Source organism: Variovorax sp. CAN15, assembly GCF_030462475.1.
GTDB lineage: Bacteria > Pseudomonadota > Gammaproteobacteria > Burkholderiales > Burkholderiaceae_C > Variovorax.
On record NZ_JASMRZ010000008.1, the window covers coordinates 57045 to 113867 of the forward strand.

The window sequence follows — 56823 nt, forward strand, 5'->3', positions numbered from 1 at the left end:
TGCCCGCGTCGGCCGCGCTCAGCAGGCGCGCGGGCGCGGAGGTGACGACCTCGATGGCGCGCGCGAGGCCCGCGCCGCTGCGCTCGCCCCATTGCAGCGCGAGCGGCAGCAGCAATTCGAGGCCGGTGGCGCCCGCCTCGCTCTCGGCGAAGGGCAGGGTCTTGGCGTCGGCCTCGACCGGCGTGTGATCGGACACCAGCGCGTCGATGGTGCCATCGGCCAGCGCGGCCGAAAGCGCGTCGCGGTCGCCCTGCTGGCGCAGCGGCGGGTTCAGGCGGGCGCGGCTGTCGAAGTAGCCGATGTCGGTGTCGGCCAGGTGCAGCGAGTTGATGCTGACGTCGCAGGTGATCGGCAGCCCCTGCGCCTTGGCCTGGCGCACCAGCTCCACGCCGCGCGCGCTGGAGACGCGGCACAGGTGCACGCGCGCGCCGGTGGCCTTCATCAGCTCGACGATGGTGAAGATGGCGATGGTCTCGGCCGAGACCGGCACGCCCGCGAGACCGAGCCGCGTGGCCAGCGGGCCGCTGGCGGCGACGCCCTTGCCGAGGTCGCGGTCCTGCGGGCGCAGCCACACGGTGTAGCCGAAGGTGCTGGCGTACGAGAGCGCGCGCTGCAGCACCTGCGTGTCGGCCAGCGGCACGTCGGCCTGGCCGAAGCCGATGCAGCCGGCCTCGGTGAGCTCTGCCATCTCGGTCAGCACGCCGCCGGCCAGGCCGCGCGTGAGCGCGCCCAGCGGGAACAGGCGCGCGCCCTGCAGCTTCTCGGCGCGGAACTTGAGCATCTCGACCAGCCCAGGCTCGTCGAGCACCGGGTCGGTGTCGGGCGGGCACACGAGGCTGGTCACGCCGCCCGCGATGGCCGCGGCCATTTCGCTTTCGAGCATGCCTTCGTGCTCATAGCCGGGCTCGCGCAGCCGCGCGGCCAGGTCGACGAGGCCCGGCGCGACGATGCAACCCGTGGCGTCGATGGTGCGATCGGCCCTGAAGCCGGCGGGAATGCTGCCGCCGATGCCGGCGATCTTTCCGTCGGCAATGGCGATGTCGGCCTGCTTGTCGGTGCCCGATGCGGGGTCGACAACACGGCCGTTGGTGATGTGGATGTTCATGCGTCTGTACTTCCGGTGACAGTCATGGCCTTTTCGGGAAACACCGTGGAACCGGCTTCGCCGGGCCACTGGTGTTGCCCCCGGCAGGGGGTTGGCGAAGCGACACGAAGTGCGCGAAGACTGGGGGCGAGCAACATTTCTATGCTTCGTTACCTGCCACGATGCTCATTACCGCCATGCGCACGGCGATGCCGAAGGTGACCTGCGGAAGGATCACGCTCTGCTTGCCGTCGACCACGGCGGAGTCGATCTCCACGCCCCGATTGATGGGGCCCGGGTGCATCACGATGGCGTCGGGCTTGGCCAGCTGCAGCTTTTCCTGCGTGAGGCCGAAGGTCTTGAAGAACTCCTGCGACGAAGGCAGCAGCGCGCCGCTCATGCGCTCGTTCTGCAGGCGCAGCATGATGACCACGTCGCAGTCCTTGATGCCTTCCTCGAGCGTGTGGCACACGCGCACGCCCATGCCGGCCATGTCGGCGGGCACCAGGGTCTTGGGGCCGACCACGCGCACCTCGGCACAGCCCAGCGTGGTGAGCGCGTGGATGTCGGAGCGCGCCACCCGCGAATGCAGCACGTCGCCGACGATGGCGACCGTGAGGTTCGAGAAGTCTTTCTTGTAGTGGCGGATCGTGTACATGTCGAGCAGCCCCTGCGTCGGGTGCGCATGGCGGCCGTCGCCGGCGTTCACCACGTGCACGTGCGGCGCAACGTGCTGCGCGATCAGGTAGGGCGCGCCCGACTCGCTGTGGCGCACCACGAACAGGTCGGCGGCCATGGCGCTCAGGTTGGCGATGGTGTCCAGCAGCGACTCGCCCTTGGTGGCCGAGGAACGCGCGATGTCGAGGTTGATGACGTCAGCGCTCAGGCGCTTGGCCGCGATCTCGAAGGTGGTGCGGGTGCGCGTACTGTTCTCGAAGAACAGGTTGAACACGCTCTTGCCGCGCAAGAGCGGCACCTTCTTCACCTCGCGGTCGCTCACGCTCGTGAAGTTGGCTGCCGTATCGAGGATGTGCGTGACGATGTCCTTGGGCAGGCCCTCGATGGACAGCAGGTGGATCAGCTCGCCGTTCTTGTTGAGCTGGGGGTTTCGCTTGTAGAGCATTTACTTGCTTTCCTCCACCTTCAGGCTGAATGCGCCGTCCGCCGCGCGGGCCAGGGCCAGCAACTGGGAATTCGGCAGCGTGAGCGTCGTCGCGGCGAAATCGGCCGCCACCGGCAGCTCGCGTCCGCCGCGATCCACCAGCACCGCGAGGCGCACGCTGGCCGGGCGGCCGAAGTCGAACAGCTCGTTGAGCACCGCGCGGATGGTGCGGCCGGTGTAGAGCACGTCGTCGAGCAGCAGCACGTCGGCGCCGTTGGCGTCGAAGGGCAGCGCGGTCTGCGCACTGGCCGAGAGGCCACGGCGCGAGAAGTCGTCGCGGTGCATGGCCGACGAAATGATGCCGGGCGCGCCGGGCAGGCCCAGGTCCTTCTGCAGCCGCTCGACCAGCCAGGCGCCGCCGGAGGTGATGCCCACCAGCTTCGTTTCAGGGCGCATCAGCGGCTTCACGCCGGCCAGCAGATCGAGATACAACGCCTCGGCGTCAGGAACGACAGAACTCACGATGATTGCTCCAGGGCAGGGCGAGGGGAAAAGGAAACGGACGCTCGGGGAACACCGTGGAACCGGCTGCGCCGGGCCACCGGTGTTGCCCCCGGCGAGGGGGTTGGCGAAGCGACACGAAGTGCGCGAAGCCTGGGGGAGAGCCTCATTCCGGGATGCTCCTCAGAAATTGCTCCAGGATGATGCAGGCCGAAGCGGCATCGGCATCGCGGGCACCGGAGGCCAGCGCCTCGGTGGTGCTGTAGCGCTCGTCGACCTCGAACACCTGGAGATTGAAACGGCCTCGCAGCTGGCGCGCGAACTTCTGCGCGCGGCGGGTGTTCTCGTGCGCGGCGCCGTCGGGGTGCCAGGGCACGCCGATCACCAGCGCGTCGGGCTGCCACTCCTTGATGCGCGCCTCGACCTGCGCGAAGCGCGCGTCGCCCTCGGCCTTGATGGTGGGCTGGGGCGTGGCGGTGCGCAGCAGCCGGTTGCCGCTGGCCACGCCCGTGCGCTTCAGGCCGAAGTCGAAGGCCAGGAAGCTCTGGAAATGGGCGGGAACAACTGCAGGTGCTGAGGGCTGAGCACTGCCAGACATCGCCGGTCCACTCACAGGAACAGGGGGCCGCCGCGCACGGCCGCCCGAAGCGGCCGGCCCGCCCCCGGAAGGGGGTTGGCGAAGCGACACGAAGTGCGCGCAGCCTGGGGGTGAGCCAAGTTCATCAGGCGTGTCCGGCGTCGGGGGACAGCTTCCAGGCCTCCAGGCCCAGCAGCATCAGCGCCTTGTCGTAGCGCTGCTCGATGGGAGTGTCGAAGATCACGGCCGGGTCGGCACCCACGGTGAGCCAGCTGTTCTCGGCCAGCTCGGATTCGAGCTGGCCTTCCCCCCAGGCCGCATAGCCCAGGGAAACCAGCACCTTGCGCGGGCCCGCGCCGGTGGCCAGGGCCTCCAGCACGTCCTTGGAGGTGGTCATCTCGAGCCCGCCGGGGATGGTCATGGTCGAGGCGTAGACGGATTCCTCGGGCTTCTCGGCCTGGGCGAAGACCGGCTCGTGCAGCACGAAGCCGCGCTCGGTCTGCACCGGGCCGCCCTGGAAGACGGGGGCTTCGCCCAGCTCGGGGCGGGCGAGGTGCAGCTCGATCTTCTCGAAGAGCACCTTGAGGTTGATGTCGCTGGGCTTGTTGATCACCAGGCCGAGCGCGCCGCGCTCGCTGTGTTCGCAGAGGTAGACGACGCTGCGGTTGAAAGTTTTGTCTTCCATCCCGGGCATCGCTATCAAAAAGTGATGCGTGAGGTTCATCGGGGCAGAATCGGCGGCCATATGCCTCCGATTTTACTGGCCGTCGACAAGACCTATCCCAAAGGGCTCATGTGGTTCCGCCGCGACCTTCGCGTGGACGACAACGCCGCCCTCTACCGGGCGCTGCGGGCCTGCAGGCAGGTGCTGTGCGTCTTCGTGTTCGACAAGGCGATCCTGGACGCCCTGCCCAGCGTCGACCGCCGGGTCGAATTCATCCGCGAATCGCTGGTGGAGCTCGAAGCCGAACTGCGCGCGCTGGGCGGCGGGCTGATCGTGAGGCACGCGGTGGCGGCGCAGGAGATTCCGGCGCTGGCCCGCGAGCTGGAGGTTCAGGCGGTGTTCGCCAACCGCGACGACGAGCCCGATGCGCTGGAGCGCGACGCCAAGGTCTTCGGCGCGCTGGCCAATGCCGGCGTGACCTTCCACACCTACAAGGACTCGACCGTCTTCGACCGCGACGAGGTCATGACCAAGACCGGCCAGCCCTACACGGTGTTCACGCCGTACAAGCGGGCCTGGCTGGCCAAGCTCGATTCCTTCTTCCTGAAGTCGTACCCGGTGCGCAGCCACGCCGACGCGCTCGCGCCCTCGCCGCAGGCTTACGGCGAGCCGGTGCCCGCGCTGCGCGAGATCGGCTTCGAGAAGAGCAACCTCTCGGCACTGGAGATACCCACCGGCACCCGTGGCGCCGGCCAGCTCTTCGAGGACTTCTTCGAGCGCATCGACCGCTACGACGAGGCCCGCAATTTCCCCGCCGTGCGCGGCCCCAGCTACATGGGCATCCACCTGCGCTTCGGGACGGTGTCGATCCGGCAGCTGGCCAGCCTGTCGCACCAGCTTTCGCTGCAGGGCAACACCGGCGCGGCGACCTGGCTGAGCGAGCTGATCTGGCGGGAGTTCTATTTCCAGATCCTGGCGCACTTCCCGCACGTGCACAAAAGCGGCGAGTCGAAGAGCTTCCGGCCCGAGTACGACAAGATCCAGTGGCACCACGGCAAGCACGCCGACCAGCTCTTCGACGCCTGGTGCAACGGCCGCACCGGCTACCCGCTGGTGGACGCGGCCATGCTGCAGATCAACCAGAGCGGCTACATGCACAACCGCCTGCGCATGGTGGCGGCGAGCTTCCTGTGCAAGGACCTGGGGCTGGACTGGCGGCGCGGCGAGGCCTACTTCGCGCTGCACCTCAACGACTTCGAGCTGGCATCGAACAACGGCGGCTGGCAGTGGGCCAGCTCCAGCGGCTGCGACGCCCAGCCCTACTTCCGCATCTTCAACCCGGTGACGCAGAGCGAACGCTTCGACCCCGAGGGCAAGTTCATCCGCCGCTACCTGCCGCAGCTGGCGGGCCTGTCGAACGCGGCGATCCACGCGCCGTGGCTGGCCTCGCCGGTGGAGCTGGAAGCGGCCGGCATCAAGCTGGGCGAGACCTACCCGAAGCCGGTGGTCGACCATGCGGAGGCGCGCGAGAAGACGCTGCAGCGCTACGGGGTGGCGCGGGCGAAGGCGCTGCAGAAATGAAGAAGGGGCCGCGAGGCCCCTTCTTCATGAACGAACAGACGGCGCGCCTCAGGCGGCAGCGGCCACCAGCGCCGGCTCGCTCGTGTACGCACGCACCAGGCGCAGCAGTTCCTCTTCCGAGTACGGCTTGCCGAGGTAGTGGTTCACGCCCAGCGTGCGCGCATAGTCGCGGTGCTTCTCGGCGATGCGCGAGGTGATCATGATGATCGGCAGCTCGGCCAGGGCCGCGTCGGCGCGAATGTTGCGGGCCAGGTCGAAGCCGTCCATGCGCGGCATCTCGATGTCCGACAGCACCACCGCCGGGCGCTCCTGCTGAAGCCGTTCGAGCGCCTGCAGGCCGTCGGCGGCGAGCGACACGCGATAGCCTTCGCGCTGCAGCAGACGCTGCGTGACCCGGCGCACGGTGATGGAGTCGTCCACCACCAGCACCAGCGGAATCTGCGGCGCCACCGGGGCCAGCACCGGCAGCGGCTCCTGCGGCGCGCCGTGCTCGGCCGTGGCGGCCGCCGAAGCTTGCGTCGAGGCAGCCAGCGCGGCGGCCTGGCGCTCGCGCGCCTGTTCGCCGTGCACCGCGGCCAGCGCCACCGGGTTGTAGATCAGCGCCACGGCACCCGAGGCCAGCACCGAGATGCCGGCCAGTCCGGGCAGCCGCGCGAGCTGCGGGCCGAGGTTCTTCACCACGACTTCCTGGTTGCCCAGCACTTCGTCCACGTGCAGGGCCACGCGCTGCGCCGCGCTTCGCACGACCACGATAGTGTTGTTCTTGGCCAGCCCCTGCCCGCTGCGCGTGGAAGCCTGCAGCAGCGCGCCAGTCCAGTAGAACGGTACGTGCTCGCTGCCGAAGGGATGGCTGTTGTTCAGGTAGGCGGCCTCGAGATCGCTCGAGCCCACGCGCTGCACCAGTTCCACCAGGTTGGACGGAATGCCGATGGACACCTCGCCCGCGCGCAGCATCACCACGTGCGTCACGGCGGTGGTCAGCGGCAGCACCAGCTTGAAGGTGGTGCCCTGGCCCGGGTTGCTGCGGGTCTCGATGCGCCCGCCGAGCGCCGCGATCTGCGCGCGCACCACGTCCATGCCGATGCCGCGTCCGGCGAGTTCGGAAACCTGCCCCGCCGTCGAGAAGCCGGGCTTGAAGATCAGCTCGGTGGCTTCTTCCGCCGTGAGTTCCTGATCGGCGCCGAGCAGGCCCAGGGCACGCGCACGGTCGGCGATGCGCTTGTTGTCCAGCCCGGCGCCGTCGTCGCGGAAGCTCACCGAGACGTCGTTGCCTTCGTGGTGCAGGTCGATGACGATCAGGCCGCTGGCGTCCTTGCCGGCCTTCTCGCGCACTGCCGCATCCTCGATGCCGTGGGCCACGCAGTTGCGCAGCAGGTGCTCGAAGGCGGGCGTCATGCGGTCCAGCACGCCGCGGTCCATTTCGATGGAGCCGCCGACGATGTCCAGGCGCACCTGCTTGCCGGTGTCCTTCGAGGCCTGGCGCACCACGCGGTAGAGGCGGTCGGAGATGCCTTCGAACTCCACCATTCGCGTGCGCAGCAGGCCGCGCTGCAGTTCGCGCGTCTGGCGCGCCTGCACGCTGAGATCGTCTTCCGTCGCCTGCACCGTCTTCTGCAGCGTGCGCTGCACGGTGGCCACGTCGTTCACCGACTCGGCCATCATGCGCGTGAGCTCCTGCACGCGGGTGAAGCGGTCGAACTCCAGCGGGTCGAAGCTCTGCTGCGAATCCTTGGCCTGCGCGAGGCGCGACTGCATCTGGCTTTCGGCCTGCACTTCGATGTCGCGCAGCTGCTGGCGCAGGCGGTCCAGGTTGCCCGTGAGGTCGGACAGCGATCCGCGCAGCTGGCCGAGCTCGGCCTCCAGGCGCGAACGCGTGATGATGACCTCGCCGGTCTGCGCGACCAGGCGGTCGAGCAGCTGGGTGCGGATGCGAACGGCCTGGCCGGTCGCGGCACGCAGTGGCGTGAGCAGCGCGGGCGCGGGGCGCGGCTGCAGCGGGGCGGGGGCGTCCGCTGCCGTGTCGGGAGCGGCCGCGGCAGTCTCGGCGGCGGGCTGGTCTTCCAGGCTCGCCACGGGCGCGGCGGTCTCGTCGTTCGCCGGCACGCCGGCTTCGGGTGCCTGGGAAGCAACGGTGACGGGCGCGGCCGACGTGGCCGCGGCCACGATCTGGGCCAGCTCGACCTGCGTGGCATCGTCGGCAGCGCGCAGCGCGTCGAAGGTGGCCTGCAGTGCGTCGAGGCGCATCAGCAGCTTCTCGATGTCGGCCCGTTCTGCGCCCTGGGAACCCAGGACTTCGATCTCGGACTCCATGCGGTGCGCGCGCTCGCCCAGGCGCATGGCGCCGGCCAGCCGGGCACTGCCCTTGAGCGTGTGCAGCGTGCGCAGCACCGAGGCGCGCGGCGCGCTGTCGTCGGGGTGGTGCGCCCACTGGCGCAGCGCCTCGCCGAGCTGGGGCAGCAGTTCGGCCGCCTCTTCCTCGAAGATGGGGAACAGGTCGACGTCGACCGCATCGGCCAGGTCGATGGCGTCCTCGGAATCGTCCAGCGCCACGTCGGCGACGGGCTCGCTGACCACCACCTGCGGCAGCGGCCGGGCTTCGGCACGCATGGCGACCTCGGTGGGCATCGGCGAGTTGGCGATGTCGCGCAGCGCCTGCAGCGTGCCTTCGGCCGGATCGCGCAGCAGGCCGACGGCGAACTGGTGCAGCAGGCGGCGCAGTTCGTCGGCCGCGGCCACCAGCACCATGCCTTGCTCGCGCGTGCCGCTGCCCTGCATCTGCAGGTGCTGCAGCGCGGCCTCGAACAGGCGGGCCATGCCAGACAGGCTGTGGAAGCCGACGGTAGCCGAGCTGCCGGCCAGCGAATGGGCCAGCGCGATGGTCGAATCAGGCAGTCGCTCGTGCGATTCGAGCGCCCATTCGCCGACGTCGGTGGCGAGCTGGCGGGACCACTCGTCGGCCTCGTTGAGGTAGACGTTGTAGAGCTGGATGCCGATGCGCAGCGGGCCGATGACCTTGACCTGGTCTTCGGTGCCTTCCTGCGCGACGGCGGGCGCGGCGGCTTCGGCCGGTTCGGTCGCCTCGACGCTCGTCAGAGGCTCCGGGGCCGGAGCCTCCACCGCGTCGGCGACGAGGATCTGCGCCTCGGCGGCAACGGCAGGTGCCTCGAAGATGGGCACGAGCGCTTCCTCGGCAGCCGCCGGGGCGGGTTCGGGCTCGGGTTCCGCCTCGAGCCGCGGCTCGGGCATGTCAGCCGGCTCATCCACGGACAGCGGCGCTTCGACCGCATCGACTGCTTCGACGGCTTCGGGTTCCGGCTCGACGGCGGGAGCCGCGGCCTGCACGGGCAGCGGCTCGGGCTCCCATTGCAGATCGGGCAGGCCTTCGGTGGTGGGTACCGTGGCGGCAACGGGTTGCGCCGCGGGAGCCGCCGGCTCGGCGGGCTCCTGTTTCAGTTCCACGGTCGCGGGCGTCTTCGCGGGTGGCGCGAGGAAGTCGAACATCTCGCCGCTGGGCAAGACCAGCGGCGCATGCTCTTCGGCCTGCGGCTTCGCCTCGAAGTCGATGAAGTCGGTCGACGCGAAATCGTCGTCGGCCTCGGGCGCGCCGGCTTTCATGGGCTCCAGCGCCTGCCAGTCGAGCGGCTGGAGCGGCGGGATCTCGGCTGCTGCCACCGGTGCGGGTGCGTGCGCGGATGCCGGGGGCTGTGTCGTCAGCGACAGGTCCGGCAGATCGGGCAGCCGCAGGGGTTGCAGTTCCGCCATCGCCGGCGGCACCGAAGCCGGAACTTCGAGCGGCGCGGGCGCGGACGCCGGCGCTTCGGCGGCGATGTGACGGGCGGCGACCGCCAGCGCCTGCGCGTCGGCCACGCGCACCGGCGGGGGCACGGGTTCGCCGGCCAGCAGCGCGTTGGCAACGCGGCTGAACGGCGCCGCCTGCCAGCCCTGCGCGGAACCCGAGGCGATGGCTTCGACCCACTGGCCGAAGTCCTTCATGGTGCGCTCGGTGCCTTCCAGCAGCGCTGGCGTGGCGGCGCGCTGGTCGGCCAGCCAGGTGTTGAGCACCTGTTCGAGCGACCACGCGGCATCGCCGAACTCGGTGAGGCCGACCATGCGCGAGCTGCCCTTGAGCGTGTGGAAGGCACGCCGCAGGATGGTGAGCTCTTCGGTGTCGTCCGGGTAGCTGGCGAGTTCCTCGATGGCGGCCAGGCCGTTCTGCACCACCTCGCGGGCCTCTTCGAGGAAGATGTTCTGCAGGTCGTCTTCTTCGAGCTCGGTGACTTCGGTGTCGGGCAGATCGGCCGGGCCGGAGATCTTGTGGGTCCAGCTGTCGGCCTTCTTGCTGAATTCCTCGATCGGCGAGGCCTTGGCCTTGGGCGCGGCGAGCGCCGCGAGCTTCGAGGCGATCTGGGCGTCGACCTCCTCGATGCTGAGCACGCCTTCAGCGGCGGGCGCCTGGGTGACGGCCGCGCCGTTGCCTTCCGTGGCATCGGTGGCCTGGCGGCCCATCAGCGGCTTGAGTTCACCCGCGTCGGCATCGAACACGAACAGGCGCTTGGCCAGCGCCGGCTGGTAGCCCAGCATGTCGATCAGGAAACCCAGCGCGCCGAGGTTGTTGCCCAGCGCGTCGAAGCCGGCCATTTCCTCGGCCGGCGAGGTGCTGACGAGCATTGCCTCGACGTCCTCGCGCATGCGCTGTACGGTGAGTGCGGCTTGATCGAGGCCGAGCACGGAAAAAACGCCGCGCATCTGCATGAGCTGCGTGGGCACGGTGCGCAGCAGGCCTTTTTCGGCCGGGCGGCGGAAATACTGGTCGAGCGACTTCTCGAGTTCGCTCAGGTGGCTGCGCAGCTCGTCGACCACGGTGCCCATGGTCTGGCGGTCGCTCACGCGGCGGTAGAGGTCCTCCATCCACGGCTCGAGCGGCTCGGAATGGCCGCCGGCGCGCACGCGTTCGATGCGGCCCGCCAGCTGCAGTGTGCGGGAGGTGAGCTGCGGATCGCTCGGGTCCAGGTCTTCGAGCGCGGCTTCCAGGTAGAGCACCGAGGTGGCGACTTCCATCGCGAGCTCCGTGCCCGGCGCCTGGCCGGAACGCACCGAAGCCTCTACCGCGTGGGTCAGGGCCTGCACCATCGGCAGGCTCGGCGGATGCAGCTTCTGCAGCGACTCGCCCAGCTGGGCGAAGGTGTCGGCCACCTGGCGCGTGCGGGTGATGTCGCCGCCCGAGAGCGCCGACCACATTTCCTTGGCGGTCTCGATACGCTTGCGCGCTTGCTGCAGCACCAGCGGATCGAAGCGGCCGAACTGCTCGACGTTGTAGTCGACGCGCTGCTCGCCCGTGATGCCCCAGGCGGTGCGCACGGTGCGCAGCGTGGCGGCATCGTCGCCGGCGGCGGGCACGGCCTGTGCGCAGAAGAAGAGCAGGTCCTGGCCCAGGCGGTCGGACACGAGGCTGTCGCCGCGCGCGAGCGTGGCGTACTGCAGCAGCACGCGCGAGGCGGCGCGCTTGACGTAGGCGTCGGGCTGGACCAGCCCGGTGGCCAGGGCCTCGAAGAAGCCGGCAGCCAGGGTCCAGAAGCTGGCGACGCGGGGCAGCAGCGCGCCACGGCCCAGCCCCAGGCACAGCGCATGCAGCCGGCGCGCAGCCTGTGTGTCACCGCTCTTGACGAGCTGGAGCACTTCTCGGTCGAGCCGCGAGCGCACCGCCGGGTCGTAGGTAACGGCCGCCTGCGTGACGGCCGGCTTGATCTCCACCCAGCGCCAGGCGGTGCTCCAGAGGTCGGCGGGATGCACGCGCTCATTGCCGACCAGTTCCAGCACGTCGCGGTACTGCGGGAACAGCGCGACCGACGACACCGGCTTGCCGGCCAGCAGCGCGCCCAGGAAGTCGGTGACGGCGAAGCCCGCACGCTCGATCTTGAGCACGGCGGCTTCGGTGCAGCGCTGCGGCTCGGCGATGAAGCCCTGCACCGCGAACTCGATGGCGCCGAGCACCAGCGCGGGCGAGGAATGCCCCACCATCTGGAGCGCGCCGACAGCCTGGTGCAGTTGCTGGCGGGCCATCTGCAGCGGGCCGGCCTCGGGCTCGGCGGCGGCATCCACTTCGCGTACGAAGCGCCGCAACGACTTGCCTACACCGTCAAGGGATTTCTGGATTTCTCCCAGCACCCAGGCCAGTGGCCCGAGGTCTTCGGTGACCGGCGTGTTGCCGGCATGCGGGGCCGTGGCAGGGGTTTGAATCGACACGTTGGATGCTCGCCGTTCTTTGACTGTCAGTTTTTCAATGGGCGCAAGGCGCCCCGAATGCACAAGGCCGCCGCGGCCGCTTCAAGGAAAACCGCGGAGCCGGCTTTGCCGGGCCATCGGTGCCGCCCCCTTGAGACGGTTGCCGCAGCCACACGAAGGGGTGTGCGAAGGCCGGGGGAGAGCGCCATCACGCAATCTTGAAACGGGCCACGGAACGACGGAGTTCCTCGGCCATCTGCGACAGTTCGCGCACCTGCTGCGCCGTGGTGCGCGTTCCCTCGCCGGTCTGTTCCGTCACGGCAAAAATGTGCTGGATGTTCGCGGCCACCACGTTGGCCGAATCGGCTTCGCGGGAGGCGGATTGCGAAATCTGCTCGATCAGGTCGGCGAGTCGGCGCGACACGCGGTCGATCTCGGACAGCGCGGTACCCGCGTTGTCGGACAGCTTGGCCCCTTCGACCACACCCTGCGTGGAACGCTCCATGGCGCCCACCGCGTCCTGCGTGTCGGTCTGAATCGCCTTCACCAGCGCCGAGATCTGGCGCGTGGCGTCAGCGGAGCGTTCGGCCAGTCGCTGGACTTCTTCCGCCACCACCGAGAAGCCCCGGCCGGCTTCACCGGCGGACGCTGCCTGAATGGCCGCGTTCAGAGCCAGCACGTTCGTCTGTTCGGTAATGTCGGAGATCAGCTCGGTGATTTCGCCGATCTCCTGCGAGGATTCGCCCAGGCGCTTGATCCGCTTGGAGGTTTCCTGGATCTGGTCGCGGATGGAGTTCATGCCGCCGATGGCGTTCTGCACGGCCTGCAGGCCCGAGGACGCAGCCTGCAGCGACTGGCGCGCCACCGTGGCCGACTCTTGCGCCTGTGTGGACACGCCGTTGATTCGCTCGGCCATGGTCAGCACCGACTGGCCGGTTTCGCGAATTTCGCGCAGCTGTTCGGTCGACGCCGCCAGCAGTTCGGTCGAGGTGCTTTCCACCTGCGACGTCGTCTGCGCCACGCGGGTCGCCGTGTTCTGCACGTTGCCCACCAGCAGCCGCAGTTCTTCCACCGTGTAGTTCACCGAGTCGGCGATGGCGCCGGTGATGTCCTCGGTCACGGTGGCTTCCTGCGTCAGGTCGCCTTCGGCCACTGTCTGCAGTTCGTTCATCAGCCGGAGAATGGCGGCCTGGTTGGCGTTGTTCACGCGGCCGGCTTCGTCGGAAGCCTGTTCGGCGGCCAGGCGCTCGCGTTCGGCGATGGCGGCACGTTCACGGCCTTCGCGCACCTGCACGAAACCGATGCCGCCCGCGAGTGCCAGTGCGGCCAGCGACAGCACGAACAGCAGCACGATGGTGCCGGCGCCCAGGCCGGTGCGGGCGGAGAGCTTGTCCTGCAGGTCGCCCAGCGATTTACGCAGTGGCTCGCTGTCGGTCAGGATCGATGCCTGCGCTTCGCGCGCGGCCACCAGGCCCTGCAGGTTGCCCAGAATGGCCGATGCCTGCGTGCGCATCTGTTCGTAGGTCTTCAGGATGGCCTCGAGCTGCTCTCGCGTCTGCGGGTCCTTCGAGCCGGGGAAGCGCTGCTGCGCATTGCCGTCGAGCAGGCCGCGGGTGGTTTCCTGGAAGGTGTTCAGGTCCTTGCCCAACAGGAACACGGCGTCGGGGTTCACGCCCTCGACCGTGAAGAACTCGTTGGTCGACTTGCCGATGCGCTGCGTCAGCATCACGAGCTGGCCGGCGGCCGAGATCTCGGGCAGCGTGGCGTTCTGCTGCATCTTCAGCGAGGCGACGGTTTCGGTCATCTCGAGCAGCGTGGACGACTGCTGGTTGATGTCGCGCAGGGCGGCGCCCACCTGCGTCAGGATCTGTCGCTGGGCCAGCACGACCTTGGCGCTGGCGTCGGCACGGGCAACGAGGGGATTGATCTTGTTCATCTCCTCGTCGTACTGGTTGCCCACGCGCTCCAGGCGCAGGGAGTCGTCGCCGTTGGTCAGGCCCTGCACGCGGCGCGTGAGGTCGTCCGCGGCGTCCTTCACTTCGACGAAGGCCGAAGGGCTGCCCACGAGGGCCTGCGAGATCGACTTGGCGAGGCGCTGCGACTGCATCAGCGACTGGCCGGTGGCCGCCACCTGCTGCGCGAGGCGTTCGGCGCGAAGAATTGCGGAGCCTGCGACCAGCAGCAGCAGCAGCACCACGATCGCCAGCATGATGGCCAGGATACGCTGCTGCTTCGCCGGGTTGGAGCCCACGCGGCCGCCTCCGAGGTCGGGCGCGATCTCGGCAGCCGCGGCGCCGGGTTCGTTGGCGGCATCGCCGCCGCCGGGCAGGTCGACGTCGCCGAAGCTGGTGTCGGGTGCACCGGCCTTGCGGTCTATGCGCACGGTCTTCTCGTCCGGAACCTGGACGGTGTCGACATCGTCGAGCGATATCGAACCGGAGCCATCGACGCGGGCCTTGTCGTTCCCGTTGCTCACGGGCAGTAATTTCTTGAACTTGTCGGCGATCGAGCTCACGGTCGGTCCTTCAGGTGGTTTCCGGTACGGCGTGCGGGGGCACTGCTACGCACCAATACTCAAAAACTGGGGTTGCTGCGAAAGCGCCTGCAGGTTGACTTCCTGCCAGCGTTCCCCCGCTGCATCGGTAAACACATGCCCATGCCAGGCAGGTGCTTCTGCGCCAGGGGGCTCGGACGCCGTGAAGGCCTCCGCCCCCCGCAACCCCGCCAGTCGATCGACCAGCAATGCGCAGTTGACTTCGAGCAGCTCGTTGAAAGCAACGAGCCGCGACTGGATGCGCGCCGCCTCGGTGGCGGCCAGCGCGCCCGGGGTGCCGGTGGCGAACGCCGAAAGCTGCACGACGCCGTAGAGACCGCCGCGCAGGTTGGCAACGCCCAGGAACCACGGCTCCGTATAGGGCACGGGCTGCGGCGGCGTCCAGGGAAAGATTTCGCCGGCGTGTCCCAGCGGAAAGAGGTATTTGCCCTCGCCGGCCTCGACCGCCAGCCAGGTGGCGGCCACGCCCGTCGTGCGGGCGGCCTGCAGGCGGCTCGCCAGCCGGGACTGGAAGGCTCTCAGAGCATCGCGATTCGCCATGGACTCGGCAGGCTTTCGCTCAGTTCAGCGCGCTGATCTTGGACATCAGGTCGGCGGCGTTGACCGGCTTCACGATGTAGTCGCGCGCGCCCTGGCGCATGCCCCAGACGCGGTCGGTTTCCTGGTTCTTGCTGGTGCACAGGATGATCGGGATCGCGGCGTACTTCGGGTCGCGGGCGATGGCGCGCGTGAGCTGGAAGCCGTTCTGGCCGGGCATGACCACGTCCATGAGGATGAGGTCGGGGTGCTCTTCCTCGAGGCGGCGCATGGCGTCGTCGGCGTTTTCGGCCGTCTTGACGGCAAAGCCGTTCTTCTGGAGGAGGTCGGACAGGAACATCAGTTCCGTCTTGGAATCGTCGACGACGAGGATTTTGCGAATGGGCATTACTGCACTTCCTGTTGAACGGTGCCAAACTGCTGCACGGCCTGCAGCAGTTGGTCTTTGGTGAAAGGCTTGGTCAGGTAGTCCTGGGAACCGACCATGCGGCCGCGGGCCTTGTCGAATACACCGTCTTTCGAAGACAGCATGACGACCGGGACGTTGGAAAAATGGGCGTTGCGCTTGATGATGGCGCAGGTCTGATAGCCGTCGAGCCGCGGCATCAGGATGTCGCAGAAAATCAGGTGCGGCTTGTGGTCGTTAACCTTGGAGAGCGCGTCGAAGCCGTCTTCCGCGAGAAGAACCTCGTGCCCGCCCTGCTTCAGAAAAATCTCGGCACTGCGCCGGATGGTGTTGCTGTCGTCGATGACCAGCACCTTGTAACCAGATCCATTCGGGCCCATTGCAAACGCTCCTGCTCATGAGACTTGGAAGCCCGCCGCGCCGAACACCGACGCAGACCGCGTAGCTCTATCTATGCCATGCTTTCAGATTTCAACCATTTCGAAGTCTTCCTTGCGCGCACCGCACTCAGGACAGGTCCAGTTCATCGGAACATCGGCCCAGGCCGTGCCTGCCGCGATGCCGTCTTCCGGTACACCAACCGCTTCGTCATAGATCCACCCACAAATCAGGCACATCCAAGTTTTCGTATTCATCGGAGCTTAAAGTCCTTGTTCATTAAATGCAACGAGTGTATCTATGCGTATCTCTCTGGCAGACTGTAAACGTCGCGCCTATGCCACCATCCAGAGGATTCCGCACGGCGTATGACCATCTACTTACTTCCAGCAGACAACGCCCGTAAACCGGGCGATCTTAACGACCCCTCGCAGGATGACGGCGAGTTGGCCGAACGCGACCTGAATCCCCCCTGCGTGCTGGTGTTCAACGCCAGCGATCCCAGCGGCGCGGGCGGCCTGGGCGCCGATGCCCTGGCCATGGGGTCGGTAGGCGCACACATCCTGCCGGTGGTCACGGGCGCTTACGCCCGCGACACGGCAGAGATTTTCGACTACTTCCCCTTCGACGAGGAGGCCATCGCCGAGCAGGCGCGCTCGATCCTCGAGGACGTGGAGGTCCAGCTGATCAAGGTCGGCTTCGCCGGCACCACCGAGGCGCTCAGCACCATCGCGGAAACCGCCGCCGACTATCCGGAGGTGCCCGTGGTGGCCTACATGCCCAACCTGTCGTGGTGGGACGAGAACCTGATCGAGCCCTATCTGGACGCTTTCCGCGAGCTCGTCCTGCCCCAGACGACAGTGTTGGTTGGAAACCACAGCACCCTGTGGCGCTGGCTGCTTCCGGACTGGAACGGCGAGCGCCCGCCCGGTGCGCGCGACATCGCCAAGGCCGCTGGCGAGTTCGGCGTGCCCTACACGCTGGTGACCGGACTGGTGCTGCCCGAGCAGTTCATCGACAACGTGCTGGCCTCGCCGCAGTCGGTACTCGCCAGCGAGAAATACGAGCGGCTCGAGGCCGTCTTCGCCGGCGCGGGCGATACCCTGTCGGCCGCGCTGGCCGCCCTGCTCGCCAGCGGCACCGACCTCGTGGCCGCGACCACCGAGGCCCTGGCCTACATGGACCGCTGTCTCGACGCGGGCTTCCGCCCGGGCATGGGCCACGTGCTGCCCGACCGCCTCTTCTGGGCCGAACCCGAGGCCGATGAAGGCGACGAGGATCCCGACGCCCCGCCGGATTTCGCCCTCCCCCCTCACGACACCCGACACTGAAATGTTGCTCGCCCCCAGGCTGCGCGCACTTCGTGTCGCTTCGCCAACCCCCTGCCCGGGGGCGGGCCGGCCGCTTCGGGCGGCCGTGCGCGGCGGCCCCCACTGAAAAACCTGCTTGAGTCCCGATGCCACACACTGACCGCAACGACATTCTTTTCGAGCGCGCCCGCGCCGTGATTCCCGGCGGCGTGAACTCGCCCGTGCGCGCCTTCAAGGCCGTGGGCGGCACGCCCCGCTTCGTCCAGCGCGCCCAGGGCGCCTATTTCTGGGACGCCAACGACAAGCGCTACATCGACTACATCGGCTCATGGGGCCCGATGATCCTGGGCCACGGCCACCCCGCCGTGGTCGAGGCCGTGCAGAAGGCCGTGCTCGAAGGCTTCTCCTACGGCGCGCCGACCGAGCGCGAGGTCGAACTGGCCGAGGCCATCCTCGCGCTGGTGCCGTCGATGGAGATGGTGCGGCTGGTCAGCTCGGGCACCGAGGCTGCCATGAGCGCACTGCGCCTGGCGCGCGGCGCCACCGGCCGCAAGAGCATCATCAAGTTCGAAGGCTGCTACCACGGCCATGCCGACGCGCTGCTGGTGAAGGCCGGCTCCGGCCTCGCCACCTTCGGCAACCCGACCTCCGCAGGCGTGCCGCCCGAGGTGGTGCAGCACACCATCGTGCTCGAGTACAACAACCTGCCGCAGCTGGAGGAAGCCTTCGCGCTGCACGGCAAGGACATCGCCTGCCTGATGATCGAGGCCATCGCCGGCAACATGAATTTCGTGCGCGCCACGCCCGAATTCGCGCGCCGCTGCCGCGAGCTGTGCACGCAGCATGGCGCCCTGCTGGTCTTCGACGAGGTGATGACGGGCTTCCGCGTGGGCCTGCACGGTGCGCAAGGCGTGCTGGGCATCAAGCCCGACCTCACGGTGCTCGGCAAGGTCATCGGCGGCGGCATGCCGCTCGCGGCCTTCGGCGGCCCGCGCGCGATCATGGAACAGCTCGCGCCGCTGGGGCCGGTCTACCAGGCCGGCACGCTGTCGGGCAACCCGGTGGCCACGGCCTGCGGGCTCGCCACGCTGAAGGAGATCGCGAAGCCCGGTTTCTACGAAGCGCTCGGCAAGAAGACGCGATCGCTGGTCGACGGGCTCAAGGCAGCCGCCGCAGCCGAAGGCCAGCCCTTCAGCGCCGACAGCGAAGGCGGCATGTTCGGCTTCTTCCTGATGAAGGACCTGCCGCAAAACTATGCCACCGTGATGACAACCGACAACGCGAAATTCAATGCGTTGTTTCATGGTTTGCTGGATCGCGGCGTGTATATTGCGCCCGCGCTTTACGAAGCAGGTTTCGTGAGCGCAGCCCACAGCGACGACGACATCGCCGCCACCATCGAAGCGGCACGACAAATCTTCAGGACACCCTAGCCATCATGAACTTCCTGCGCACGCTGCCGGCCTTGAGCATCGCTCTTCTCATTCCCGGCTTCGCAGCGGCGCAGGACTCGTCCTTCGATCCGAAGAAGATCTGGATCAACCCCGGTTTCTATTCGGCGCACTTCGACAGCGGCAAGGGGCTGGAGAACGTCAACCAGGGACTGGGTTTCGAGTACCCGCTGAACGACACATTCCGCGTCACGGCGGGCACCTTCCGCAACAGCGATCGGCGGCAGTCGAACTACGTGGGGCTGTATGCGCTGCCCTTCGAGTTCTATGGCGTGAAGTTCGGCGCGGTGGTGGGCGGCTTCGACGGCTACCCCAACTACCGCAACGGCAACTGGTTCCCCGCCATCCTTCCGGTGGCCGCCATCGAGGGCAAGAACTGGGGCCTCAACATCGCCTACGTGCCCACGATCAAGAACCGGTTGTACGGCGCCTTAACCTTCCAGCTGAAGTACCGTTTCGGCACCCACGAGTAGACAGCCAGTTCCAGGAACACCGCGGAACCGGCTTTGCCGGGCCGCAGGTGTTGCCCCCTTGAGGGGGAAGGAGAAGCGACACGCAGCGCGCGAAGCCTGGGGGTGGGCTCAATGCCTGAAGTGCCGCACGCCCGACAGCACCATCACCACGCCGCGTTCGTCGGCAGCGTCGATGACCTCCTGGTCGCGCATCGAGCCGCCCGGCTGGATCACGCAGCTCGCGCCCGCGTCGACCACCACGTCGAGGCCGTCGCGGAACGGGAAGAAGGCGTCGCTGGCCACTGCGGTGTCCTTCAGCGACAGGCCAGCATGCTCGGCCTTGATGCTGGCGATGCGCGCCGAATCGAGACGGCTCATCTGGCCGGCGCCCACGCCCATGGTCATGCCGTTGGCGCAGAAGACGATCGCGTTGCTCTTCACGTACTTGGCGACCTTCCATGCGAAGAGCAGGTCCTGCAGCTGCTGCGGCGTGGGCTGCTTCTTGCTGACCACCTTGAGGTCGCTGGCGGCGAGCTCGTGGTTGTCGGCGGTCTGGATCAGCAGGCCCGAGCCGACGCGCTTGACGTCCATGGCGTTGCGGCCGTTGTCCCAGTCGGTCGCGCCGCCACGGGAGCCAGGCGACCCTGCGGTCGCGGGCAGTGCGATTTCCAGCACGCGCACGTTGAGCTTGGCCTTGGTGGCCTGGAACACTTCGAGCGCCTCGGGCGTGTAGCCGGGCGCCATCAGCACTTCGACGAACTGCTTGGCGATTTCCTGTGCGGTCGCGCCGTCCACAGGGCGGTTGAAGGCGATGATGCCGCCGAAGGCCGAGGTCGGATCGGTCTTGAAGGCCTTGCCGTAAGCCTCGGCAGCGTCCTTGCCGATGGCCACGCCGCAGGGGTTGGCGTGCTTCACGATCACGCAGGCGGGCACGTCGAAGCTCTTCACGCATTCCCATGCCGCGTCGGCATCGGCGATGTTGTTGTAGCTCAGCTCCTTGCCCTGCAGCTGCTTCGCCGACACCAGCGAACCGGGCGCCGGATGCAGGTCGCGGTAGAAGGCGGCCTGCTGGTGCGGGTTCTCGCCGTAGCGCAGGTCCTGCACCTTCACGAAGCGGCCGTTGCTCTGCGCCGGGAAGAGCGAACGCTTGGGCGCGGCCTGGCCGATGCTGGCGTCGAAGTCGATGGCCGAAAGGTAATCGCTGATCGCGCCGTCGTAGTCGGCGATGCGGTTGAACGCGGCCACCGAGAACGCGAACTTGGTCTTGTCGCTGAGCTTGCCGCCGTCCTTCAGCTCGGCCAGCGCCACGGCGTACTGCGAGGAGTCGGTGAGCACGCCCACGTCCTTCCAGTTCTTGGCCGCGCTGCGCACCATGGCCGGGCCGCCGATGTCGATGTTCTCGATCGCGTCTTCCAGCGTGCAGCCGGGCTTGGCCACGGTGGCCTCGAACGGGTAGAGGTTGACCACCAGCAGGTCGATGGTGTCGATGCCGTGCTCCTTGATGGCGGCGACGTGCGCGGGCAGGTCGCGGCGCGCGAGCAGGCCGCCGTGGATCTTCGGGTGCAGCGTCTTCACGCGGCCGTCGAGCATTTCGGGAAAGCCGGTGTGGTCGGCCACCTCGGTGACGGGCAGGCCCGCATCGGCGAGCAGCTTGGCGGTGCCGCCGGTGGACAGCAGCTTGATGCCCAGCGCATGCAGCGCCTGTGCGAATTCGAGAATGCCGGTCTTGTCGGAAACGGAGATGAGTGCTGTCTGGGCCATTGGATATGCCGTGGGGTTATTTCAAAAGTTTGTGTTCGACCAGCTTCTTGCGAAGCGTGTTGCGGTTCAGGCCCAGCCATTGCGCGGCCTTCGACTGATTGCCCTCGGCGCGCGTCATCACGACATCGAGCAGCGGCTTCTCGACCACGCGCACGAGCATCTCGTACATGCCGTCGGGTTCGGTGCCGCGCAGATCGCGAAAGTAACTGTCCAGACTGGTGCGCACGCAGTCCTCGATGTGCTTCTTGCTCATTGCTTCTTCTTTTCCTCTCTCAATGGACGGCGCAGGCCGCCTCCTCTTCTTCGCCCGGAGCGTCGCCGTCCTCCAGGCGCTGCACGGGCATGCGGTCCATGTGGTCCGCCAGCCCGTCGAAATAGTCGCCGACCGCGCGCAGCTGCTCGGCACAGTCTTCAATGATGTTCATGCGTGCGCGAAACGCCTCGCCGTCGGGCAGCGTCCGCACGTACCAGCCGATGTGCTTGCGCGCCGTGCGCACACCGCTGTAGTCGCCGTACAGCGCATAGTGCTCCACGAGATGGTCGAGCAGCAAGCGGCGCACCTCCACCACCAGCGGCGGCGCGCGGTGCGTGCCGGTTTCGAGGAAGTGCGCGATCTCGCGGAAGATCCACGGCCGGCCCTGCGCGGCGCGGCCGACCATCACCGCATCGGCGCCGGTGGCCGCGAGCACGTCGCGCGCCTTCTCGGGTGAATTGATGTCGCCGTTGGCCACCACCGGCACGCGCACCGCGGCCTTCACGGCGGCGATGGTGTCGTATTCGGCGAAGCCCTTGTAGCCCTGCTCGCGCGTGCGTCCGTGCACGGTGAGCATCTGCACGCCGGCCGATTCGAAGTCGCGCGCCAGCTTCACCGCGTTGCGCTGCTCTTCGCTCCAGCCGGTGCGCATCTTGAGCGTGACCGGCACGCCGAAGGGCTGCGCCGCGTCGACCACGGCCTGCACGATCTCGAGCGCCAGCGGCTCGTCGCGCATCAGCGCCGAGCCAGCCCACTTGTTGCAGACCTTCTTGGCCGGGCAGCCCATGTTGATGTCGATGATCTGCGCGCCGCGCTCGATGTTGTAGACCGTGGCCTCCGCCATCATCGCGGCGTCGGTGCCGGCGATCTGCACCGCAATGGGGCCCGGTTCGCCGTCGTGGTTGGCGCGGCGCGAAGTCTTGAGCGAACCCCAAAGTTCCTTGCGCGAGGTGACCATCTCGCTGACCGCGTAGCCCGCGCCGAGTTCGCGGCACAGCATGCGGAAGGGCCGGTCCGTCACGCCGGCCATGGGCGCGACGAACAGGCGGTTTTCCAGCGTGTGGTTGCCGATCTGCAAGGTCATTTGGAAGGGGGAGCGTGCGCGTTCGGCTGCTGAAAAATGAGGCACGATTGTAGCCACGCCGCATTTCAGCGACTGAAACGATTTGCGCCTCGGTACCCCGTACAAATACCGGTGCGCGCCGGGGCTTTCTCCCACGCGATTGCGACGCTGGCGCTGCCTATACTGCGCCGACCCTATGCAAGCCTGGCTCGACTCTCTCCTCGCTCTGCTGGCACTGCCGCAGTACGGCCTCTCCACATTGTTCGTGGCGGCCTTCGTCTCGGCGACGCTTCTGCCGGTGGGCTCCGAGCCCTTTCTCTTCGGGCTGCTGAAGCTCAACCCCGATATGTTCTGGCCCGCCATCGCAGTGGCGACCGTGGGCAATACGCTGGGCGGTGCGGTCGACTGGTGGATGGGCTACGGCGCGCACAAGGTGGCCGACAAATACTCGCACTCGAAACATCATGTGCGCGTTCTGGGCTGGCTCGAGAAGCTCGGCCCGAAGGCCTGCCTGCTGAGCTGGCTGCCGCTGGTGGGAGATCCGCTGTGCGCGGTGGCGGGCTGGATCAAGCTGCCGTTCTGGCCCTGCGTGGCCTACATGGCGATCGGGAAATTCCTGCGCTACGTCACGATGACGGTCGCGCTGCTGCACGTGTTCCCGTCGTAGCCGTTGCTCGCAGCGAAGCTTCGCACCACGTGTCGCTTCGCCAGACCGCTGCCGGGTGCGGCACTCAAGAAACTCAGTTCAGCAGCTCGTAGGGCCCGCCGCGCTCCAGGGCACGCTTGTAGGCGGGGCGCGAATGGATGCGCTCCAGATAAGCCATGAGCTTCGGCCGCTTCGCATCGAGCCCGCCGCGCGCCCTCGCGGCCTCGACCACGAAGCTCATCTGGATGTCCGCGCCCGTGAACGCATCGCCGGCAAACCACTCACTCTTGCCGAGTTCAGCCTCCATGTAGTTCAAGTGGCTCGCGATGTTCGGATTGATGAACGCCGACTTCGTCTTCGCCGCGATCGCCTTGGCCACCGGCCTCGCGAAGAAGGGCATCCTGCTCGTCTCGATGCGGTCGAAGATCAGCTTCATCAACAGCGGCGACATCGCCGTGCCTTCCGCGAAATGCATCCAGTAGCGATAGCGCAACGCTTCCGGCGAACCCGCCGCGGGTGCAAGACGGCCGTTGCCGTAGCGCTCGATCACCGTCTCGATGATCGCGCCCGACTCCGCGAGCGTGAGTCCGTCATCCGTCGTGACAACCGGTGACTTTCCCAGCGGATGAATGGCCCGCAGCGAAGCGGGCGCCAACATGGTCTTCGGATCGCGCTGGTAATGCACGATCTCGTAGGGCAGCTCCAGCTCTTCGAGCAGCCAGAGCACGCGTTGCGAGCGGGAGTTGTTGAGGTGGTGGACGGTGAGCATGGGGCTGGCCTTGGGAGCAGAGACGGGGCGCGCGGAGTCTATCCAACAACGCCTTCAAAAGCCCGAAGGAGCCCTTTCGCGAAACACCGAGGAACCGGCTTTGCCGGGCCTCAGGTGTTGCCCCCGGTAGGGGGAAGGCGAAGCGACACGAAGTGCGCGAAGCCTGGGGGGCGAGCCTTGTCACGAGCTGAACAGGAAGTTCATCACGTCGCCATCCTTCACGACGTATTCCTTGCCTTCCGAACGCATCTTCCCCGCGTCCTTCGCGCCCTGCTCGCCCTTGAAGGCGATGTAGTCCTCGAAAGCGATGGTCTGGGCGCGGATGTAGCCCTTCTCGAAGTCGCCGTGGATCACGCCAGCGGCCTGCGGGCCGGTGTCGCCGATGTGGATGGTCCAGGCGCGCACTTCCTTCACGCCGGCGGTGAAGTAGGTCTGCAGGCCCAGCAGCTTGAAGGCGGCGCGGATCAGGCGGTTCAGGCCCGGCTCTTCCTGGCCGATCTCGGCCAGGAACATCTTCTTGTCCTCGTCGTCCATCTCGGCCAGGTCGGCTTCGATCTTGGCGCAGATGGCGACCACGGGCGCGCCCTGCCTGGCGGCGTATTCGCGCAGGCGGTCGAGGTACGGGTTGTTCTCGAAGCCGTCTTCCGACACGTTGCCCACGAACATCGCGGGCTTGGCGGTGATGAGCGTGAAGCTCTTGACCAGCGGCAGCTCTTCCTTGGTGAACTCGAGCGCGCGCACCGGCGTGTTCTCGTTCAGCGCGGCCTGGCAGCGCTCGAGCAGGCCGACCAGTTTCTGCGCGTCCTTGTCGCCCGAGCGGGCGACCTTGGTGTGGCGGTGCAGCGCCTTCTCGACCGTGGCGAGGTCGGCCAGGCACAGTTCGGTCTGGATCACTTCGATGTCGGAGATCGGGTCGACCTTGCCGGCCACGTGGATCACGTTCTCGTCGTCGAAGCAGCGCACCACGTTGACGGTGGCGTCGGTCTCGCGGATGTGGGCCAGGAACTTGTTGCCCAGGCCTTCGCCGGTGCTGGCGCCGGCCACCAGGCCGGCGATGTCGACGAACTCGACGATGGCGGGCACCACGCGTTCGGGCTTGACGATCTCGCTGAGCTGGTCGAGGCGCGGATCGGGCACTTCCACCACGCCCACGTTCGGCTCGATGGTGCAGAAGGGATAGTTCTCCGCCGCGATGCCGGCCTTGGTCAGCGCGTTGAAAAGAGTGGATTTACCGACGTTGGGCAGGCCGACGATGCCGCATTGCAAACTCATGGGAGGTCCTCTTGGATAACCGCGAATTTTAGGCGAGCATGCTTTCGCGCCCGCCGGACAGGTCTTCGGCCAGCATTTGTTCCACGGGAAGCATCAGGGAAAGACCCGACTGGCAAACGTTTGCGCAAACGTTTCCCTCGGTTAACATCGACGCCCCCGGCCAAGACCGGCGCACCGTTCCGATCAACCCATCCCAGGAGACATCCACCATGAAGTTCACCCGCCGTACCCTGCAAAGCGCTGCCGCATTGACGCTGCTGGGCGCCATGGCCGGAACGCCCGTTTTCGCGCAGGAAAAGCCCAAGGTCGCGCTGGTCATGAAGTCGCTGGCCAACGAATTCTTCCGCACCATGGAAGACGGCGCCAAGGCGCACCAGAAGGCCCACGCCTCCGAATACACGCTGGTGGCCAACGGCATCAAGGACGAAACCGATACCGCCGCGCAGATCAAGATGGTCGAGCAGATGGTGGCACAGAAGATCAACGCGCTGGTCATCGCGCCGGCCGATTCGAAGGCGCTGGTGCCGGTCATCAAGACGGCCATCGACAAGGGCATCCTGGTGGTGAACATCGACAACCAGCTCGACGCCGCCGCGCTCAAGGAAAAGGGCATCCAGGTGCCCTTCGTCGGCCCCGACAACCGTGCCGGCGCCAAGCTGGTGGGCGACGCGCTTGCCAAGGAGCTGAAGGCGGGCGACAAGGTCGGCATCATCGAAGGCGTGTCGACCACCTTCAATGCGCAGCAGCGCACGCTGGGCTACCAGGACGCGATGAAGGCCGCCGGCGTGACGGTGGTGGGCGTGCAGTCCGGCCAGTGGGAAATCGACAAGGGCAACACCGTGGCCGCCGGCATGCTGCGCGAGCACCCCGACCTGAAGGCGCTGCTCGCCGGCAACGACAGCATGGCGCTGGGCGCCGTGGCCGCCGTCAAGGCTGCCGGCAAGACCGGCAAGGTGCTGGTGGTGGGCTACGACAACATCGGCGCCATCAAGCCGATGCTCAAGGATGGCCGCGTGCTCGCCACCGCCGACCAGTTCGCCGCCAAGCAGGCCGTGTTCGGCATCGAGACCGCGCTGAAGGCCATTGCCGACAAGAAGAAGCAGTCGGAGATGCCCGCCGAAGTGAAGACCGACGTGGTGCTGGTCACGAAGTAATGCTCGCCCCCAGGCTTCGCGCACTTCGTGTCGCTTCGCCTTCCCCCTACCGGGGGCAACACCTGCGGCCCGGCGGAGCCGGTTCCGCGGTGTTTCTGGAATAAGGTTGCCAATCGATGGCTGATAACAATCGCAGCGCGCCCGTGCTCTCGCTGAGCACCATGGGCAAGGACTATGCGGCGCCGGTGCTGGACGACGTCTCGCTCGTGCTCAACCCCGGCGAAGTGCTGGCCCTCACGGGCGAGAACGGCGCCGGCAAGAGCACCCTGTCGAAGATCGTCTGCGGCCTGGTGCAGCCCACGCGCGGCCAGATGCTGCTCGACGGCAAGCCCTTCGCTCCCACCTCGCGCCGCGACGCCGAGCGCCTGGGCGTGCGCATGGTCATGCAGGAGCTGGGCCTCGTCACCACGCTGTCGGTGGCCGAGAACCTGCTGCTCGACCGACTGCCCAACAAGACCGGCTGGATCCGCCGCGGCAAGCTGCATGAGCTGGCCGCGCGCCAGCTCGCCAAGATCGGCATGCAGAACATCGACCCGGCCACGCCCGTGGCGCGGCTGGGCATCGGCCAGCAGCAGATGGTGGAGATCGCGCGCAACCTGCAGGACGACACGCGCGTGCTGGTGCTGGACGAGCCCACCGCCATGCTCACGCCGCGCGAGACCTCGCACCTCTTCGAGCAGATCGACCTGCTGAAGGCACGCGGCGTGGCCATCGTGTACGTGTCGCACCGCCTGGAAGAACTGCAGCGCATCGCCGACCGCGTGGCGGTGCTGCGCGACGGCCGGCTGGTGGATGTGCGCGCCATGGCCGGCGTGCGCGAATCCGAGCTGGTGCAGCGCATGGTCGGCCGGGCGGTGCACGAGCACGAGGGCCGCGACCGCCGCGTGGCAGGCCCGGTGCTGCTGAGCGCGCGCGGCATCGGCCGGGCGCAGGTCGTTCGCGACGTCGACATCGACCTGCGCGCGGGCGAAGTCATGGGCCTGGCCGGCCTCGTCGGCTCGGGCCGTACCGAACTGGTGCGCCTGCTCTTCGGCGCCGACCGCGCCGATCGCGGCGAGATCACGCTGCACGCCGACGGCCAGGCCACCCACCACGTCCGCAAGGGCTGGCGCTCGCCGATGCAGGCCATCCGCGCCGGCATCGGCCTCGTCACGGAAGACCGCAAGTCGCAGGGCCTGCTGCTGCCGCAGTCGATCCGCGTCAACGCCACGCTCAGCGACCTGGGCGCGATCTCGCACGCCGGCTGGCTGCAGGGCGCCAAGGAGCGCGGCATCGCGCGCAAGCTGGTGGAGCTGCTTCGCATCCGCTCGCGCAGCATCGAGCAGCCGGTTTCCACGCTCAGCGGCGGCAACCAGCAGAAGGTGGTGTTCGCGCGCTGGCTGCACCGCGAATGCAAGGTGCTGCTGCTGGACGAACCCACGCGCGGCGTGGACGTGGGCGCGCGCGCCGACCTCTACGCCGAGCTCGACCGCATGACCGACGCCGGCAAGGCGCTGCTGATGGTCTCGAGCGACCTGCGCGAACTGATGGCCATGTGCGACCGCATCGGCGTGATGAGCGCCGGCCGCCTGGTCGCGGTGTTCGAGCGCGGAGAATGGACCGAACAATCGCTGCTGGCCGCGGCATTCAGCGACGCGACAGGACACGCAGCAGCCAATCCGCCGACGGCATCCCCAGTTTCCGACCCGACCCCGGTCACCGCCGACACACCATGAACGCCGCCTCCAAGACATCCAACACGCCGCCCGTGCCCTCCGCGCTGAAGGGCCAGCTCGGCACCTACCTGGGCCTCACGGTCGTGCTCGTGGGCATGATCGCGCTCTTCGGATCGCTCAGCGAATACTTCCTGACGCGCGAGACCTTCGTCTCCATCGCCAACGAAATCCCCGCGCTGGCCGTGATGGCGGTCGGCATGACCTTCGTGCTGATCATCGCGGGCATCGACCTGTCGGTGGGCTCGGTGCTGGCGCTCAGCGCGGCCGTCACGGCCGCCGCCATCCTCGAATGGAAGCTCTCGGTGCCGCTGGCCGCCGCGCTCGGACTGGCCACGGGCCTGGTCTGCGGCACGGTCACCGGCGCGGTGTCGGTGGCCTGGCGGCTGCCGAGCTTCATCGTGTCGCTGGGCATGCTCGAAGCCGTGCGCGGCGGCGCCTACCTCGTGACCGATTCGCGCACGCAGTACGTGGGCGACGCCATCTCCGGCCTGGCCGCGCCGTGGATCGGCGGCATCTCCGCCGCCTTCGTGCTGGCGGTGGTGCTGGTGGTCATCGGGCAACTGGTGCTCACGCGCACCGTGTTCGGCCGCCACGTGGTGGGCATCGGCACCAACGAAGAAGCGATGCGCCTTGCGGGCGTCGATCCGCGTCCGATCCGCATCATCGTGTTCGCCGTCACCGGGCTGCTGGCCGGGCTCGCGGGACTGATGCAGTCGGCCCGCCTCGAAGCCGCCGACCCGAACGCGGGCGTGGGCATCGAGCTGCAGGTGATCGCGGCCGTGGTCATCGGCGGCACCAGCCTGATGGGCGGACGCGGCTCGGTCGTCAACACCTTCTTCGGCGTGCTGATCATCGCGGTGCTCGAAGCCGGCCTCGCGCAGGTGGGGGCGAGCGAGCCGAGCAAGCGGATCATCACCGGCGCCGTGATCGTTGTGGCGGTCATCATCGACACACTGCGCCAGCGCCGGGCGGAACGCCGCCTGGCCTGAGCACGCCCTCGCACACCCAGACAACAGGAACGAACCATGGCCACCATCAAGGACGTCGCGCTGAAGGCGGAGGTTTCCGTCACCACGGTCTCGCACGTGGTCAACGACACCCGCCACGTGAGCGCCAAGGTGCGCGAACGGGTGGAGCTCGCCATCCGCGAACTGGGCTACGTGCCCAACGCGATGGCGCGCAGCCTGAAGAGCAACACGACCTCGACGCTGGGCATGCTCATTCCCAACAGTTCGAACCCCTACTTCGCCGAGATCGTGCGCATCGTGGAAGACCGCTGCTTCGGCGCCGGCTACACGCTGGTGCTGTGCAACACCGACGATGAGCCCCGCCGCCAGAGCGTGTACCTGCAGGTGCTGGCCGAGCGCCGCATCGACGGGCTGATCGTGGTGTCGACCGGCGAGAGCGGCGACAACGACCTGGCGAAGCAGCTCAACGGCCTGCGCGTGCCGACCGTGCTGGTCGACCGCGAGATCGCCAACCCCGTCTGCGATCTGGTCGAGACCGCCCACATGCAGGGCGGCCTGCTCGCCGTGCGGCACCTGCTGTCGCTGGGCCACAAGCGCATCGCCTGCATCGGCGGCCCGGTGGGCGTGATGCCCAGCGAGCAGCGCATCGAAGGCTGGCGCATGGCGCTGGCCGAGGCCGGTGCCGCGCCCGGAATCGCCAGCACCGACTCGCTCCTATGGCGCGGCGGCTTCACCAGCCAGGGCGGCTACGAGGCGATGCACGCCATCCTGCGCACCGAGCAGAAGCCCTCGGCCGTGTTCGTGTGCAACGACCTGATGGCCATCGGCGCCTTGCGCGCGGCGCACGAAAGCGGCGTGCGCGTGCCCGACGAACTCTCGATCGTCGGCTTCGACGACATCGAGCTCTCGGCCTACACCAGTCCCGCGCTCACCACCGTCGCGCAGCCCAAGGAGCGCATCGGCGCGCTGGCGGTCGACATGCTGCTGGAGCGCGTGGGCGGCAAGCGCCGCGACGCGCGCAAGGTGGTGCTGCAGCCCGAGCTGTGCGTGCGCGCCTCCACCGCGCGCCACGCGAGCTTCCGCGAAGCCCCCGCTCCCGCACCGGCGGCCGCCGAAACGCCCTCCCCGCAAACCCGAAAGTCCCGCACCTCGTGAGCCTGAAGCCTTCTTCCAGCAGCAGCAAGAGCGCCGCCGGAGCACCGCGCATCGTGGTGTTCGGCAGTCTCAACATGGACCTGGTCGTGCGCGTGCCGCACGCGCCGGCCGCGGGCGAGACCCTGCTGGGCCACTCGATTTCCGACATTCCCGGCGGCAAGGGCGCCAACCAGGCCGTGAGCTGCGCGCGCGAAGGCGGCAGCGTGCGGATGATCGGCTGCGTCGGCGACGACGCGCACGGCAAGGCCCTGCGCGATTCGCTGGAGCGCGACGGCATCGACACCACCGCCCTGCGCACCGTGGCCGGCGAGCCCACGGGCACGGCGCTGATCCTGGTGGAGGACGGCGGGCAGAACCGCATCGTGATGATTCCCGGCGCCAACGCCCGGCTGGAGGCCGACGAGGCCGCGCTGAAGCAGCAGGTGCAGGGCGCCGCCTTCCTGGTGGCGCAGTTCGAGACGCCGCTGGATCAGGTAGCGCGCGCCATCGCGGTGGCGCATGGGGCGGGCTGCAAGGTGCTGCTGAACCCGTCGCCCGTACAGCCCATCGCCGAGCCGCTGTGGTCGAAGATCGATACGCTGGTCGTCAACGAGATCGAGGCGAAGACACTGTGCGGCCAGTCCGCCGACAGCCCAGAGGAAGCCGCGCAGGCTGGCCAGGCGCTGCGCGCCAGGGGCATCGCGCGCGTGGTGGTCACGCTGGGCTCGCGCGGCGCGGTGGCCGTCGATGTCGATGGCGCGCGCCATCACCCCGCACCGAAGGTGAAGGCGGTCGACACCACGGCCGCCGGCGACACCTTCCTGGGCGCGCTCGCCGTCGCGCTGGGCGAGGGCCAGGGCTTCGACGAGGCCGTGCGCCTGGGCATCCGCGCCGCGGCGCTGTGCATCCAGCAGCCCGGCGCCCAGCCTTCCATTCCGCGGCGCGACGCCGTGCTGAGCAGCCCCATGCCACCCGACTGGATCAAGCTTTGAAACGCACCGCCCTGCTGCACGCCGAACTGTCCCACGTGATCGCCTCACTGGGCCATGGCGACATGCTGGTGCTCGGCGACGCCGGCCTGCCCATTCCCGATGGTCCGCGCCGCATCGACCTCGCGGTGGCGCGCGGCGTGCCGCAGCTCGACGAGGTGCTGCAGGCCGTGCTGTCGGAGATGCAGGTGGAAGGCATCGTGATCGCCGACGAGGCCCTGACCGGCAACGAAAAGAAGCTGCCGGGCTGGTACCCGCAATCGCTGGGCATCGAGCCCCGGACGGTGTCGCACGAGGAATTCAAGCGCCGCACCGCCAAGGCCCGCGCCATGGTGCGCACGGGCGAATGCACGCCCTACGCGAACATCATCCTGATCGCAGGGGTGAAGTTCTGAGGCGCCAACCGGGCGCCGACTTTCATTCGAACTTGTAGTTCGCGCCCACCGGCTGCCCGACCTTGAGCGTGTGCTCCACGCCCTGGATCACGATGCAGTTCATGCCGAAGGTGATGCCGCCGTCCACGCGCGCGTCGGCGCGGTAGGTGCGCAGCGTGTTGCCGACTTCGGGACTGCTCAACGCGGTGGCCGGGTCGATGTCGGGAATCGGGCAGCGCGTGCAGGGCTTGACAGGGCGCAGCTCGGCCTCGCCCTCGCCCGTGGTGATGTGCAGCGCGTCGACGCGGTCCTCGTCGTGCGACTCGATGCCCGCGAGCACGATGTTGGGACGGAAGCGCTCGATGCCCACGGCCCCGTGGCCTTGCGCCGCGAGGCGGTCGTTGAGCTCGGCCAGCGAGCCCTCGCTCGCCACCAGCAGCGCGTAGCCGTCGGCGAATTGGGTCTGCGACTCCACGCCGTCGGTCCACTTCAGGCTCGACAGGCGCTTGTGCTCGGGGTCGAAGCGCACGAGGCGCAGTGTCTGCGGCTTGCCGGGCTCCGAGAGGAAGTCGCTGAACCATTGCGCGGCGATGTCGCCCATGTCGTAGGCGGCGACTTCGTCCTTCCACACGCGCACCCGCACCGGCTTCTCGACCCGGTCGAAGGCCAGGTGCAGCGCCAGCATGCCGGGCGCGCGCAGCACCACCTCGGTGTGCTTCATCTGCGGCTTGATCAGCGCCATGCGCGGCAGCTGCCGCTGGGTGACGAACTCGCCCTGCGCGTCGACCACCATCCAGGCCCGGTCGAACTCCATGCCCGTCTCGGTCAGCAGCATTTCGGGAAGCTCGACGCCGGCGCAGGACTTCACTGGATAGACGAACAGGCGCGAGATGGTGGCCTGGAGATCGAAGGCGGGCTGGGACACGGTGGGGTTTCCTTGAAATTCGGCCGCAATTGTCCCGTATCGCGGCGGCGGCAAGACCTTGGCCCCCGAGGGAAAGGCCCCGGGGGCCGAGTCGGACGGGCAACTCCTACAATCGTTTCATGGCTCCCCCCCCAGAAGTTTGCATTCGCGGCGCCGGCATCGTCGGCCGTACGCTGGCCCTGCTGCTCGCACGCGAGCGCGTGCGCGTCGCGCTGGTGGTGCCGCCCGCCACGCAGGGCAAGGAAGACATCCGCGCTTATGCGCTCAACACGGCTTCGCGCGCACTGCTCGAATCGCTGCGCGCCTGGCCCGACGCGGCCCATGCCACGGCCGTGCGCGAAATGCTGGTGCATGGCGACGAAGGCGGCCGGGTGCAGTTCAGCGCCGCGCGCCAGAAGGTCGATGCGCTGGCATGGATCGTCGACGTGCCCGCGCTCGAAAAGCAATTGGCCGACGCGGTGCGCTTCCAGCCCCTCATCGAAGTCGTGGCCGAGCCCGTGGCGGCGCCGCTCACCGTGGTGTGCGAAGGCAAGTCCAGCACCACGCGCGAGGCGCTCGGCGTGAGCTACGAGGTCACGCGCTATCCGCAGCACGCGATCGCGGCGCGGCTGGAAGCGGCGCAGACGCACGACGGCATCGCGCGCCAGTGGTTCAACGACAAGGGCGAAGTGCTCGCGCTGCTGCCGCTGGACGGCACGCACGGCAAGACAGTCGCGCTGGTTTGGTCGGCCGACCAGCTGCGCGCGCCCCAGTTGCTCGCGCAGGGCGATGAAGAGTTCTCCGCCGCCGTCACCGAGGCCAGCCACAACGCGCTCGGCACGCTCAGGCTCACCAGCGAGCGCGCTGCCTGGCCGCTGGCCCGCGCCATCGCCGACCGCTGGACCGGCAGCATGCCCGGCCAGCCGAACCGCTCATGGGCGCTGGCGGGCGACGCGGCCCACACGGTGCACCCGCTGGCCGGCCAGGGCCTGAACCTGGGCCTGGCCGACGCGGCTGCGCTGGCCGACGTGATCAAGAACCGCGACTACTGGCGCAGCGTGGGCGATGCTCGCCTGCTGCGCCGCTACGAACGCGCCCGCCGCGCCGATGTGCTGCAGATGAGCCTCGCGACCGACGGGCTGCAGCAGCTCTTCGCGCACGACCTGGGCCCGCTGCAGGCGCTGCGCAACTGGGGTATGCGTGGTTTCGACCGCACGCGCCTCGTCAAGCACTGGCTCACCGCGCAGGCCATGGGCCTGAAGGCCTGACGCCACCCCATCTTCTCGAATCGAACCAACGGATCTCCCGATGACACTCGCACGTAACCTTCTTCTCGCCGCCTGCACGCTCGGCGCGGTCGTGACCGCCACCGCAGGCGAAGCCGAGATCCGCAAGAACCTGCCCTCGCGCATTCCGCAGTTCCCGGCCATCGACGAAGTGTCGAAGTCGCCGATCCCGGGTGTGTACGAAGTGCGCGTGAACGGCTCGCAGATCTTCTACACCGATGAGCAGGGCAACTACCTCATCCAGGGCAACCTGATCGACGTCAAGTCGCGCAAGAACCTGACCGAGGAGCGCGTCGAGAAGCTCAGCGCCGTCGCCTTCGACCAGCTGCCGCTGAAGGACTCGATCAAGATCGTGCGCGGCAACGGCAAGCGCAAGCTCGCGGTCTTCGAAGACCCGAACTGCGGCTACTGCAAGCGCTTCGAAAAAGACATGAAGACGGTCGACAACGTCACCGTGTACCTGTTCCTGTACCCCGTGCTCGGCCCCGATTCGAACGTCAAGTCGCGCGACATCTGGTGCAGCAAGGACAAGGGCAAGGCCTGGGGCGACTGGATGGAATCGAGCACCCGCCCGGCCACCGCCCCCGCGAGCTGCGACGTGACCGCGCTGCAGCGCAACGTCGAGTTCGGCCGCAAGTACAACATCACCGGCACGCCCACGCTGATCTTCAGCGACGGCACGCGCACGCCGGGCGCCATTCCCGCGGAGCAGGTCGAGAAGCAACTCGCCGCATCGTCCAGCTGATGGCGACGAAGGCCACAGCGCAGCACGCGGCAGGCGTGCGCTATCGCGTCGAATGCGCCGACCCGCACGCGCATCTGTTCGGCGTCACCCTCACCATCGACGCGCCCGCGGCGCAGCAGCGCGYGTCGCTGCCGGTGTGGATTCCGGGCAGCTACCTGATCCGCGAGTTCGCCAAGAACCTGCAGGGCCTGCGCGCCACGCAGGGCCGCCGCAAGCCGGCGCTGACCCAGCTCGACAAATGCAGCTGGCTGGTCGAATGCACGCCGGGCCAGCCGCTGGTGCTGAACTACCAGGTCTGCGCCTACGACAACTCGGTGCGCACCGCCTGGCTGGACGCAGAGCGCGGCTTCTTCAACGGCACCAGCGTGTGCCTGCGCGTCGAGGGCCAGACCGAAACGCCGCACGCAATGGAGATCGTCGCGCCCGCGCATGCCGGCGGCGACAGCGCGCGCTGGTCGTGCGCCACCGCGCTCGTTGCGCTGAAGGCCGACAAGCACGGCTTCGGCAGCTACCTCGCCTCGGGCTACGACGAACTGGCCGACAGCCCCGTCGAGATGGGTGCTTTCTGGAGCGCCGACTTCGAGGCCTGCGGCGTGCCGCACCGCTTCGTGGTCGCCGGCGCCGCGGCGTCGTTCGACGGTGACAGGCTCATCGCCGACACCAGGGCCATCTGCGAAGCAGAGATGCGCTTCTGGCACGGAGACAAGGTCGGCAAGCGCGGCGGTCCGAAGCCGCCGATCGACCGCTACGTGTTCATGCTCAACGTGGTCGACGACGGCTACGGCGGGCTCGAGCACCGCCATTCCACCGCGCTGATCTGCAACCGCCGCGACCTGCCGCAGCTGGGCGAGAAGAAGAAGCAGCCCGATGGCTACACCACGCTGCTGGGGCTCATCAGCCACGAGTATTTCCATACCTGGAACGTCAAGCGCATGCGGCCGGCGGAGTTCGCGCGCTACGACTACAGCCAGGAGAACTACACGCAGCTGCTGTGGTTCTTCGAAGGCTTCACCAGCTACTACGACGACCTGCTGCTGCGCCGCGCCGGGCGCATCGACGACGCGGGCTACCTGCGCCTGCTGAACAAGACCATCAACCAGGTCATGCAGACGCCGGGCCGGCTGGTACAGCCGGTGGCCGACGCGAGCTTCGACGCCTGGGTCAAGTACTACCGCCAGGACGAGCAGACGCCCAACAGCACGGTGAGCTACTACACCAAGGGCGCGCTGGTGGCGCTGTGCCTCGACCTCACGCTGCGCCACGAAGGCAAGGGCACGCTCGACGACGTGATGCGCCACCTGTGGAAGCACAGCGAGGGCGGGCCGATCAGCGAGCAGGATATCGCGGCCGCGCTCGAAGCCGTGAGCGGCCGCTCGTACAAGGCGGAGCTGGCGCGCTGGGTGCACTCGACCGAAGAGCTGCCGCTCGGGCAACTGCTGCGCTCGCACGGCGTGGCCACGCTGGAAGACCCGTCGCAGCAGGCGCAGGCGCTGGGCCTGCGCGTGGCCGAGGCCAGCGGCAGCGTGCAGGTGAAGGTGGTGCTGCGCGGCGGCGCCGCCGAAAAGGCCGGCTTCTCCGCGAACGACGAGTGGATCGGCATCGAACTGCCCGCCACCGGCAAGAAGGGCCAGCAGCGACCGGCGCAGGCCTGGCGCATCGCCAAGCTCGACGACCTGGCGCTCTACCTGGGCGATGCGACAAAGTGCACGGCCATCGTGGCGCGCGACCGCAAGCTGATCAGGCTGCCGCTGACGCTGCCAACCGGCGCGACCACCTGGCGGCTGTTCTCGCACGACGCCGGCAAGGTGACGAACTGGCTGGCCGGCTAGCCAGACGGCTCAGTCAGGCACTTTCCGCCGCCGCCGGGCGGCGCACGAACATCATCGGCTGGGGTTCGCCCACCAGTACGCAAGGCTTGCCGGTTCGCCGGCAGTGGTCCTGCACACGCCAGTAGGCGCCGTGGCTCACGCAGCCGGTCTGGCAGATCACGAGGTCGGCCGCGCGCAGGCTGGCTTCGAGCGCGGGGTCGTCCGCATCGTCATCGCCGCCGCCGTGATGCAGGTAGCGGCCGCCGGCGATCTCGACCAACTGGCGCGCGAGCGACGACGGCGCCTCTTCTTCATGACCTACGCACAGCACGGCCTTCTCGCGCAGATCGGCCGGCGGAGGCGGCTCCGACGGCTTCAGGTGGCGCTTGCTGCCCGGCGCCAGCAGCGCGTGCAGCCGCTTCGGCAGCGCGCTGCCGGCCGAGGCGCGCGCCGCGAGCTCCTCGCGCACGATGGCAATGGCCGAATCCCGCGCCACCAGCGCGCCGCGCAGGCGCACGATCTGCGCTTCGAGTCTTTCGACGAGGGTGGCCTGTTCGACCAGCAGGCGCGAGCAGCGCTCCTGTACGCGGGCATAGGCCCGCAGCAGCACGGCATGTTCTTGCATCGGGAACTCCATGGCGGGCATTCTAGATGAGAGGAATTCTCAAATAGATCAATCCACTGCGGATCACCCCGCCGGCCATGCTGGGTATAGTGAAGCGCGTTTTTCTTCCCCTTTCCCGTTCCCCCCGGAGACACCATGAGCTACGAAAACATCGAAGTGCGGACCGAAGCAGGCAAGGTCGGCATCATCACCCTCAACCGCCCCAAGGCCCTGAACGCGCTGAACGACGCGCTCATGACCGAGCTGGGCCAGGCGCTCAAGGCCTTCGATGCCGACGACGCCATCGGCTGCATCATCCTCACCGGCAGCGAGCGCGCCTTCGCGGCCGGCGCCGACATCGCGGCGATGGCCAAGTACAGCTTCATCGACACCTACAAGGGCGACTACATCACCCGCAACTGGGAAACCATCCGTTCGATCCGCAAGCCGGTGATCGGCGCGGTGGCCGGCTTCGCGCTGGGCGGCGGCTGCGAGCTGGCGATGATGTGCGACTTCATCATCGCGGCGGACAACGCCAAGTTCGGCCAGCCCGAGATCAAGATCGGCGTGATTCCCGGCGCCGGCGGCACGCAGCGCCTGCCGCGCGCGGTCGGCAAGAGCAAGGCCATGGACATGGTGCTCACCGCCCGCATGATGGACGCGGCCGAAGCCGAGCGCGCCGGCCTCGTCAGCCGCGTGGTGCCTTTCGAGAAGCTCGCCGACGAGGCGCTGGGTGCGGCACTGATCATCTGCGGCTTCTCGCAGATCTCGGTGATCGCGGCGAAGGAGTCGGTCAACCGCGCCTTCGAAAGCGGCCTGAGCGACGGCGTGATGTTCGAACGGCGCCTGTTCCACGCGCTGTTCGCCACGCAGGACCAGAAGGAAGGCATGGACGCCTTCCTGACCAAGCGCCAGCCGGACTTCAAGAACGCCTGACGCCGGCCGGGCCGGTCAGCGCGTAGACAGCAGCGACCGCAGCGCGTCGAGCGCCTGGGCCGGCGGCGTGCCGACCCAGGCCGCACCGCCGGGCTGCGGCGTCCAGCGCACCTGGTTGCCGGCGATCTCCAGCACGGCGACCAGCGAGTTACCCCGATAAAGCTCGAGCCGCGCCTCCACCGGTGCGGCCAGCGGTTCGTCGGGCGCCGTGGCCGAGCGCGCGACGGTGCCCACCAGAGCCGCCAAGCCTTCGATGTCGCCGCGCTCGCGGCGCACGCTCTCGCCGTTGCGCGTGAAGCCCAGGGAAGTCCATCGATCCAGCACCGAGAAAGGCGCAGCGCTTCGCGGCGCGATGGCCTTTGCCGCCGATGGTGCAGGTGCGGACGGGCGCACCGCGCCAGAGGCACCCGCGCCAGCGTTGCCCTGCTGGGCGAGCGCAGGCGCGGAATCCTGGAGCGGTTCGCGATGCAGCGGCGCCGCGCCAGGTGCGGGCGCGGGAACGACGGCTGACGGCGGCAGCGCAGGCGCGGCTGCCGCAGGGGCGCCCGCCGCATAGGCACGGCGCCGCTGTTCACCTTCCGCCTGTGCTTCCCGGCGCTCATCGCGCGCGATGGGCGCCGGCGGTGGGGCCGGCGCAGCCTGCTCGGCCATGGCCGGAGGCGGCGGAGCCGGTGCGATCGACGCAGACGGCGCAGACGGTGCGACAGGAGCCGGAGCAGCCGGAACAACCGGAGCGATAGGCGCAGCAGGCGCCGCTTGCAGCAGCGGAGGCGCCGGCTCGGCTTTCCGTGCGGCATCCGCGCTCGCCGCGTTGGCCGCCTCCTTGGGAGCCCTCTTGGCGGAAGAGTCTGCCGACTCGCGCGCAATCCTCGCGCGTTGCTCAGATTCGGGCGCAGGCGCTGCGGGCGCTTTTGCAGGCGCCGGTGCAGCTGCGGCGGGCGCCGGCTGCGTATCTGCCTGCGCATCAGTCTCTGCCGGCGGTTGGGCCGGCTTAGGTGCAGCCGGCTCGGCGGGCGCGGCCGGAGCAGCGGGTGCAGGCAGCGCTGCAGGTGCCTGTGCCTGTGCCTGTGCCTGTGCCTGTGCCTGTGCCTGTGCCTGTGCCTGTGCCTGTGCCGGCGCCGGTACAGTCGCTTCGCCCACGCGCGCTTCACCGTCGAGCCGCGCATCCGGCACGGGCTCCTTGTGCCAGAGCACCGTCACGAAAGCGGCCACCAGCACGGTGGCGAAGGCGGCATTCCACGGCATGCGCGCATGCGGCTCGCCGCCACCGAAAAGACGCCGCCACCAGGGCGCGGCGCTCGCGTTGTTGGCCGCGGGGGCAGCGCTGGCCGGCGCGGCGGCGAGGTTGTGCGCCATTTTCAGGATCGCATCGCGCGTGCGCGGATGCGGCGTGGCCTCGCTGTCGGGCGCATGGTCCAGAGCGCGGCGCAGCGCCGGGTCGCGCAGGTCGTCGAATCCGGAGTTGTCGTTGCCGCCGCTCATGCCCGCTTCTCCAGCACCGACAGATAGCGCTCCATGCAGCCGCGCAGTTTCTGCAGGCCGTAGCGCAGCCTGCTGCGCACGGTCTCGAAGCCGATCTCCAGGCTCGCGGCCAGCGCCTCGACGGTGAGACCATCTTCATGGTGCAGCAGGAACGCGGCGCGCTGCTCGGCCGGGAGTTCGTCGAGACAGGTCAGCAGGCGGCGGCCCGCGGCGCGCCAGAACGCGAGTTCCTCTGCTGACGGGTGGGACGCCGCATCGGCCGCCGCACCACGCACGCCGTGTTCGAGCGTGGGCACGGGGTTGCCGTCGTCGTCCGCATGCGCTTCGAGCGTCACTTCGCGCCCGCTCACGCGCAGGCGGTCCATGGCGAGGTTGTGCGCGATGGTGAAGGCCCAGGTGCGCCATGCCGCCCCCTGCGGCGAGAAGCTCTCGCGCGCCGAGATGATCCGCACCCAGGTGTCCTGGAACACCTCGTCGGCCTGCGCCGCGAGCCGCGCGCCGAGCAGGCGCTTGACGAAGCGGAACAGCCCGCCCTCGTGGCGCGCGTAGAGCACGTCGAACGCGGCGGCATCGCCCTGCGCGTAGGCCAGCATCAACTGATCGTCGGGCATGGCCTGGCGCTCGGGGGCGTTCTTGGCTGAAGGGGCGCGGGGAAGCGCGGACATCGGAGGATTTTCACCCGAGCTTGTACGGGCCAAGAGGCGCACCGGGGTTCGGAGCGGCAAAAAAATTCACGACCGACTAACCCCGTTGGCGCAGGCGGGCCGTATCAGCCAGCACCCAACCACCCGGAGTGCTTCCATGACCCAGCCTTTCGTTTCCCGGTTTCGCCGCCCGCTCGTCGTGCTGCTGTGCGCCCAATTGCTGCTGAGCGCCAGCGGCGCCACCGAAATCCCCGCCACCGGCAGCGCCGTGCGCCGGCCAACGCCCGCGCCCGACAGCCGCGCGCTGCCGACGCAGATGGTGCCGAACTTCGAGGCGCCCTCCGCCACGCACTGCGCACGGCCGGTGCGGACCTACGAGACGCCAGGCATGCCGCGCGCCTCCAGCGCGCGGGAGGAACGCAGGTACGCCGAACTGTCGAAGGAATACAGGGCGAGCCCCTCCGTCGTGCCTTCGCCCACGACGCCAAAGCCGATGGCGGCGCCCGCAGCCAGGTCGGCACCGGCTGGAGCGGCTCTCGCCGATGCCATCGCGGAAGCACCGCCGGCCTCGATCGCACCTGTCGCGCCCGCCCCGGCGGCTCGCGTATCCGGCGAACTTCAGGCACCTGTACAGGCCCAGCGCCCGGCCAACGAGCCCGTCACCGCCGGCATGGTCGACGACAACGCCGACTTCAGCGAATACCTGGCCTTCCACGGCCGCACGCAGGTCCCGCACCGCGAGCGCGACATCAGCGTGCGCTACCTGCTGCAGGTGCGCGATGCGCGCGGCGTGGTCGTGCCCGATGCCGAAGTGGCGGTGCAGGCCGCCAACGGCGCCGCGATGTGGGCCCGCACCGACGCGGGCGGGCGCGCATGGCTGCATCCGAACGCCTTCGACAAGGCGCAGAGCGCGATCTATGAAGTCACCGTGCGCAAGAACGGGCGCCAGAGCACTGCCTTCCTGCAGCGCGGACAGAAGAACGCGGTCGACGTGGTGCTCGGCGGCAAGCCCGGCGCCGTGCCTGCGCGCGCCAGGCTCGACCTTGTCTTCCTGATCGATGCCACCGGCTCGATGGACGACGAGATCGCCAGGCTCAAGGCCACCCTGCGCACCATCGCCGACCAGGTCGCCCGACTGCCCAGCCGCCCGGACACCTGCTTCGGCCTCGTGGCATATCGCGACCGGGGCGATGAGTTCCTGGTGCGCCGCCACGACTTCACCAACGACCTGAACGCCTTCCAGGGCGTGCTCGACGCGCTGCGCGCCGCGGGCGGTGGCGACTACCCCGAGGCGATGAACGAGGCGCTCAACGAAACCGTCCACAAGCTGAGCTGGCGCGGCAACGACACCACCCGCCTCGTGGTGCTGCTGGCCGACGCGCCGCCGCATCTCGACTACGGCGGCCCCCAATACGACGACGACATGGTCGCCGCGCTGGGCAAGGGCATCAAGGTGTTCAGCGTGGGTGCATCGGGCCTGGACAAGCAGGGCGAATACATCCAGCGCCAGATAGCGCAGTACACCGGCGGGCGCTTCGTGTTCCTGACCTACAAGGAGGCGACGAACCCGGCGAGCGGCCCGGGAACGCAGACCGTGCACGACGTCGGCAACTACTCGGTGCAGACGCTGGACAAGCTGATCGTGCGGCTGGTTTCCGAAGAATTGGGCAAGTTGCCGGCGGGTGGTTGAGCGGCGGCTTCGGACTGGGCTATAATCGCAGGCTCGGTGTGCAACACCACCGAACGGCTCTTTAGCTCAGTCGGTTAGAGCGATGGAATCATAATCCACAGGTCCGCGGTTCGAGTCCGTGAAGAGCCACCAAAACAAACGAAAAGCCTTGCAGGTCAACGACTTGCAAGGCTTTTTTTCTTTGCGGCGCGGCACTGGCCGATAATCCCCGGCGATGCCCGCGACGCCTTTCCGAGCCCCACCCAGCCGCCCCGGCCTGGCACTGCCGCGGCCGGGCGTCGGCCTGATCCGCTGGGCGCTGCTGTGGTTCGCGCTCTCGCTGGGCGTGGCCATGGCCTCACCGCTCGTGCATCCGCAAACGGTGGAGCTGGTCTGCTCGAACGCCGGATCGCTCAAGGCCATCGTGCACACCGACGACGGCTCGCAGGAGCTGGGCGCGGGCCACATGGACTGCCCGCTGTGCGTGCTCACCGGCGCCCCGCCCGCGACGACGCCCACCGTCGAGCTGCCGGCGTTCGCGCCGCTGGCCCGCGTGGCGCGGCCGGTTCCGTCGGCGCACATTGCAGCGGCCGCCACCGCACCGCTGCCGGCGCGCGGACCTCCCTCGCTCGTCTGAGGCTTCCTCCCCAGTTCCCGCGCGCGTGATGCCGGCGCCTCCCGACGAGGCCCGTCGCAAGTCTGCCGCGCGCGTTCCTGCCACGAATCCATCGGCGCCTCCTGCGGGCGCCGGAGCGAGTCCATTCAATGCCCAGAGAAAAACCCCACTACCCGACGCGGCGCCGCCTGCTGCTATCCGGCGGCAGCCTCATTGCGTTCACGACCCTCGCAGCCTGCGACAAGGTGCTGCCCGCCCGCTTCAACGGCGTCGACATCACCGGCGCCAACTACGCGCGGGACTTTCGCCTGACCGACGCCGACGGCCGCGAGCGCACGCTGGCCGACTTCAAGGGCAAGGCCGTGATGATGTTCTTCGGTTTCACCCAATGCCCCGACGTCTGCCCCACCGCCCTCGTGCGCGCGGCCGAGATCAAGCGGCTGCTCGGCAGCGACGGCGATCGCCTGCAGGTGATCTTCGTCACCGTCGACCCCGAGCGCGATTCGCCCGTCGTGCTCAAGGCCTACACGCAGGCCTTCGACCCGAGCTTCATCGGCCTGTACGGCGACCTGCAGCGCACCAGCGAGACCGCGAAGGACTTCAAGGTGTTCTACAAGAAGGTGCCCACCGGCTCCTCGTACACCATGGACCATTCGGCCTTCAGCTATGTGTTCGACCCCAAGGGCAAGATCCGCGTCGTGCTGCGCCACGAGCAGAGCGCGCAGGAATGCGCCGAAGACCTTCGCAGGATCCTGCAGGCCTGACTTTCATCATTCAAATCCAAGGAGATACCGACCATGAAGAACCGCATTGCACACATCCTCGCCATCACCGGCGCCGCGCTGCTCACCGCGCATGCCGCGAACGCGCAGGTCACCGTCAAGGACGCCTGGGTGCGCGCCACCGTGCCGCAGCAGAAGGCCACCGGCGCGTTCATGCAGCTCAGCGCCGCGAAAGACACCAAGCTGGTCTCGGCCAGTTCGCCCGTCACGCCCGTGGTGGAAGTGCACGAGATGGCCATGCAGGACAACGTGATGCGCATGCGCCAGATCCCCGCGCTCGAGCTGCCCGCAGGCAAGACCGTCGAGCTCAAGCCCGGCGGCTATCACGTGATGCTGCTCGACCTCAAGCAGCAGGTGAAGGAAGGCGACACGGTGCCGCTCACGCTCACCTTCGAGGGCAAGGACGGCAAGCGCGAGACGCTGGAGGTGAAGGCGCCGGTGCGGGCGCTGAATGCGTCGGCGCAGCCTGCGGGGCATGGCGGGCACAAGCACTGACCACGCCCGCCAGCTTTGCCTGTAGACCGGCCAGAGGGAATACCCTATTTCGGTGATGGCGCTCGTCCTGCGGAGGCACAAGAATTGTTGACAAATATTCACAATCCATCCCCTCGCCGGCCAGCCCCTTCGTGAGCTGGATTCCCCGGGGCGCATGAGTTGTCCAGGGTGCCGGGAGGCGTTCTCTCTGTCTCTGCTCCAACTGGTCAACATGGCGCGGCATCGAAGGCCGAGGGAGGTGATCACAGGGGTTCGTCAGTGCCGCTCAGATACCTTCTCCGCCTGGAGCATGCTCGCCTGCCCATGCACGTGACCGACGCGCAGGACGTGCGGCGCGTGTCCGTCCTGAAAGCCACCGGCCTCATCGAGGCCGCCATCGATCCCGCTTTCGATACCGGCCATGGCAGCTACAGGCTGGCACAGGCCGCGCTGGTGGTCTGCATCACGGAGGAAGGGCACGCCGAGATCGAAAAGCTGCGCGGCCAAGGCGGCGCGGTTTCGGCGTCGAGAAAAAAGAAGACGAGCCTGGAGCCGCTCGACTACCTGCGCAAGATAGAACGTTCGGCCTTCCCCCTTCGGGTGGAGGACCCGTATGAAATCAGTTGCATCGGCGTGCTGAAGCAGGCCGGGTTCGTCGATGCGGCCATCAGCCCCGAACTCGCATGGAAGGATACCGAGGGGTCGCCGCAGGAGCTGGCGGTGATCCGCCGCATCACGCCGTTCGGGCGGGCGCAGCTCGCGCGTGGCGCAACCAGGTGATTTCGCGGCATCCGGAATTGCGACGGACCGGGTCCGCGACCCGGCCGGTCGCGCTTCATTCGCCTACATCCGCGCCGTTTCGAGCGATTCGCACTGCCCTTCGATGCCGGCGTGCAGCATGCCCAGCGATGCGATCAGCAGGCGCTGGATCGACGAGCGATGAACTTCGTCGAGCAAGGGCTGCACTGCGTCGCGGCGCCCTTCGTCCCATGCGAGCAGTTGCATCAGCGTGTGCGCGCCATCGATCACGTCGCGTGCATCGTTGAGGAACAACGCTCGCCGTCGTTCCTCGTGATCGAGCTCGTCAACGGGGCTCCATGCGAACGGCTTGAACTCCGCGCTCTTGGTTTGCGCGGTACTTGATGAATCGGCCATGTCGGCCCTCCCTGTCGGTTCTGCTTTGCTGCAACCGGCGCATCCGCTGTCAAACGAAGGCGGCGGCTCGAACAGGTTGACAGACCGGGAACCGCTAGGCGAAACCGGCAGGGCGCGAGCCCTCCCATCCGAGCCGCCAAAAGGAAGCCGGAATGGCAAAAGCCGCAAACCAATTGCGGTATGCGGCTTTCACCGCGGTTCTTTCAGGCTGTCAAACCTGGCCTCGCTGGTCGCGAAGCGGTCTGGAATGTAGCCGTCCGCCCTACCCTCGTCAATCGAGGTCGAATCTCTCGCATCCGAGCGGCTCGCATGAACTTGCGCCGGGCAGGCACCGCTGCCTATTCAACAGGCAACGTGGCGGGAAGCCCCGCCAGTCATGGCTCAGCCTTCCCGCCTCCACCCTCCACCCACAGAGTTGTCCACAGAAAAATCGAACAAGTCACCGAACTGTCAAACAGATGTCGTCGCCACGTAACCTTTGAACTGTTCGCGCAGCTTTGTCTTCAGCAATTTGCCAGTGGCCGTGTGCGGCAGGCTGTCGACGAAGACCACGTCTTCCGGTAGCCACCATTTCGCGACGCGCTCCGCGAGGAATGTGAGCAGTTCCTCGCGCGTGGCTTCCATGCCCGCACGCTTCACCACGATGAGCAGCGGACGCTCCTGCCACTTCGGATGCGCGATGCCGATCACCGCCGCCTCGGCCACCGCCGGGTGTGTGCTCGCCGCGTTCTCGAGATCGATGGACGAGATCCACTCGCCGCCCGACTTGATGACGTCCTTCGCGCGATCGACGAGTTGCACGTAGCCGTCCTCGTCGATGTTGGCGACGTCGCCCGTCGGAAAGAAGCCCTCGGCATCGAGCACCGGCCCGCCCTCGCTCTTGAAGTAGCCGCTCGCAATCCACGGACCGCGCACGTGCAGGTGGCCGAAGGCCTTGCCGTCGTGCGGCAGGCGCTGGCCGTCTTCGCCGACGATCTTCAGTTCCACGCCCCATACGCCACGGCCCTGGCGCATCTTCACGCGCGTCTGCTCTTCCTTCGGCATCGACAGGTGCTTGGGCAGCAGGTTGCCTATCACGCCGATGGGGCTGGTCTCGGTCATGCCCCAGCCCTGCACGAAGTCGGCGCCGAAGTCGCGCTCGAAGCGCTCGATCATGCTGCGCGGCGTGGCGGCGCCGCCCACGCCGATGCGCTTCAGGCCGATGGCGCGCGTGTCGATCTCGGGGTGCGCATCGAAGTACTGGAACAGCATCAGCCAGATGGTGGGCACGGCCTGCGAGAAGCCGACCTTCTCGTCGCGCATCAGCTCGTACAGGCTCTGGCCGTCCATGTGCGGGCCGGGCATGACCAGCTTCATGCCGGTCATCGCCGCCGCATACGGCATGCCCCATGCGTTGGCGTGGAACATCGGCACCGCGAGCAGCAGCGTCATCTGCGAGTTGACGCCGAAGGTGTCGGGTGCGCACTCCATCAGCGAGTGCAGCACGGTGGATCGATGCGAATACAGCACGCCCTTCGGATTGCCCGTGGTGCCCGAGGTGTAGCAAAGCGACGATGCTGTGCGCTCGTCGAACTCGGGCCACCCGTACTGCTCGCTCTGCGAGCCCACGAGCTCGTCGAAGCACAGCAGATTGGGCACGTCGATGGACGGCATGTGCGCGCGGTCGGTCATCGCGATGAAGGCCCGCACCGACTTCAGCGCCGGCGCGAGCTTCTCGACCAGCGGAGCGAAGGTGGTGTCGAAGAACAGCACCTTGTCTTCGGCATGGTTGACGATGTAGTCGATCTGCTCCGGAAAGAGCCGCGGGTTCACCGTGTGCAGCACCGCGCCCGAGCCCGACACGCCGAAGTACAGCGCCAGATGCCGCCACGTGTTCCACGCCAGCGTGCCGACGCGGTCGCCGGACTCGATGCCCAGCGTCTTCAGCGCATTGGCCACCTGCTTGGAATGGCGCTGTATCTCCGCGTAGTTGGTGCGGTGCAGCGGCCCCTCCACCGTGCGGCCCACCACTTCGGCATGCGGGTGGAAGTTGGCCGCGTAGTCGATGAGCGACGAGATCAGCAGCGGGCGGTCTTGCATCAATCCGAACATGTCTTGTCTCCTGTACGCTGGCCGGATGCTAGGCAGCGGCCATGCCGTGCGGCATCGTCGGAAGAGACGATTGAGGCCATCCGAGGGTTGCCCCTAGCATCCGCTTCAAGAGGACTTTTCCATGCACCTTCAGGACGCCATCGCCACCCGCCGCTCGGTGCGCGACTTTCTAGACACGCCCGTCTCCGGCGACGTGATCCGCCGCGTGCTGCAGCAGGCATTGCGCGCGCCTTCGGGCGGCAACCTGCAGCCCTGGCACCTGCATGTGGTGGGCGGCGAAAGGCTCGCCGAGCTCAAGGCCATCATGCGCACGCGCGTGCATGAGGCGCCCGCCGGCGAAGGCAGCGAGTACGACATCTATCCGCGCGAGCTGGTCGCGCCCTACCGCGACCGCCGCTTCGCCGTGGGCGAGGCGATGTACGAGCTGCTGGGCATTCCGCGCGAAGACAAGGCCGCGCGCCGCGAATGGTTCGCGCGCAACTACCAGTTCTTCGGCGCGCCGCTCGCGCTGTTCTGCAGCGTCGACCGCCGCATGGGCCCGCCGCAGTGGTCCGACCTGGGCATGGTGCTGCAGAACATCATGCTGCTGTTGCGCGCCGAGGGCCTGGACAGCTGCCCGCAGGAATGCTGGGCGATCTACCCGCAGACCATCGGCAGCTTCATCGGCCTGCCGCCCGAGCGCATGCTCTTCACCGGCATGGCCATCGGCTACGCCGACCGCAGCCGGCCGCTCGATGCGCTCGTGACCGAGCGCGCGCCGCTGTCGGAGGTGGCGGAGTTCGTCGGCATCTGAGCGCGGGCCCTGCCCCGGCCGCGGAACGGATCGTGCTAGCCCTCGTGGCACAACGAACAGCACGAGACGCCACATGCTCATCGCACAGATCTCCGACCCGCACATCCGCCCCGCAGGCCAGCTCTACCAGGGCGTGGCCGACTCGAACCGCATGTTCGGGGAAGCCGTCGACCACCTGCACGCGCTCGACCGCCGCCCCGATCTCGTGCTGGTGACCGGCGACCTCGTCGACGAGGGCCGCCCCAAGGAATACGCGCAGGCGCGGCGCCTGCTCGCGAAGCTGGAGATCCCGTACCTCGTGATCCCCGGCAACCACGACCACCGCGAGAACTTCCGCGCCGCCTTCGCCGACCACGCTTACCTGCCGGCCGAGGGTGCGCTGCACTACTGCATCGACGACCATCCGGTGCGCATCGTGGCTCTGGACTCGTGCATCCCCGGCCTCCATCACGGCGGTATCGACGCGCAGGGCCTCGCATGGCTGCGGCGCACGCTGGAGTCCGACCGCATCAAGCCCACGCTGCTGATGCTGCACCATCCGCCCTTCATCAGCGGCATTCCCTACATGGACGCGTACCGCTGCATGGACACCATGCCGCTCGAAGCCATAGTGCGCGGAGCCCCCAACATAGAGCTGGTGCTGTGCGGCCACGTGCACCGCACGATGCTGCGCCGCTGGGCCGGCACCGTCGTGTGCTCCTGCCCGAGCAGCACGACCGAGATCGCGCTGCAGTTGGCCGAAGGCGCGGCGCCGGCCTCGTACATGGGCCGGCCGGGCTGCATGCTGCACCTGTGGAGCGAGGCGCATGGCATGGTGAGCCATGTCAGCCACATCGGGGCGATGGAAGGGCCGTTTCCGTTCGCCTGAGCAGGCGAGCGTTCAGGCGCTCAGGATCTCTTCAGGCAATGCGGACAGAATCCGCGCCAGGTCCCGCAAGGAACGCCGAAGCCACGAGAAGGACGCGAAGAGGCCGCCCCAATCGACAAGGAGTCACCTGATGCAGAAACAACAACCGCCCTACTGGTTTCCCGCCAAACGCTACGGCTGGGGCTGGAGTCTTCCCAACCGCTGGCAGGGCTGGGTGGTGGTCGCCATCTACGCCGCGCTGGTGCTGGCCGCCGTGTATTCCCTTCATCCGGAGCGCGAACCGCTGCGTTTCTTTCTCGGCCTCGCGATCCCGACCATCGCGCTCGTCGTGGTCTGCTGGCTGAAGGGCGAGCCGCCGCGCTGGCGCTGGGGCGACGACAACCAGAAATAGCCCCCCGGCGGCCCCGCGCGCAGAATGCCGCCATGCCCCACGACCGCACGCTCCTCTACGCCGGGCGCGAGTTCACGGTGGAGCACCTGCGATCGCATGGGAAGGAAGAGCCTGGCTGGAGTGGCCCCTACACGCTCGAATCGCGCCGCATCGTCTTCCCTGCCGGCCGCGCGATGCTCGACTTGCGTTGGGGCGAAAGCACCTGGCAGATCGACGGGCTGACCGCCATGCATCTGGCCGATGCCATGGTCTACCAGTTGCGCGCCGCAACACAGGCGACGCAGCGCAGCGTGATCGTCAGCCGCCACCATCCAGGTCGCGCCGACGACGCAACGCCTGCGTTCTGCCTGCTCTCGCCAAGGTCGCTGTACCGGATTCACGCGGCCCAGCGCCAGTTGCGCGCGGGCGACGGCGGCGCACTGGCCATCGCGTCGCTGGTCGACGAGTTTGGAACGGCCCGACGGCAGTCGCCGCTGACGGGCGCGGTCGCACGCGCCAGGCGGCTGCTTGCCGAAACCGCCGATCGCGGCACGCGGCTCTCGCTGCACGAACTCGCCGACGCGGTCTCGCGCTCGCCCTTCCATCTGGCTCGCAGCTTCCGCCAGCACACCGGCCTGAGCCTCCACCAGTACCGCCTGCACCTGCGCCTCGCCTCGGCCATGGAGCGCCTGGTCGATGGCGACACCGACCTCGCCGGCATCGCGCACGACCTCGGCTACTGCAGCCAGAGCCACCTCGGCGCGGTGTTCAGGCGCGAAATCGGCATCACGCTCGGCGAAGCCCGACGCGCACTGGCATGACGACCGGCGCACGAATTTGATAGCCATCGCACTGCGCGGTCGCGAGACTGCGGGCGATGCTGGATCGCAACCTCCTCACCGGCCTGCTCGCTGCCCTGGCCGCCGCCTTCATCGGCAGCGCATGGCAACTCGTCTCGCGCCACGGCGTGACCACCACGCTCGGTCCCATCGACCTCGCGCTGCTGCGCTACGGCATTCCCGCGCTGCTGCTCGCGCCCCTTTGGTTCGGCAAGAAGCGCATCGCGCCGAAGGCATCGCTGCCCGCGCTCGTGCTGCTCGCCGCAGGTGGCGGCTTGCCCTTCGGCCTGCTGGTGCTGGCCGGCGCGCAATGGGCGCCCGCGAGCCACATGGGCATCTTCATGGCGGGCAGCCTGCCGCTCTTCACCGCCATCGGCGCGTGGCTGCACAAGGGGCAGAAGATCGAAGGCATCAGGCTCGTCGGGCTGGCTTGCATCGCGGTCGGTATGGCGCTGTTCGCAATGGGCAGCTTCAGCGGTGGCGGCGGTTCGAACGACTGGCGCGGTGATGTTCTCTTTCTTGCAGCGGCCGTACTGTGGGCGGCGCACTCGCTCGCGTTCGCGCACTGCGGACTCACGCCATGGCAGGGCGCGGCGTTCGTGAACGGATGGTCGGCGCTGCTGCTGGCGCTGCTCGTGCTGCCGTTCGCCGGCGTACCGAAGCTGCTCACCGCCCCATGGCCCGATGTCGCATTGCAGGCCACGACGCAGGGCGTGGTCGCCGGCCTGCTCGGGCTGGTGGTCTACATGGTCGCCGTCGCCAGGCTCGGCGCATCGCGCGCATCGCTCTCGGCGGCACTGGCGCCGGTGCTGACCACGCTGGGCGCTGCGGCGTGGATGAATGAGCCCATCACCGGCGCGGTGCTGCTGGCGCTGGCGCTGGTGGTGCCGGGGATCGTGCTGGCGAGCGGGGCAATTCGTTGGCGCGGCGCGTGGCGAAAGACGAACGAGGAGACGCGACCGTCGACCTGACGCCGGCAGATGGCTCTCAAGCCGCAGCGATCACCCGGTCCCGCCCCATCGCCTTCGCGCGGTACAGCGCCGCATCCGCCAGCGCCAGCACGTCGTCGATGCCGGAGCCGCCTGCGCTGCTCTCGCCGGCCGCCACGCCGATGCTCGCGGCCATCGAACCGACGACGGCCATGGTCGAGTCCGCCGGGAAGGGCTCGCCGATGGCCTGCCGCAGGCGCGCCGCGACCTCCATCGCCTCGGCCTTGCCGGCCTGGGGCAGCAGCACGACGAATTCCTCGCCGCCGTACCGGCCGAGCACGCCCGTGTCGCCGATCGCGCGCTGCATGCGGCGCACCGCCTCGCGCAGCACGGCGTCGCCCATCTGGTGGCCGAAACGGTCGTTGATGTCCTTGAAGTGGTCGAGGTCCACCATCAGCAGCGCGCCACGGCGTTCGCCCGAGGCGAAGGCGCCCTGGCAGGCGTCGAGCACGGCGCGGCGGTTGAGCGCGCCGGTGAGCGGGTCGCGCGTGGCCAGGTATTCGAACTCGGTGTGCACGCGGTCGGTGGCCATCAGGATGACGGCGATGGACAGCAGCAGCACGGTGAACGAGTACATGCTGATGTAGAGCGACTGGATCCAGGAGCCCTCCATGAGCCCACTGCCCGCCATGCCCGCCACCACCGACACGAAGCGAAGGGCCGCCACCACCGCCTGCGCCAGCAGCAGCCCGGTCATCAGCCGCTTGCCGAACACCTCGCCCGCATGCCGCATGTAAAGCTGCGCGTGCCGGAAGAACAGCGCCGCCACCGCCAGGGTGACGAACAGCAGGCGCATCTCGAAGTCGGGCTTCACGATGCCGAACCAGAACAGCGCCACCGCCAGGACGCAGTTCAGTACCGTCCAGCCCCGGGTGTCGCTGCGGCCGAACAGGAACTTCTGGCTGCCTGCGTAGTACAGGATGCAGGCCTGGTACAGCACGAAGTTGGCGACCACGATGGTGAGGAAGTCGGGGAAGTAGCCGCGCGCCGCGAACAGCATGGTGCTCACGAAGGCGACCAGCGGGGCCTTCGCCCAGTCGCCCAGGCCCTGGATGCTGCGCGGATAGCTGCGCTGCATGAAGAAGACGACGAGCGCCATCATGACGCCCATGACGCCGGCCAGCAGGATGACGGAGCGGGGATCGAGAATCGATGGCGAAGCGCCCATGGACCCCGATTATGTTGGCATCGGCCTCCACCGCTCCACGGGCTGCCTCCCGCGATTACCCTGCCATCGCCGTCACAGCCGCTCGACGATGGTCACGTTGGCCATGCCGCCGCCCTCGCACATGGTCTGCAGGCCGTAGCGCTTGCCGCGCTGGCCGAGCGCGTGGACCAGCGTGGTCATCAGCTTGGTGCCCGATGCGCCCAGCGGATGGCCCAGAGCGATCGCGCCGCCGTTCACGTTGAGCCGCGCCGGGTCGGCGTCGAGCGCCTGCAGCCAGGCCAGCGGCACCGGCGCGAAGGCCTCGTTGACTTCGTACAGGTCGATATCGGCGATCTTCATGCCCGCCTTCTTCAGTGCGCGCTGCGTGGCGGGCAGCGGCGCCTCCAGCATGATCACCGGATCGTGTCCCATCACGCTCATGTGGTGGATGCGCGCGAGCGGCTCCACGCCCAGCGTCTTCAGGCCGCGCTCGTTCACCACCATCAGGCCGCTGGCGCCGTCGCAGATCTGGCTGGCGGTGGCCGCTGTGCAGCGCCCGCCCTCGGCGATGAGCTTCACGGCGGCGATGCTCTCCAGCGTGGCGTCGAAGCGGATGCCTTCGTCCACGGTGTGCTGCTCGCCGGGCTCGGTGCCGTCGGCCATGCGCACCGCCAGCGGCACGATCTCGCGTTCGAAGTGGCCGGCCTTGGTGGCGGCGATGGCGCGTCGGTGGCTTTCCAGCGCGTAGCGATCGAGCTCGTCCTTCTCGATGCCGTAGTTCCTGGCGATCATCTCGGCGCCGGTGAACTGGCTGAACTGCACGTCGGGGTAGCGCCTGGCCATGAGCGGGCTCACGTAGAAACCCAGCCCGTTCTTCAGCGGCAGCGTGACGGGCATGCCCATGGGCACGCGCGTCATGCTCTCCACGCCGGCGGCGATCACGATGTCCATGGTGCCCGACATCACGGCCTGCGCCGCGAAGTGCAGCGCCTGCTGCGACGAGCCGCACTGCCGGTCGACCGAGGTGGCCGGCACCGACTCGGGCAGCTTCGAGGCCAGCACCGCGTTGCGCGCGATGTTGGAAGACTGCTCGCCGGCCTGGTCGACGCAGCCCATGATGACGTCCTCGACCAGCGCCGGGTCGGCGCCTGCGCGCTCCACCAGCGAGTTCAGCACCTGCGCGGCGAGGTCGGCGGGGTGCCAGCCGGCGAGGCGGCCGTTGCGGCGGCCTCCGGCGGTGCGGGCGGCGGCGACGATGAATGCTTCGGGCATGGAGTTCTCCTGTCTGTCTATATCTGTATGAATGCGCGGGTCCGGGTCAGCGCGGCGCCATGCGGATCGCCCCGTCGAGCCGCACGCTCTCGCCGTTGAAGTAGCCGTTGGTGATCATCAGCTCCGCCAGCGTCGCGTACTCCGCCGGCTTGCCCAGGCGCTTCGGGAAGGGCACCGACGCCGCCAGCGCGGCCTTCACGTTGTCGGGCGCGCCCTGCAGCAACGGGGTGTCGAAGATGCCCGGCAGGATGGTGTTGACGCGGATGCCCTCGCTCATGAGGTCGCGCGCGATGGGCAGCGTCATGCCGACGATGCCGGCCTTCGAGGCTGTATAGGCCGCCTGCCCCATCTGGCCGTCCTGCGCCGCCACCGAGGCGGTGTTGACGATCGCGCCACGCTCGCCGTCCTCCAGCATGTCGAGCGTGAGCATGCCGGCGGCCGACTTGGCGATGCAGCGGAAGGTGCCGACCAGGTTGATCTGGATGATGCGGTCGAAATTCGCGAGCGGAAAGTGCTTGATCTCGCCCGTGGCCTTGTCGCGGCTCGCGGTCTTCACTGCGTTGCCGGTGCCGGCGCAGTTGACCAGCACGCGCTCCTGGCCGTGCGCCGCGCGCGCCCTGGCGAAGGCCGCATCCACCTGCTCCTCGGAGGTGACGTCGACCTTGCAGAAGATGCCGCCGAGTTCCTTCGCCAGGGCCTCGCCCTGCTCGGCATTGAGGTCGAAGAGCGCGACTTTCACGCCATGGCCCGCGAGGCGGCGCGCGGTGGCGGCGCCCAGGCCCGAGGCGCCGCCGGTGACGACGGCCGCAATGCTGGAATCGAGTTGCATCTGCTGGTGTCCTTGAGGTGTCTTGGATGGTTTGTCGCCGCCCAGTTTAGGAAGCAGAATCGGCCGCACACATCGTCGGAAACGACGGGATTTCAGCGCCGCATGCAGCCGCCCACACCCCGCATCCTCGAAACCAAGCTCAATCCCCCGGCCTTCGTCGCCACGCAGGTGCCGCGCACCGCGATCCGGGAAGAGGTCGCGTCGGCGGCCGTGAAGCTGGTGCTGGTGCGGGCGCCCGCCGGCTTCGGCAAGACCACCGCCATGGCGCAGATCCGCGAACGGATGGAGGCGCAGGGCATCGCCACCGCATGGCTCACACTGGACCGGGCCGACAACGACGTCTCGCGCTTTCTCGACTGCCTGGCCGAGGCCGTGCAGCGCCTGGGCGTCGAAGACCCGCGCGGCAATGGCGGCAACAACCCCTTCGACGCGGTGGCCGCGCTGGCGGCGCACGAGTCGCCCTTCACGCTGTTCCTCGACGACTTCGAGCGGGTGCAGGAGCCGGCCGTGTTGGGGCTGGTGCGCGAGATCGTCGAGCACCTGCCGCGCCGGGGGCAGATCGTGATCGGCTCGCGCAGCCTGCCCGACCTAGGCCTGGGCCGGCTGCGCGCGCGCGGGCAGCTCACCGAGATCGACACCGACCGGCTGCGTTTCAGCCTGGAGGAGACCGGCGCCTTCTTCGGCCTGCGCCAGGCGCTGCCGCCCGAGATGCTCTCGCTGCTGCACCGCAAGACCGAAGGCTGGGTGGCGGCGATCTGGCTCGCGTCGATGGCGCTGGAGCGCCACGGCACGGGCGCCGCCACCGGTTTCGTCGAGCGCTTCTCGGGCTCCGACCGCGCCGTGGCCGAGTACCTGGCCGAGGACGTGCTCGCGCACCAGCCGAAGGAAGTCCGCGACTTCCTGCTGCGCACCAGCATCCTGCGCCAGCTCGACGCATCGGTGTGCCAGGCGCTGTGCCCGCGCATGGACTGCGCGGCCATCCTCGAGCGGCTGGCCGCGTCGAACCTGTTCCTCACGCCGGTGATGAGCGGCGACGGCGGCGCGTGGCGCTATCACAGCCTCTTTGCCGACTTCCTGCGCGCGCAGCTCGCGCGCGAGATGCCCGGCGAGCCCGCGCGCCTGCATCTCGCGGCCTCGGGCTGGTACGAGTCGCACGGCCGGCCGGTGCCCGCCATCGACCACGCCATCGAAGGAGGCGACCATCCGCATGCGCTGAACCTGCTCGACCACCATGCCGCGCAGTTCCTCGAGGAAGGCCGCATGCGTATGCTGGCGCGCTGGTTCTCGGCCATTCCCGAGCACCAGCTGCGCGAGCACCCCTTCCTGCAGCCGATCTCGCTGTGGGCCACCTGCTTCACCCACGGCCCGTGGGATGCAATGCGCCAGCTCGACGCGTCGGGCTGCCTCGACAGCCCCATCGCCGAGGTGCGCGCCAGCGCCCACACGCTGGTGCCGCTGCTGCTGGCCATGCAGGACCGCCACGACGAAGCCTACGAGGCCGGCCGCCTGAGCCTGGCGCGCCTGCCCACCGGCCTGGCCTTCGCCGACAGCGTGCTGCTCAACGCCATGGCCCACATCCTCGCGGTGCGCGGCGACCAGCACGAGGCACAGCGGCTGCTCGACGCGGCCCGCCGCGAGCAGGGCAACAGCGCCTTCAACCGCATGTACACCGAGTCATTGGCCGGCCTGTTCGACCTGCACGAAGGCCGGCTGCGGCAGGCCACCGCGCGGCTGCGCATGGCGGTCGATTCGACGCATGCCGTGTCGTACAACCACAGCCACGGCAACGCCTGGGCCGGCGTGCTGTACGCGGGCGCCGTCTACGAGACCAACCAGCTCGCGCAGGCCGAACGGTTACTCAACGTGTACCTGCCGATGGCGCGCGACGTGGGCCTGCCCGACCACATGATCCTGAGCCACGCGATGCGCTCGCGGCTGGCCTTCCACGCAGGCGACATCGACGCGGCCTTCCAGGCGCTCACCGAGCTCGAATACCTGGGCCACCAGCGCCAGCTGCCGCGCGTGGTGGCCGGCGCCAAGCTGGAGCGCTCGCGCATGCTGCTCCTGCAGGGCAACGGCCCCGCCTCGCACGATGAACTGCTGCGCGCCGACGACCCGGCCCTGTGGGAACGCGAGCGCCGCCAGCGCCTGCCCGCGCATGACCTCGACTACCTCGCGCTCGCCAAGGCCCGATGGGAAATCGCTTTCGGCGACGCACGCGCGGCGCTGTCCGTGCTTGACGCCGAACTGCACGCCGCGCTGGCCGTCGCCCGCAACCGGCGAGTGCTCAAGCTCAAGGTGCTGCGCGCCCTCGCCCTGCAACGCGCCGGCGACCCGGCCGCCGCCGCCGAGGAATTCGCCGAGGTGCTGCAGGCCGCGAGCCAGGAAGGCTTCATGCGGCTGATCCTCGACGAGGGCCCGGCCGTCGGAACGCTGGTACACCGCTGCGCCGCCGCGATGCAGGAAGGCGGCGGCGACCCGATCCTCGCGGACCACCTGCAGCGGCTGCTGCAGGCCGTGGGGCCGATGGCGGCACCAACCGAACCCGCAGCGCCGCCCGGCGACGCGATCGAGGAGCCGCTCACGCGCAAGGAAATCCGAGTTCTGCAACTGCTGGCCGAGGGCTACTCGAACAGCGCGATGGCCGAGAAGCTCTTCGTTTCGGACAGCACCGTGCGCACGCACCTGCGCAACATCAACATGAAGCTGGATGCGAAGAGCCGGACGCAGGCGGTGGCGATCGCGCGCAGGCTCGGCGTCATCCGATAGCCTTACATCCGCCGACTTCCAGCACCGCCCAGCCCCTGAACTACGGATTCCGGTGATACCCCGCCGGTGCCTGCGTCCCTAGCATTTCCTCTGTGTTCCAACTGCCGCGATAGCGCAAGGCGCGTCGCGGCGCATGGAAATCCGCGCCGTCGCCGCACCCCGAAGCGCCAGGCAGGCAAGCCATGCAAGAACCAGAGAGCGGACTCGAGCCGAAGCACCATGCCCAAAGGAATCCCCAACTCCGCAGCCATGTACGGCATCTACCCTCGCAGCTGGGGCTACGAGGTGTCGATCGTGCGAAACGGAAAGCGCTACTTCCAGCAGTTCGGCCGCGCCAGCTACAGCGGCGACGCGCAGGCGCTGCGCCAGGCGCAGGAATGGCGCGACGGCGTGGTGCGCAGCGTCCCGCCGGTGCCGCGACGCACGCGCGCCGAGAAGCTGCGCATCAACAACACCACCGGCGTCTCGGGCGTGTTCTGCCAGGTCGCGCCGGGCGGCAAGGTGCGCGCCTGGGTCGCCAAGACCTACATCGGGCAGGACGAGATCCTGCGCACCGACTTTCCCGTGAACACGGTCGGCGAGGCGGCGCAGGCGCTGGCCATCGAGGAGCGGGCACGGCAGCTCGAACGCATGGACGGCCTCGCCAGGCTGCATCCGGCCGAGGAGGCCATCCGCACCAGCGCGCCGGCCTTCGAGGGCGAGCAGCTCGCGCGCAAGCGCTCGAAGTCGGAGATCAGGCGCAGCACCAATTCGAGCGGAGTGAGCGGCGTGCACTTCAAGGCGCCGAACCCGGGCCACCCGGGCTATTGGCTCGCCATCACCTACACGGCCGGC

The 56823-nt window shown here is 68.4% G+C and carries 52 protein-coding genes and 1 tRNA gene (2 of these 53 running past the window's edge); 28 read left to right on the plus strand and 25 right to left on the minus strand.

Annotated features, from left to right (window positions below; translation table 11 throughout):
- The 5 genes from QMO14_RS08845 to QMO14_RS08865 all read right to left on the minus strand — a co-directional run.
- On the minus strand, window positions 1–1105 hold the 5' portion of the coding sequence (locus tag QMO14_RS08845; protein WP_301506131.1) for a dihydroorotase. It extends 182 nt beyond the left edge of the window; 1105 of the gene's 1287 nt are visible here — the first part of the coding sequence; its start codon is at window positions 1103–1105; its stop codon lies off the left edge, out of view.
- Between the two features lie 139 nt (window positions 1106–1244).
- Window positions 1245–2207: an aspartate carbamoyltransferase catalytic subunit gene (locus tag QMO14_RS08850; protein ID WP_056577783.1), complete on the minus strand. Its 963-nt coding sequence runs from the start codon at window positions 2205–2207 to the stop codon at window positions 1245–1247.
- Window positions 2208–2708, minus strand: coding sequence for a bifunctional pyr operon transcriptional regulator/uracil phosphoribosyltransferase PyrR (gene pyrR / locus QMO14_RS08855; RefSeq protein WP_301506137.1), 501 nt, complete (start codon window positions 2706–2708; stop codon window positions 2208–2210).
- 145 nt (window positions 2709–2853) lie between these two features.
- Entirely contained in the window at window positions 2854–3285 is a 432-nt protein-coding gene (gene ruvX, locus QMO14_RS08860; RefSeq protein WP_301506139.1) for a Holliday junction resolvase RuvX, read from the minus strand.
- A 124-nt stretch (window positions 3286–3409) separates the two neighbouring features.
- Complete coding sequence (locus tag QMO14_RS08865) at window positions 3410–4009, minus strand: YqgE/AlgH family protein (protein WP_301506141.1); 600 nt, start codon at window positions 4007–4009, stop codon at window positions 3410–3412.
- Here QMO14_RS08865 and QMO14_RS08870 point away from each other — a divergent pair, their 5' ends adjacent.
- Window positions 4010–5509, plus strand: a complete 1500-nt coding sequence (locus QMO14_RS08870) for a deoxyribodipyrimidine photo-lyase (protein ID WP_301506143.1) — start codon at window positions 4010–4012, stop codon at window positions 5507–5509.
- 48 nt (window positions 5510–5557) lie between these two features.
- Here the strand turns inward: QMO14_RS08870 and QMO14_RS08875 are convergent, their stop codons facing one another.
- From QMO14_RS08875 to QMO14_RS08900, 6 genes are all read right to left on the minus strand, one after another.
- Window positions 5558–11752: an Hpt domain-containing protein gene (locus QMO14_RS08875; protein WP_301506145.1), complete on the minus strand. Its 6195-nt coding sequence runs from the start codon at window positions 11750–11752 to the stop codon at window positions 5558–5560.
- Between the two features lie 187 nt (window positions 11753–11939).
- Entirely contained in the window at window positions 11940–14246 is a 2307-nt protein-coding gene (locus tag QMO14_RS08880) for a methyl-accepting chemotaxis protein (protein WP_301506147.1), read from the minus strand.
- 45 nt (window positions 14247–14291) lie between these two features.
- Window positions 14292–14825: a chemotaxis protein CheW gene (locus QMO14_RS08885; protein WP_301506149.1), complete on the minus strand. Its 534-nt coding sequence runs from the start codon at window positions 14823–14825 to the stop codon at window positions 14292–14294.
- A 19-nt stretch (window positions 14826–14844) separates the two neighbouring features.
- Window positions 14845–15210 (minus strand): PleD family two-component system response regulator, encoded by a 366-nt coding sequence (locus tag QMO14_RS08890; RefSeq protein WP_301506151.1) that lies wholly within the window; start codon window positions 15208–15210, stop codon window positions 14845–14847.
- Window positions 15210–15608 (minus strand): PleD family two-component system response regulator, encoded by a 399-nt coding sequence (locus tag QMO14_RS08895; RefSeq protein ID WP_093205631.1) that lies wholly within the window; start codon window positions 15606–15608, stop codon window positions 15210–15212. Before QMO14_RS08895 ends, QMO14_RS08890 begins: the two co-directional genes overlap by 1 nt.
- A gap of 84 nt (window positions 15609–15692) precedes the next feature.
- Window positions 15693–15863, minus strand: coding sequence for a rubredoxin (locus tag QMO14_RS08900; protein ID WP_007838397.1), 171 nt, complete (start codon window positions 15861–15863; stop codon window positions 15693–15695).
- 111 nt (window positions 15864–15974) lie between these two features.
- On the opposite strand from QMO14_RS08900, the gene QMO14_RS08905 reads away from it, so the two are divergent.
- From QMO14_RS08905 to QMO14_RS08915, 3 genes are all read left to right on the plus strand, one after another.
- Entirely contained in the window at window positions 15975–16937 is a 963-nt protein-coding gene (locus QMO14_RS08905; RefSeq protein WP_301506171.1) for a bifunctional hydroxymethylpyrimidine kinase/phosphomethylpyrimidine kinase, read from the plus strand.
- A gap of 125 nt (window positions 16938–17062) precedes the next feature.
- The gene (gene hemL / locus QMO14_RS08910) at window positions 17063–18349 is read left to right on the plus strand and encodes a glutamate-1-semialdehyde 2,1-aminomutase (protein ID WP_301506173.1); all 1287 of its coding nucleotides are present in this window, start codon (window positions 17063–17065) and stop codon (window positions 18347–18349) included.
- Between the two features lie 5 nt (window positions 18350–18354).
- Window positions 18355–18840, plus strand: a complete 486-nt coding sequence (locus QMO14_RS08915; protein ID WP_301506174.1) for a hypothetical protein — start codon at window positions 18355–18357, stop codon at window positions 18838–18840.
- A 108-nt stretch (window positions 18841–18948) separates the two neighbouring features.
- On the opposite strand, the gene purH is transcribed toward QMO14_RS08915, so the two are convergent.
- Genes purH through dusB form a run of 3 tightly spaced genes read right to left on the minus strand, consistent with a single transcriptional unit; the run spans window position 18949 to window position 21917 of the window.
- Window positions 18949–20580, minus strand: coding sequence for a bifunctional phosphoribosylaminoimidazolecarboxamide formyltransferase/IMP cyclohydrolase (purH, locus tag QMO14_RS08920; protein WP_301506176.1), 1632 nt, complete (start codon window positions 20578–20580; stop codon window positions 18949–18951).
- A gap of 16 nt (window positions 20581–20596) precedes the next feature.
- Window positions 20597–20833: a Fis family transcriptional regulator gene (locus QMO14_RS08925; RefSeq protein ID WP_007838304.1), complete on the minus strand. Its 237-nt coding sequence runs from the start codon at window positions 20831–20833 to the stop codon at window positions 20597–20599.
- 19 nt (window positions 20834–20852) lie between these two features.
- A complete protein-coding gene (gene dusB, locus QMO14_RS08930; RefSeq protein WP_301506185.1) occupies window positions 20853–21917 on the minus strand; it encodes a tRNA dihydrouridine synthase DusB in 1065 nt (354 codons plus the stop codon).
- Between the two features lie 175 nt (window positions 21918–22092).
- On the opposite strand from dusB, the gene QMO14_RS08935 reads away from it, so the two are divergent.
- A complete protein-coding gene (locus tag QMO14_RS08935; protein WP_301506187.1) occupies window positions 22093–22563 on the plus strand; it encodes a YqaA family protein in 471 nt (156 codons plus the stop codon).
- 73 nt (window positions 22564–22636) lie between these two features.
- Here the strand turns inward: QMO14_RS08935 and QMO14_RS08940 are convergent, their stop codons facing one another.
- Together QMO14_RS08940 and ychF are read right to left on the minus strand one after the other, a co-directional pair.
- Window positions 22637–23311, minus strand: coding sequence for a glutathione S-transferase (locus QMO14_RS08940; RefSeq protein WP_301506189.1), 675 nt, complete (start codon window positions 23309–23311; stop codon window positions 22637–22639).
- A gap of 180 nt (window positions 23312–23491) precedes the next feature.
- The gene (ychF, locus tag QMO14_RS08945) at window positions 23492–24583 is read right to left on the minus strand and encodes a redox-regulated ATPase YchF (protein ID WP_301506191.1); all 1092 of its coding nucleotides are present in this window, start codon (window positions 24581–24583) and stop codon (window positions 23492–23494) included.
- Window positions 24584–24792: 209 nt separating this feature from the next.
- On the opposite strand from ychF, the gene QMO14_RS08950 reads away from it, so the two are divergent.
- The 6 genes from QMO14_RS08950 (at window position 24793) to rbsD (ending at window position 30938) form a co-directional block, all read left to right on the plus strand.
- Window positions 24793–25737, plus strand: coding sequence for a sugar ABC transporter substrate-binding protein (locus QMO14_RS08950; RefSeq protein ID WP_301506193.1), 945 nt, complete (start codon window positions 24793–24795; stop codon window positions 25735–25737).
- Between the two features lie 116 nt (window positions 25738–25853).
- Complete coding sequence (locus QMO14_RS08955; RefSeq protein ID WP_301506195.1) at window positions 25854–27452, plus strand: sugar ABC transporter ATP-binding protein; 1599 nt, start codon at window positions 25854–25856, stop codon at window positions 27450–27452.
- The gene (locus QMO14_RS08960; RefSeq protein WP_301506197.1) at window positions 27449–28441 is read left to right on the plus strand and encodes an ABC transporter permease; all 993 of its coding nucleotides are present in this window, start codon (window positions 27449–27451) and stop codon (window positions 28439–28441) included. The genes QMO14_RS08955 and QMO14_RS08960 overlap by 4 nt, the downstream gene beginning before the upstream one ends.
- 36 nt (window positions 28442–28477) lie before the next feature.
- Window positions 28478–29575 carry a LacI family DNA-binding transcriptional regulator gene (locus QMO14_RS08965; protein WP_301506199.1) on the plus strand — a complete coding sequence of 366 codons (1098 nt, stop codon included), beginning with the start codon at window positions 28478–28480 and terminating at the stop codon, window positions 29573–29575.
- Window positions 29572–30546, plus strand: a complete 975-nt coding sequence (rbsK, locus tag QMO14_RS08970; protein ID WP_301506201.1) for a ribokinase — start codon at window positions 29572–29574, stop codon at window positions 30544–30546. The genes QMO14_RS08965 and rbsK overlap by 4 nt, the downstream gene beginning before the upstream one ends.
- A complete protein-coding gene (gene rbsD / locus QMO14_RS08975) occupies window positions 30543–30938 on the plus strand; it encodes a D-ribose pyranase (protein WP_301506203.1) in 396 nt (131 codons plus the stop codon). Before rbsK ends, rbsD begins: the two co-directional genes overlap by 4 nt.
- Before the next feature lie 22 nt (window positions 30939–30960).
- Here rbsD and QMO14_RS08980 read toward each other — a convergent pair whose 3' ends face one another.
- Complete coding sequence (locus QMO14_RS08980; RefSeq protein ID WP_301506206.1) at window positions 30961–31842, minus strand: MOSC domain-containing protein; 882 nt, start codon at window positions 31840–31842, stop codon at window positions 30961–30963.
- A 119-nt stretch (window positions 31843–31961) separates the two neighbouring features.
- Here QMO14_RS08980 and QMO14_RS08985 point away from each other — a divergent pair, with 119 nt between their 5' ends.
- From QMO14_RS08985 to QMO14_RS08995, 3 genes are read left to right on the plus strand one after another with little or no spacing between them, the layout of a single operon-like run.
- Window positions 31962–33089 carry an FAD-dependent monooxygenase gene (locus QMO14_RS08985; RefSeq protein ID WP_301506208.1) on the plus strand — a complete coding sequence of 376 codons (1128 nt, stop codon included), beginning with the start codon at window positions 31962–31964 and terminating at the stop codon, window positions 33087–33089.
- 40 nt (window positions 33090–33129) lie between these two features.
- Entirely contained in the window at window positions 33130–33852 is a 723-nt protein-coding gene (locus QMO14_RS08990; RefSeq protein WP_301506210.1) for a DsbC family protein, read from the plus strand.
- Window positions 33852–35681, plus strand: a complete 1830-nt coding sequence (locus tag QMO14_RS08995) for a M61 family metallopeptidase (RefSeq protein ID WP_301506212.1) — start codon at window positions 33852–33854, stop codon at window positions 35679–35681. Before QMO14_RS08990 ends, QMO14_RS08995 begins: the two co-directional genes overlap by 1 nt.
- Before the next feature lie 13 nt (window positions 35682–35694).
- Here QMO14_RS08995 and QMO14_RS09000 read toward each other — a convergent pair whose 3' ends face one another.
- A complete protein-coding gene (locus tag QMO14_RS09000) occupies window positions 35695–36285 on the minus strand; it encodes a DUF2325 domain-containing protein (RefSeq protein ID WP_301506214.1) in 591 nt (196 codons plus the stop codon).
- Between the two features lie 135 nt (window positions 36286–36420).
- Between QMO14_RS09000 and QMO14_RS09005 the strand changes: the two genes are divergently transcribed.
- Window positions 36421–37200 carry an enoyl-CoA hydratase gene (locus tag QMO14_RS09005; RefSeq protein WP_301506216.1) on the plus strand — a complete coding sequence of 260 codons (780 nt, stop codon included), beginning with the start codon at window positions 36421–36423 and terminating at the stop codon, window positions 37198–37200.
- Window positions 37201–37215: 15 nt separating this feature from the next.
- Here the strand turns inward: QMO14_RS09005 and QMO14_RS09010 are convergent, their stop codons facing one another.
- Together QMO14_RS09010 and QMO14_RS09015 are read right to left on the minus strand one after the other, a co-directional pair.
- Window positions 37216–38682 carry a hypothetical protein gene (locus tag QMO14_RS09010; protein WP_301506219.1) on the minus strand — a complete coding sequence of 489 codons (1467 nt, stop codon included), beginning with the start codon at window positions 38680–38682 and terminating at the stop codon, window positions 37216–37218.
- On the minus strand, window positions 38679–39347 hold the full coding sequence (locus QMO14_RS09015; RefSeq protein ID WP_301506220.1) for a sigma-70 family RNA polymerase sigma factor: 669 nt from the start codon (window positions 39345–39347) through the stop codon (window positions 38679–38681). The genes QMO14_RS09010 and QMO14_RS09015 overlap by 4 nt, the downstream gene beginning before the upstream one ends.
- 136 nt (window positions 39348–39483) lie before the next feature.
- Here QMO14_RS09015 and QMO14_RS09020 point away from each other — a divergent pair, with 136 nt between their 5' ends.
- From QMO14_RS09020 to QMO14_RS09045, 6 genes are all read left to right on the plus strand, one after another.
- Window positions 39484–41016 carry a VWA domain-containing protein gene (locus QMO14_RS09020; protein WP_301506222.1) on the plus strand — a complete coding sequence of 511 codons (1533 nt, stop codon included), beginning with the start codon at window positions 39484–39486 and terminating at the stop codon, window positions 41014–41016.
- A gap of 55 nt (window positions 41017–41071) precedes the next feature.
- A tRNA-Met gene (locus QMO14_RS09025) sits at window positions 41072–41148 on the plus strand.
- 82 nt (window positions 41149–41230) lie between these two features.
- Complete coding sequence (locus tag QMO14_RS09030) at window positions 41231–41632, plus strand: DUF2946 family protein (RefSeq protein ID WP_301506224.1); 402 nt, start codon at window positions 41231–41233, stop codon at window positions 41630–41632.
- A gap of 128 nt (window positions 41633–41760) precedes the next feature.
- Window positions 41761–42375, plus strand: a complete 615-nt coding sequence (locus QMO14_RS09035; RefSeq protein ID WP_301506226.1) for an SCO family protein — start codon at window positions 41761–41763, stop codon at window positions 42373–42375.
- Between the two features lie 33 nt (window positions 42376–42408).
- Entirely contained in the window at window positions 42409–42888 is a 480-nt protein-coding gene (locus tag QMO14_RS09040; RefSeq protein ID WP_301506228.1) for a copper chaperone PCu(A)C, read from the plus strand.
- A 303-nt stretch (window positions 42889–43191) separates the two neighbouring features.
- Entirely contained in the window at window positions 43192–43647 is a 456-nt protein-coding gene (locus tag QMO14_RS09045; RefSeq protein WP_301506230.1) for a hypothetical protein, read from the plus strand.
- A gap of 63 nt (window positions 43648–43710) precedes the next feature.
- Here the strand turns inward: QMO14_RS09045 and QMO14_RS09050 are convergent, their stop codons facing one another.
- Together QMO14_RS09050 and QMO14_RS09055 are read right to left on the minus strand one after the other, a co-directional pair.
- The gene (locus QMO14_RS09050; protein WP_301506232.1) at window positions 43711–44022 is read right to left on the minus strand and encodes a hypothetical protein; all 312 of its coding nucleotides are present in this window, start codon (window positions 44020–44022) and stop codon (window positions 43711–43713) included.
- A gap of 450 nt (window positions 44023–44472) precedes the next feature.
- Entirely contained in the window at window positions 44473–46113 is a 1641-nt protein-coding gene (locus QMO14_RS09055) for a 3-(methylthio)propionyl-CoA ligase (protein WP_301506234.1), read from the minus strand.
- A gap of 121 nt (window positions 46114–46234) precedes the next feature.
- On the opposite strand from QMO14_RS09055, the gene QMO14_RS09060 reads away from it, so the two are divergent.
- From QMO14_RS09060 to QMO14_RS09080, 5 genes are all read left to right on the plus strand, one after another.
- Window positions 46235–46906, plus strand: a complete 672-nt coding sequence (locus QMO14_RS09060) for a nitroreductase (RefSeq protein ID WP_301506236.1) — start codon at window positions 46235–46237, stop codon at window positions 46904–46906.
- A 73-nt stretch (window positions 46907–46979) separates the two neighbouring features.
- Window positions 46980–47774, plus strand: a complete 795-nt coding sequence (locus tag QMO14_RS09065; protein ID WP_301506238.1) for a phosphodiesterase — start codon at window positions 46980–46982, stop codon at window positions 47772–47774.
- 130 nt (window positions 47775–47904) lie between these two features.
- Entirely contained in the window at window positions 47905–48165 is a 261-nt protein-coding gene (locus QMO14_RS09070; RefSeq protein WP_301506240.1) for a hypothetical protein, read from the plus strand.
- A 32-nt stretch (window positions 48166–48197) separates the two neighbouring features.
- On the plus strand, window positions 48198–48965 hold the full coding sequence (locus QMO14_RS09075) for an AraC family transcriptional regulator (protein WP_301506242.1): 768 nt from the start codon (window positions 48198–48200) through the stop codon (window positions 48963–48965).
- A gap of 56 nt (window positions 48966–49021) precedes the next feature.
- Complete coding sequence (locus QMO14_RS09080; RefSeq protein WP_301506244.1) at window positions 49022–49954, plus strand: DMT family transporter; 933 nt, start codon at window positions 49022–49024, stop codon at window positions 49952–49954.
- A gap of 16 nt (window positions 49955–49970) precedes the next feature.
- Here the strand turns inward: QMO14_RS09080 and QMO14_RS09085 are convergent, their stop codons facing one another.
- The 3 genes from QMO14_RS09085 to QMO14_RS09095 form a co-directional block, all read right to left on the minus strand.
- Entirely contained in the window at window positions 49971–51140 is a 1170-nt protein-coding gene (locus tag QMO14_RS09085; protein ID WP_301506246.1) for a GGDEF domain-containing protein, read from the minus strand.
- A 72-nt stretch (window positions 51141–51212) separates the two neighbouring features.
- A complete protein-coding gene (locus QMO14_RS09090; protein WP_301506248.1) occupies window positions 51213–52391 on the minus strand; it encodes an acetyl-CoA C-acetyltransferase in 1179 nt (392 codons plus the stop codon).
- Between the two features lie 46 nt (window positions 52392–52437).
- Window positions 52438–53220, minus strand: coding sequence for an SDR family NAD(P)-dependent oxidoreductase (locus tag QMO14_RS09095; protein ID WP_301506250.1), 783 nt, complete (start codon window positions 53218–53220; stop codon window positions 52438–52440).
- A 102-nt stretch (window positions 53221–53322) separates the two neighbouring features.
- Here QMO14_RS09095 and QMO14_RS09100 point away from each other — a divergent pair, with 102 nt between their 5' ends.
- Both QMO14_RS09100 and QMO14_RS09105 read left to right on the plus strand, forming a co-directional pair.
- Window positions 53323–55989, plus strand: a complete 2667-nt coding sequence (locus tag QMO14_RS09100; protein WP_301506251.1) for a LuxR C-terminal-related transcriptional regulator — start codon at window positions 53323–53325, stop codon at window positions 55987–55989.
- A gap of 219 nt (window positions 55990–56208) precedes the next feature.
- A protein-coding gene (locus QMO14_RS09105; RefSeq protein ID WP_301506253.1) for an AP2 domain-containing protein crosses the window boundary here: on the plus strand, window positions 56209–56823 show its 5' portion. The gene runs 237 nt beyond the window's last position; 615 of the gene's 852 nt are visible here — the first part of the coding sequence; its start codon is at window positions 56209–56211; its stop codon lies off the right edge, out of view.

Coding starts and splice junctions, on each gene's coding strand:
- QMO14_RS08850 (WP_056577783.1), bottom strand. CDS start 2,207: ATGCTCTACAAGCGAAACCCCCAGCTCAACAAGAACGGCGAGCTGATC.
- ruvX (WP_301506139.1), bottom strand. CDS start 3,285: ATGTCTGGCAGTGCTCAGCCCTCAGCACCTGCAGTTGTTCCCGCCCAT.
- QMO14_RS08865 (WP_301506141.1), bottom strand. CDS start 4,009: ATGGCCGCCGATTCTGCCCCGATGAACCTCACGCATCACTTTTTGATA.
- QMO14_RS08870 (WP_301506143.1), top strand. CDS start 4,010: ATGCCTCCGATTTTACTGGCCGTCGACAAGACCTATCCCAAAGGGCTC.
- QMO14_RS08885 (WP_301506149.1), bottom strand. CDS start 14,825: ATGGCGAATCGCGATGCTCTGAGAGCCTTCCAGTCCCGGCTGGCGAGC.
- QMO14_RS08890 (WP_301506151.1), bottom strand. CDS start 15,210: ATGCCCATTCGCAAAATCCTCGTCGTCGACGATTCCAAGACGGAACTG.
- QMO14_RS08895 (WP_093205631.1), bottom strand. CDS start 15,608: ATGGGCCCGAATGGATCTGGTTACAAGGTGCTGGTCATCGACGACAGC.
- QMO14_RS08900 (WP_007838397.1), bottom strand. CDS start 15,863: ATGAATACGAAAACTTGGATGTGCCTGATTTGTGGGTGGATCTATGAC.
- QMO14_RS08905 (WP_301506171.1), top strand. CDS start 15,975: ATGACCATCTACTTACTTCCAGCAGACAACGCCCGTAAACCGGGCGAT.
- hemL (WP_301506173.1), top strand. CDS start 17,063: ATGCCACACACTGACCGCAACGACATTCTTTTCGAGCGCGCCCGCGCC.
- QMO14_RS08915 (WP_301506174.1), top strand. CDS start 18,355: ATGAACTTCCTGCGCACGCTGCCGGCCTTGAGCATCGCTCTTCTCATT.
- purH (WP_301506176.1), bottom strand. CDS start 20,580: ATGGCCCAGACAGCACTCATCTCCGTTTCCGACAAGACCGGCATTCTC.
- QMO14_RS08925 (WP_007838304.1), bottom strand. CDS start 20,833: ATGAGCAAGAAGCACATCGAGGACTGCGTGCGCACCAGTCTGGACAGT.
- dusB (WP_301506185.1), bottom strand. CDS start 21,917: ATGACCTTGCAGATCGGCAACCACACGCTGGAAAACCGCCTGTTCGTC.
- QMO14_RS08935 (WP_301506187.1), top strand. CDS start 22,093: ATGCAAGCCTGGCTCGACTCTCTCCTCGCTCTGCTGGCACTGCCGCAG.
- QMO14_RS08940 (WP_301506189.1), bottom strand. CDS start 23,311: ATGCTCACCGTCCACCACCTCAACAACTCCCGCTCGCAACGCGTGCTC.
- ychF (WP_301506191.1), bottom strand. CDS start 24,583: ATGAGTTTGCAATGCGGCATCGTCGGCCTGCCCAACGTCGGTAAATCC.
- QMO14_RS08950 (WP_301506193.1), top strand. CDS start 24,793: ATGAAGTTCACCCGCCGTACCCTGCAAAGCGCTGCCGCATTGACGCTG.
- QMO14_RS08955 (WP_301506195.1), top strand. CDS start 25,854: ATGGCTGATAACAATCGCAGCGCGCCCGTGCTCTCGCTGAGCACCATG.
- QMO14_RS08960 (WP_301506197.1), top strand. CDS start 27,449: ATGAACGCCGCCTCCAAGACATCCAACACGCCGCCCGTGCCCTCCGCG.
- QMO14_RS08965 (WP_301506199.1), top strand. CDS start 28,478: ATGGCCACCATCAAGGACGTCGCGCTGAAGGCGGAGGTTTCCGTCACC.
- QMO14_RS08985 (WP_301506208.1), top strand. CDS start 31,962: ATGGCTCCCCCCCCAGAAGTTTGCATTCGCGGCGCCGGCATCGTCGGC.
- QMO14_RS08990 (WP_301506210.1), top strand. CDS start 33,130: ATGACACTCGCACGTAACCTTCTTCTCGCCGCCTGCACGCTCGGCGCG.
- QMO14_RS09000 (WP_301506214.1), bottom strand. CDS start 36,285: ATGCAAGAACATGCCGTGCTGCTGCGGGCCTATGCCCGCGTACAGGAG.
- QMO14_RS09005 (WP_301506216.1), top strand. CDS start 36,421: ATGAGCTACGAAAACATCGAAGTGCGGACCGAAGCAGGCAAGGTCGGC.
- QMO14_RS09010 (WP_301506219.1), bottom strand. CDS start 38,682: ATGAGCGGCGGCAACGACAACTCCGGATTCGACGACCTGCGCGACCCG.
- QMO14_RS09015 (WP_301506220.1), bottom strand. CDS start 39,347: ATGTCCGCGCTTCCCCGCGCCCCTTCAGCCAAGAACGCCCCCGAGCGC.
- QMO14_RS09020 (WP_301506222.1), top strand. CDS start 39,484: ATGACCCAGCCTTTCGTTTCCCGGTTTCGCCGCCCGCTCGTCGTGCTG.
- QMO14_RS09030 (WP_301506224.1), top strand. CDS start 41,231: ATGCCCGCGACGCCTTTCCGAGCCCCACCCAGCCGCCCCGGCCTGGCA.
- QMO14_RS09035 (WP_301506226.1), top strand. CDS start 41,761: ATGCCCAGAGAAAAACCCCACTACCCGACGCGGCGCCGCCTGCTGCTA.
- QMO14_RS09040 (WP_301506228.1), top strand. CDS start 42,409: ATGAAGAACCGCATTGCACACATCCTCGCCATCACCGGCGCCGCGCTG.
- QMO14_RS09045 (WP_301506230.1), top strand. CDS start 43,192: ATGCACGTGACCGACGCGCAGGACGTGCGGCGCGTGTCCGTCCTGAAA.
- QMO14_RS09050 (WP_301506232.1), bottom strand. CDS start 44,022: ATGGCCGATTCATCAAGTACCGCGCAAACCAAGAGCGCGGAGTTCAAG.
- QMO14_RS09055 (WP_301506234.1), bottom strand. CDS start 46,113: ATGTTCGGATTGATGCAAGACCGCCCGCTGCTGATCTCGTCGCTCATC.
- QMO14_RS09060 (WP_301506236.1), top strand. CDS start 46,235: ATGCACCTTCAGGACGCCATCGCCACCCGCCGCTCGGTGCGCGACTTT.
- QMO14_RS09065 (WP_301506238.1), top strand. CDS start 46,980: ATGCTCATCGCACAGATCTCCGACCCGCACATCCGCCCCGCAGGCCAG.
- QMO14_RS09070 (WP_301506240.1), top strand. CDS start 47,905: ATGCAGAAACAACAACCGCCCTACTGGTTTCCCGCCAAACGCTACGGC.
- QMO14_RS09075 (WP_301506242.1), top strand. CDS start 48,198: ATGCCCCACGACCGCACGCTCCTCTACGCCGGGCGCGAGTTCACGGTG.
- QMO14_RS09080 (WP_301506244.1), top strand. CDS start 49,022: ATGCTGGATCGCAACCTCCTCACCGGCCTGCTCGCTGCCCTGGCCGCC.
- QMO14_RS09085 (WP_301506246.1), bottom strand. CDS start 51,140: ATGGGCGCTTCGCCATCGATTCTCGATCCCCGCTCCGTCATCCTGCTG.
- QMO14_RS09090 (WP_301506248.1), bottom strand. CDS start 52,391: ATGCCCGAAGCATTCATCGTCGCCGCCGCCCGCACCGCCGGAGGCCGC.
- QMO14_RS09095 (WP_301506250.1), bottom strand. CDS start 53,220: ATGCAACTCGATTCCAGCATTGCGGCCGTCGTCACCGGCGGCGCCTCG.
- QMO14_RS09100 (WP_301506251.1), top strand. CDS start 53,323: ATGCAGCCGCCCACACCCCGCATCCTCGAAACCAAGCTCAATCCCCCG.